The 56787-nt window shown below is 65.4% G+C and carries 54 protein-coding genes and 1 pseudogene (1 of these 55 only partly in view); 28 read left to right on the top strand and 27 right to left on the bottom strand.

Going from position 1 to position 56787, the window contains the following annotated elements:
* On the bottom strand, positions 1–1666 hold the 5' portion of the coding sequence (locus tag ADADO0_RS00955; RefSeq protein WP_511303210.1) for a DUF262 domain-containing protein. The gene continues 23 nt to the left of window position 1, outside the view; 1666 of the gene's 1689 nt are visible here — the first part of the coding sequence; it begins with the start codon at positions 1664–1666; its stop codon lies off the left edge, out of view.
* A gap of 249 nt (positions 1667–1915) precedes the next feature.
* Here ADADO0_RS00955 and ADADO0_RS00950 point away from each other — a divergent pair, with 249 nt between their 5' ends.
* Positions 1916–2188, top strand: coding sequence for a hypothetical protein (locus ADADO0_RS00950; RefSeq protein WP_511303209.1), 273 nt, complete (start codon positions 1916–1918; stop codon positions 2186–2188).
* A gap of 276 nt (positions 2189–2464) precedes the next feature.
* On the opposite strand, the gene ADADO0_RS00945 is transcribed toward ADADO0_RS00950, so the two are convergent.
* Together ADADO0_RS00945 and galE are read right to left on the bottom strand one after the other, a co-directional pair.
* Positions 2465–3742: a lytic murein transglycosylase gene (locus ADADO0_RS00945; protein WP_511303208.1), complete on the bottom strand. Its 1278-nt coding sequence runs from the start codon at positions 3740–3742 to the stop codon at positions 2465–2467.
* Positions 3743–3895: 153 nt separating this feature from the next.
* A complete protein-coding gene (gene galE / locus ADADO0_RS00940; protein WP_511303207.1) occupies positions 3896–4885 on the bottom strand; it encodes a UDP-glucose 4-epimerase GalE in 990 nt (329 codons plus the stop codon).
* 154 nt (positions 4886–5039) lie between these two features.
* Between galE and galU the strand changes: the two genes are divergently transcribed.
* The 5 genes from galU to dapB all read left to right on the top strand — a co-directional run bounded on the left by galU (position 5040) and on the right by dapB (position 8892).
* Entirely contained in the window at positions 5040–5933 is an 894-nt protein-coding gene (gene galU / locus ADADO0_RS00935; RefSeq protein ID WP_511303206.1) for a UTP--glucose-1-phosphate uridylyltransferase GalU, read from the top strand.
* A gap of 174 nt (positions 5934–6107) precedes the next feature.
* On the top strand, positions 6108–6710 hold the full coding sequence (locus ADADO0_RS00930; protein ID WP_511303205.1) for a class I SAM-dependent methyltransferase: 603 nt from the start codon (positions 6108–6110) through the stop codon (positions 6708–6710).
* Between the two features lie 45 nt (positions 6711–6755).
* Complete coding sequence (locus ADADO0_RS00925) at positions 6756–7331, top strand: histidine phosphatase family protein (RefSeq protein WP_511303204.1); 576 nt, start codon at positions 6756–6758, stop codon at positions 7329–7331.
* Between the two features lie 2 nt (positions 7332–7333).
* On the top strand, positions 7334–8044 hold the full coding sequence (pyrF, locus tag ADADO0_RS00920) for an orotidine-5'-phosphate decarboxylase (RefSeq protein ID WP_511303203.1): 711 nt from the start codon (positions 7334–7336) through the stop codon (positions 8042–8044).
* A 32-nt stretch (positions 8045–8076) separates the two neighbouring features.
* Positions 8077–8892 (top strand): 4-hydroxy-tetrahydrodipicolinate reductase, encoded by an 816-nt coding sequence (gene dapB / locus ADADO0_RS00915; protein WP_511303202.1) that lies wholly within the window; start codon positions 8077–8079, stop codon positions 8890–8892.
* 15 nt (positions 8893–8907) lie between these two features.
* Here dapB and ADADO0_RS00910 read toward each other — a convergent pair whose 3' ends face one another.
* Together ADADO0_RS00910 and ADADO0_RS00905 are read right to left on the bottom strand one after the other, a co-directional pair.
* The gene (locus ADADO0_RS00910; RefSeq protein ID WP_511303201.1) at positions 8908–10305 is read right to left on the bottom strand and encodes an MATE family efflux transporter; all 1398 of its coding nucleotides are present in this window, start codon (positions 10303–10305) and stop codon (positions 8908–8910) included.
* A gap of 1 nt (position 10306) precedes the next feature.
* Positions 10307–10816: a winged helix-turn-helix transcriptional regulator gene (locus ADADO0_RS00905; protein ID WP_511303200.1), complete on the bottom strand. Its 510-nt coding sequence runs from the start codon at positions 10814–10816 to the stop codon at positions 10307–10309.
* Positions 10817–10904: 88 nt separating this feature from the next.
* Between ADADO0_RS00905 and ADADO0_RS00900 the strand changes: the two genes are divergently transcribed.
* From ADADO0_RS00900 to ADADO0_RS00880, 5 genes are all read left to right on the top strand, one after another.
* A complete protein-coding gene (locus tag ADADO0_RS00900; RefSeq protein WP_511303199.1) occupies positions 10905–11366 on the top strand; it encodes a MaoC family dehydratase in 462 nt (153 codons plus the stop codon).
* A gap of 128 nt (positions 11367–11494) precedes the next feature.
* Positions 11495–12526 carry an LLM class flavin-dependent oxidoreductase gene (locus ADADO0_RS00895; RefSeq protein ID WP_511303198.1) on the top strand — a complete coding sequence of 344 codons (1032 nt, stop codon included), beginning with the start codon at positions 11495–11497 and terminating at the stop codon, positions 12524–12526.
* Positions 12527–12631: 105 nt separating this feature from the next.
* A complete protein-coding gene (locus ADADO0_RS00890) occupies positions 12632–13291 on the top strand; it encodes a DUF1345 domain-containing protein (RefSeq protein ID WP_511303197.1) in 660 nt (219 codons plus the stop codon).
* A gap of 196 nt (positions 13292–13487) precedes the next feature.
* Positions 13488–13949: a hypothetical protein gene (locus ADADO0_RS00885; RefSeq protein WP_511303196.1), complete on the top strand. Its 462-nt coding sequence runs from the start codon at positions 13488–13490 to the stop codon at positions 13947–13949.
* A gap of 3 nt (positions 13950–13952) precedes the next feature.
* Entirely contained in the window at positions 13953–15188 is a 1236-nt protein-coding gene (locus ADADO0_RS00880) for an HlyD family secretion protein (RefSeq protein WP_511303195.1), read from the top strand.
* Positions 15189–15244: 56 nt separating this feature from the next.
* On the opposite strand, the gene ADADO0_RS00875 is transcribed toward ADADO0_RS00880, so the two are convergent.
* The 3 genes from ADADO0_RS00875 to ADADO0_RS00865 all read right to left on the bottom strand — a co-directional run bounded on the left by ADADO0_RS00875 (position 15245) and on the right by ADADO0_RS00865 (position 18725).
* Positions 15245–15640, bottom strand: a complete 396-nt coding sequence (locus ADADO0_RS00875) for a DUF427 domain-containing protein (protein WP_511303194.1) — start codon at positions 15638–15640, stop codon at positions 15245–15247.
* Positions 15641–15808: 168 nt separating this feature from the next.
* Positions 15809–18484: a pyruvate, phosphate dikinase gene (gene ppdK / locus ADADO0_RS00870; RefSeq protein ID WP_511303193.1), complete on the bottom strand. Its 2676-nt coding sequence runs from the start codon at positions 18482–18484 to the stop codon at positions 15809–15811.
* A gap of 100 nt (positions 18485–18584) precedes the next feature.
* The gene (locus tag ADADO0_RS00865) at positions 18585–18725 is read right to left on the bottom strand and encodes a DUF3096 domain-containing protein (RefSeq protein ID WP_511303192.1); all 141 of its coding nucleotides are present in this window, start codon (positions 18723–18725) and stop codon (positions 18585–18587) included.
* Positions 18726–18888: 163 nt separating this feature from the next.
* On the opposite strand from ADADO0_RS00865, the gene ADADO0_RS00860 reads away from it, so the two are divergent.
* Positions 18889–19710 carry an MBL fold metallo-hydrolase gene (locus ADADO0_RS00860; protein WP_511303191.1) on the top strand — a complete coding sequence of 274 codons (822 nt, stop codon included), beginning with the start codon at positions 18889–18891 and terminating at the stop codon, positions 19708–19710.
* Positions 19711–19890: 180 nt separating this feature from the next.
* Complete coding sequence (cytX, locus tag ADADO0_RS00855; protein ID WP_511303190.1) at positions 19891–21171, top strand: putative hydroxymethylpyrimidine transporter CytX; 1281 nt, start codon at positions 19891–19893, stop codon at positions 21169–21171.
* A gap of 17 nt (positions 21172–21188) precedes the next feature.
* On the opposite strand, the gene ADADO0_RS00850 is transcribed toward cytX, so the two are convergent.
* The 5 genes from ADADO0_RS00850 to ADADO0_RS00830 all read right to left on the bottom strand — a co-directional run bounded on the left by ADADO0_RS00850 (position 21189) and on the right by ADADO0_RS00830 (position 26717).
* A complete protein-coding gene (locus tag ADADO0_RS00850) occupies positions 21189–21413 on the bottom strand; it encodes a DUF2283 domain-containing protein (protein ID WP_511303189.1) in 225 nt (74 codons plus the stop codon).
* Positions 21401–21661: a DUF4258 domain-containing protein gene (locus tag ADADO0_RS00845; protein ID WP_511303188.1), complete on the bottom strand. Its 261-nt coding sequence runs from the start codon at positions 21659–21661 to the stop codon at positions 21401–21403. Before ADADO0_RS00845 ends, ADADO0_RS00850 begins: the two co-directional genes overlap by 13 nt.
* A 16-nt stretch (positions 21662–21677) precedes the next feature.
* On the bottom strand, positions 21678–23483 hold the full coding sequence (lepA, locus tag ADADO0_RS00840) for a translation elongation factor 4 (RefSeq protein ID WP_511303187.1): 1806 nt from the start codon (positions 23481–23483) through the stop codon (positions 21678–21680).
* Positions 23484–23566: 83 nt separating this feature from the next.
* Positions 23567–25888, bottom strand: coding sequence for a putative bifunctional diguanylate cyclase/phosphodiesterase (locus ADADO0_RS00835; RefSeq protein WP_511303186.1), 2322 nt, complete (start codon positions 25886–25888; stop codon positions 23567–23569).
* A 79-nt stretch (positions 25889–25967) separates the two neighbouring features.
* A complete protein-coding gene (locus tag ADADO0_RS00830; protein ID WP_511303185.1) occupies positions 25968–26717 on the bottom strand; it encodes an SDR family oxidoreductase in 750 nt (249 codons plus the stop codon).
* Positions 26718–26997: 280 nt separating this feature from the next.
* Here ADADO0_RS00830 and ADADO0_RS00825 point away from each other — a divergent pair, with 280 nt between their 5' ends.
* Entirely contained in the window at positions 26998–27390 is a 393-nt protein-coding gene (locus ADADO0_RS00825) for a hypothetical protein (protein WP_511303184.1), read from the top strand.
* Positions 27391–27517: 127 nt separating this feature from the next.
* On the opposite strand, the gene groL is transcribed toward ADADO0_RS00825, so the two are convergent.
* Positions 27518–29155 carry a chaperonin GroEL gene (groL, locus tag ADADO0_RS00820; RefSeq protein WP_511303183.1) on the bottom strand — a complete coding sequence of 546 codons (1638 nt, stop codon included), beginning with the start codon at positions 29153–29155 and terminating at the stop codon, positions 27518–27520.
* Between the two features lie 46 nt (positions 29156–29201).
* Entirely contained in the window at positions 29202–29489 is a 288-nt protein-coding gene (groES, locus tag ADADO0_RS00815; RefSeq protein ID WP_511303182.1) for a co-chaperone GroES, read from the bottom strand.
* Between the two features lie 295 nt (positions 29490–29784).
* On the opposite strand from groES, the gene ADADO0_RS00810 reads away from it, so the two are divergent.
* The 4 genes from ADADO0_RS00810 to nadC all read left to right on the top strand — a co-directional run bounded on the left by ADADO0_RS00810 (position 29785) and on the right by nadC (position 34018).
* Positions 29785–30294 (top strand): hypothetical protein, encoded by a 510-nt coding sequence (locus tag ADADO0_RS00810; protein WP_511303181.1) that lies wholly within the window; start codon positions 29785–29787, stop codon positions 30292–30294.
* A gap of 313 nt (positions 30295–30607) precedes the next feature.
* Positions 30608–31603, top strand: a complete 996-nt coding sequence (gene nadA / locus ADADO0_RS00805) for a quinolinate synthase NadA (RefSeq protein WP_511303180.1) — start codon at positions 30608–30610, stop codon at positions 31601–31603.
* Between the two features lie 4 nt (positions 31604–31607).
* Positions 31608–33122 carry an L-aspartate oxidase gene (locus ADADO0_RS00800; protein ID WP_511303179.1) on the top strand — a complete coding sequence of 505 codons (1515 nt, stop codon included), beginning with the start codon at positions 31608–31610 and terminating at the stop codon, positions 33120–33122.
* A gap of 41 nt (positions 33123–33163) precedes the next feature.
* Positions 33164–34018 carry a carboxylating nicotinate-nucleotide diphosphorylase gene (gene nadC, locus ADADO0_RS00795; RefSeq protein ID WP_511303243.1) on the top strand — a complete coding sequence of 285 codons (855 nt, stop codon included), beginning with the start codon at positions 33164–33166 and terminating at the stop codon, positions 34016–34018.
* 177 nt (positions 34019–34195) lie between these two features.
* Here nadC and ADADO0_RS00790 read toward each other — a convergent pair whose 3' ends face one another.
* From ADADO0_RS00790 to ADADO0_RS00780, 3 genes are all read right to left on the bottom strand, one after another.
* Positions 34196–35065, bottom strand: coding sequence for a universal stress protein (locus tag ADADO0_RS00790; protein ID WP_511303178.1), 870 nt, complete (start codon positions 35063–35065; stop codon positions 34196–34198).
* Positions 35062–36432 carry an amino acid permease gene (locus tag ADADO0_RS00785; RefSeq protein ID WP_511303177.1) on the bottom strand — a complete coding sequence of 457 codons (1371 nt, stop codon included), beginning with the start codon at positions 36430–36432 and terminating at the stop codon, positions 35062–35064. Before ADADO0_RS00785 ends, ADADO0_RS00790 begins: the two co-directional genes overlap by 4 nt.
* Positions 36433–36605: 173 nt before the next feature.
* Positions 36606–37661: a succinylglutamate desuccinylase/aspartoacylase family protein gene (locus ADADO0_RS00780; RefSeq protein ID WP_511303176.1), complete on the bottom strand. Its 1056-nt coding sequence runs from the start codon at positions 37659–37661 to the stop codon at positions 36606–36608.
* A gap of 461 nt (positions 37662–38122) precedes the next feature.
* Between ADADO0_RS00780 and cphA the strand changes: the two genes are divergently transcribed.
* The 3 genes from cphA (at position 38123) to ADADO0_RS00765 (ending at position 44416) form a co-directional block, all read left to right on the top strand.
* The gene (gene cphA / locus ADADO0_RS00775; protein WP_511303175.1) at positions 38123–40870 is read left to right on the top strand and encodes a cyanophycin synthetase; all 2748 of its coding nucleotides are present in this window, start codon (positions 38123–38125) and stop codon (positions 40868–40870) included.
* 11 nt (positions 40871–40881) lie between these two features.
* Positions 40882–43080: a cyanophycinase gene (locus tag ADADO0_RS00770; protein WP_511303174.1), complete on the top strand. Its 2199-nt coding sequence runs from the start codon at positions 40882–40884 to the stop codon at positions 43078–43080.
* A gap of 166 nt (positions 43081–43246) precedes the next feature.
* Complete coding sequence (locus ADADO0_RS00765) at positions 43247–44416, top strand: site-specific DNA-methyltransferase (RefSeq protein ID WP_511303173.1); 1170 nt, start codon at positions 43247–43249, stop codon at positions 44414–44416.
* A gap of 13 nt (positions 44417–44429) precedes the next feature.
* Here ADADO0_RS00765 and ADADO0_RS00760 read toward each other — a convergent pair whose 3' ends face one another.
* The 3 genes from ADADO0_RS00760 to mutY are packed head-to-tail and all read right to left on the bottom strand — an operon-like array spanning position 44430 to position 46047.
* Positions 44430–44702, bottom strand: a complete 273-nt coding sequence (locus tag ADADO0_RS00760) for a BrnA antitoxin family protein (protein ID WP_511303172.1) — start codon at positions 44700–44702, stop codon at positions 44430–44432.
* Positions 44665–44934, bottom strand: coding sequence for a BrnT family toxin (locus ADADO0_RS00755; RefSeq protein WP_511303171.1), 270 nt, complete (start codon positions 44932–44934; stop codon positions 44665–44667). The genes ADADO0_RS00760 and ADADO0_RS00755 overlap by 38 nt, the downstream gene beginning before the upstream one ends.
* 33 nt (positions 44935–44967) lie before the next feature.
* On the bottom strand, positions 44968–46047 hold the full coding sequence (gene mutY, locus ADADO0_RS00750) for an A/G-specific adenine glycosylase (RefSeq protein ID WP_511303242.1): 1080 nt from the start codon (positions 46045–46047) through the stop codon (positions 44968–44970).
* Positions 46048–46110: 63 nt separating this feature from the next.
* Between mutY and ADADO0_RS00745 the strand changes: the two genes are divergently transcribed.
* The 4 genes from ADADO0_RS00745 (at position 46111) to ADADO0_RS00730 (ending at position 48397) form a co-directional block, all read left to right on the top strand.
* Positions 46111–46596: a DUF721 domain-containing protein gene (locus ADADO0_RS00745; protein ID WP_511303170.1), complete on the top strand. Its 486-nt coding sequence runs from the start codon at positions 46111–46113 to the stop codon at positions 46594–46596.
* A 79-nt stretch (positions 46597–46675) separates the two neighbouring features.
* Positions 46676–47359 (top strand): DsbA family protein, encoded by a 684-nt coding sequence (locus ADADO0_RS00740; RefSeq protein WP_511303169.1) that lies wholly within the window; start codon positions 46676–46678, stop codon positions 47357–47359.
* Between the two features lie 128 nt (positions 47360–47487).
* Positions 47488–47613: a type B 50S ribosomal protein L36 gene (ykgO, locus tag ADADO0_RS00735; RefSeq protein WP_511303168.1), complete on the top strand. Its 126-nt coding sequence runs from the start codon at positions 47488–47490 to the stop codon at positions 47611–47613.
* A 49-nt stretch (positions 47614–47662) separates the two neighbouring features.
* On the top strand, positions 47663–48397 hold the full coding sequence (locus tag ADADO0_RS00730) for a tetratricopeptide repeat protein (RefSeq protein WP_511303167.1): 735 nt from the start codon (positions 47663–47665) through the stop codon (positions 48395–48397).
* A 36-nt stretch (positions 48398–48433) separates the two neighbouring features.
* Here the strand turns inward: ADADO0_RS00730 and ADADO0_RS00725 are convergent, their stop codons facing one another.
* The gene (locus tag ADADO0_RS00725) at positions 48434–49363 is read right to left on the bottom strand and encodes a histone deacetylase family protein (RefSeq protein WP_511303166.1); all 930 of its coding nucleotides are present in this window, start codon (positions 49361–49363) and stop codon (positions 48434–48436) included.
* Between the two features lie 326 nt (positions 49364–49689).
* Here ADADO0_RS00725 and ADADO0_RS00720 point away from each other — a divergent pair, with 326 nt between their 5' ends.
* Positions 49690–50841: a cupin domain-containing protein gene (locus ADADO0_RS00720; protein ID WP_511303165.1), complete on the top strand. Its 1152-nt coding sequence runs from the start codon at positions 49690–49692 to the stop codon at positions 50839–50841.
* A 70-nt stretch (positions 50842–50911) separates the two neighbouring features.
* On the opposite strand, the gene ADADO0_RS00715 is transcribed toward ADADO0_RS00720, so the two are convergent.
* Both ADADO0_RS00715 and ADADO0_RS00710 read right to left on the bottom strand, forming a co-directional pair.
* A complete protein-coding gene (locus ADADO0_RS00715; protein WP_511303164.1) occupies positions 50912–51862 on the bottom strand; it encodes a hypothetical protein in 951 nt (316 codons plus the stop codon).
* A gap of 146 nt (positions 51863–52008) precedes the next feature.
* Positions 52009–52619 (bottom strand): annotated as a pseudogene (locus ADADO0_RS00710) (NAD(P)-dependent oxidoreductase).
* A gap of 113 nt (positions 52620–52732) precedes the next feature.
* Between ADADO0_RS00710 and ADADO0_RS00705 the strand changes: the two are divergent.
* Positions 52733–53104, top strand: coding sequence for a winged helix-turn-helix transcriptional regulator (locus ADADO0_RS00705; protein WP_511303162.1), 372 nt, complete (start codon positions 52733–52735; stop codon positions 53102–53104).
* 3 nt (positions 53105–53107) lie between these two features.
* On the opposite strand, the gene ADADO0_RS00700 is transcribed toward ADADO0_RS00705, so the two are convergent.
* Entirely contained in the window at positions 53108–54169 is a 1062-nt protein-coding gene (locus ADADO0_RS00700; protein ID WP_511303160.1) for a hypothetical protein, read from the bottom strand.
* A gap of 113 nt (positions 54170–54282) precedes the next feature.
* Here ADADO0_RS00700 and ADADO0_RS00695 point away from each other — a divergent pair, with 113 nt between their 5' ends.
* Complete coding sequence (locus tag ADADO0_RS00695; RefSeq protein ID WP_511303159.1) at positions 54283–54978, top strand: TIGR00266 family protein; 696 nt, start codon at positions 54283–54285, stop codon at positions 54976–54978.
* Positions 54979–55024: 46 nt separating this feature from the next.
* Here ADADO0_RS00695 and pyk read toward each other — a convergent pair whose 3' ends face one another.
* Together pyk and ADADO0_RS00685 are read right to left on the bottom strand one after the other, a co-directional pair.
* The gene (gene pyk, locus ADADO0_RS00690; protein ID WP_511303157.1) at positions 55025–56446 is read right to left on the bottom strand and encodes a pyruvate kinase; all 1422 of its coding nucleotides are present in this window, start codon (positions 56444–56446) and stop codon (positions 55025–55027) included.
* Between the two features lie 56 nt (positions 56447–56502).
* The coding region (locus ADADO0_RS00685; RefSeq protein WP_511303155.1) for a DUF1036 domain-containing protein at positions 56503–56787 on the bottom strand (285 nt) is incomplete at its 5' end.

Genomic DNA, 56787 nt, shown 5'->3' with positions numbered 1-56787 from the left:
GATAGTCCAGTCCCCAGTGATCGCTGAGTTTCTGGATGAGATTGATCTGTCGGGTGGCCAAATGTTGAGCGTTCCATCCGCTGGCATTTAGCACGCCTTGCGTCAGCGGGAATGGCGCTGATCCGTCAGAGCTTGCGAAGTATTCACTAATCTTACGGCCGAAATCCCAGTTCGATGCCTTCGTATTGATCCGCTTCGTCAGCAAAACCAAGTTGGCTAAGCGGTGAACCCAATATCGACGCTCATCGATGTCTGGGAAAAGCGTTGCCCACTCGCTCCCGTCAGAAACAGTCTGGGGCAGGACATGTTCGACGCTGATCACCGAGTAGGTAGCGCCGCCACTTGAGAGAATAGAGTCAAGACGTTCGAGTAGTGGCCGAACGACACGGGTCTTAGTATAGAGTGGGCCATCCAGTTCTCGTAGAAATTCCTTTTTGTCATCTGCACTGAGCTCGATGCCCTGCCGCTTGCTTACGTCCGCACGCGGATCTATTTCATCGAGAATCCCGACATAACGGTTGATACGGTTGGTGACATCCCAGCGGGCCACGAACATGTGGTAAGCGACGCATTCCAGTTCAATCAAGAACTTGGCAGTGCTGGCATTATCTTTGCACTTCAGAATTTTAAGGATCGCCGGCGCCCGCCAATCTCCATTATCAAGTTTACCGAGAGCCACCACGGCTTCCGCTGCCTTGCTCCCGAAGCGGGCGACAAGCCTGTCTCGGCGCGACAGAAGTTGCAATGCGTCTGCCGCTGGCTCGAGGTGATCGTCGATGAAATTGAGGGGGTCGCTGGCGAAAGGCTGCACGAACTTTGGAAAGGCCTTCTCCATAGCCATGCGAGGCTTTTCGCGCTCGTGGATCATGCGCATGATCCCAAACAACGAAGCGAACTCTTCGCGGCCTAGAGCAGTCTCGACAGCATCCCAGCGCTCTGCATAAATATCTTCGTCATTTTCGATACGCTGAAGGAGGTCCGCCTTCAGAATATCGGTCGCAGAAAGGTCCATCCCGCGGGCGTTGAGAACGATGAAAATGCGGCGAGCCGCTTCTTCGGAGGCAACCTCCACGGACACTAGATAGGTCCCAGAGATCAGAAACCTTGTCAGTGCATCGCGACGGTTACCGTCGAGCTTTGCCAGCTCGTCGCGGAAGAACGTCGCATTTTCGATAAAGCGCTGCTGCGACCCTTGAAGCTCACTCCAATCAGGAAGGTTGCTCGTGGCGCCGTCGTTCTGGATATATTTTTGGAAAAAAGCGCGATCTTTTCGCCGGGGAGTGAGGCGGACCTTGTCTTCTGTGCGTTCGTCAGGATTGCCTTTTTGATAGATGTAGGCTCCGCGAGCCGCGCGCTGTTTTGAATCCTGGGACCCGTCACGTATCACCGATAAAAGCAAAGTCAGTGTGGTCAACCTTTGCTGGCCATCTATTACCGACGCTACCGGGCTACTTGGTGCTTTCACCAGAACTATCGAACCCAGGAAATAATCTCCGTCGGAGCCCTGCGCATCCATTGCTTCCAAAAGATCGCTTAGGAGCTCACGACATTCGGTCACAGTCCAAGCGTAAGCCCGTTGGTATGCTGGAATTTCGAATGCGTAGCGGTCACTGAAGATGTCCTTCAAAACATTTTCATGAGCTTGAAGTGGCGATAGTTTCGTCATGCTCCCCCCTAATTAGATCCATTCCAACTCATTGCCGAGCTTAAGGCAACGGAGAGGTACACGTTTTATGCGGTGATACGGTGCATCGCTATCAGCCCTGACGAAGGTCATCGCCTGCCACGACTTGGCGGGCGATGAAGCTCCTTTGGTCAACACGTTGCCCCAACCTCAAATCCGTCACGATCTCAGCCTTAGCTGTTCCGCCAGAAGCAGAAGGGGGCGTTTGCCGGGTTGGTGAGGAGGCGTGCGGTGGCGTTGGTGGAACTCAAGAGCCGGATGTATGAGGCCACGCGCTTCTATATCAATACGGACCATGTGATCGCCGTCTATATGTCGGCGAACGGCTGCAACGTGGTGACGACCCAGATCGGCCCCACCGGGCAGAATGTCCATGTGCCGGTGGACGAGCCCATCAACCGCGTGCTCGCCAAGCTGAACCTGGAAACCAAATTGAACCACGAGACCAAGCTGGCCCCTCTGCTTCAATCTTCAGACACTCCGCACGCGATCACGCATCCTTAACTGCGCCCCAGCGGGACCGTTGCGTTATTCCCTCTACCGCTTGCGGTGGAGGGGTAGGGAGGGGGAATTGCTGAGACATGGCCTGGGTGCAGAGCCATTTCTGAGGCTCCGGCCCCCTCCTCAGCCCTCCCCAGCAAGCGGGAGAGGAGGCTATAGCGCATGACGCAACTCCCCCTCGGGGCGGCGAAAAAGCGTGCTGTGGAGGCGATGCATCGCGCCGTCCCGCGGACGCGCGCGATGTCTATTTCGGAGCGTTTCGCGGCGCGGCGCCTGTGCCTAGTTCCGCAGCTTCTGGAGCACGGCTGAGTTGGGGTAGCCGTCCGGTATCAGGCCGGATTTGGTCTGGAAGTCCTGCACCGCGACGCGGGTCTTCTGGCCGAGGATGCCGTCGATGGTGCCGACGTCATAGCCGCGCTGGACCAACCGGTTCTGGATCTCGACCCGCTCGGAACGCGACAGGGCCGGCTCGTTCGGCCAGTTCTGGGCGAACTCGCCGCCGCCGCGCAGGCGATCGGAGAGATGGCCGATGGCCAGGGCATAGGCATCGGCGGGATTGTATTTGAGGATCGCCGAGAAATTCGGAAGCATGATGAAGGCCGGGCCATTCGCGCCAGCCGGCAGCAGCAGGAAACCGGTATCGGTGGCGCGGGGGAACGGCTTGCCGCCGGGCCGCTTGATGCCGAGGGAGGCCCACTGCCCCATGCTGTAGCGCTTGGTGCGATCGACATAGCGATAGTCGAAGTTCTGCGGCAGTTCGACCTCATAGCCCCAGGTCTTGCCGAACTCCCAGCCGTCGAGCTTGAGGTTGTTGGCAGTGGAGGCGATCACGTCGGGGATGGAATCCACCACGTTGCGCTTGCCGTCGCCGTCGAAGTCCACCGCGAACCGCTGGAAGCTGGTGGGCATGAACTGGGTGGGACCGAACGCGCCGGCCCAGGAACCCTTCAGATGGTCGGCGGGCACATCACCCCGGTCGAGGATCTGCAGGGTGGCGATGAATTCGTCGCGGAAATAATCCTGCCGCCGGCCGATGCAGGCGAGCGTCGCCGTGGAGCGCAGCACCGGGCGCGAGCCCATGCCGCTCGGGCTGCCATAATCGGATTCGATGCCCCAAATCGCCGCAACCGCATAGCGATCAACGCCATAGGCCTTTTCGGCGGCATCGAAGATGGTCTTGTACTTGGCGAGGATTTCCTGGCCTCGGGTGATGCGGCGGTCGCTCACCAGCATGTCCACATAGGCGCCGAGGGGCTTGGAGAATTCCGGCTGGGAATCCAGGAAATCCATGATCTTCATGTCGGGCGTCAGGTCGGCGGTCAACCGCTCGAAGCCACGCCGGGACACGCCCTTGGCCTGTGCCAGCGGCCACATGCCCGCGATGCACGCCGGGAAATTCGCTTCCGCCGTCGCGATGGCGTCCGGCGTCATCAGCGGGTGGCTGCTGCGCTGCGGCTGCGCCTGCGCCGGTGCATCGAAGATCGAACCGGTCACCTGCGCTTGAGCCCCGGCCGGGCCGAAGGCCACCAGGGTGAGGCCGAATGCCAAGGCGGCCATTCCGCCAGATGTCCCAAGAGCCATTCCTGTCGCCCGCCTTATCGCTGTGGCCCACCGGCCAACATTGCTGTCGTGCGCCTAATGGGCCGCGAATATGGTTGCGTCAGGGTTAACGCAGGGAAAGTTTCCGGCAAAAGCCGCATCGCCCACCGTTCAGATGTTGCGCCGCGCGCCCAATTGGCGCTCCCAGTCGAACGCGGTGCGCACGATGAGCGGCAGGTCGTCCAGCTTCGGCGACCAGCCCAATTCCGCGCGGATCAGGTCCGCCTTTGCCACCACCGCCGCCGGATCGCCCGGGCGTCGCGGAGAATAGCGCACCGCGAAGTCGACGCCGGATATGGCTTTCACCGTCTCCAGCATATCCAGCACGGAATAGCCCTGCCCGTAGCCGCAATTGAACACCCGGCTTTCCCCGCCCGCGCGCAGATAGTTCAGCGCGTCGAGGTGGGCGGAGACCAGGTCGCTCACATGGATGTAGTCGCGCAGGCAGGTGCCGTCAGGGGTTGGATAATCGGTGCCATAGACCTCGATGCCCGGCCGCTTGCCGAGCGCGGTCTCGCAGGCGACCTTCAGCAGATGGGTCGCCCCTGCGGTGGATTGTCCCGACCGGCCCGCCGGGTCGGCACCGGCGACGTTGAAATAGCGCAGAGCGACATAGCGCAGCGGGAAGGCGAAGGCGGTGTCCTTCAGCATCCACTCGCTCATCAGCTTGGATCGGCCGTAGGGCGAGATCGGCGCCAGCACGGCATCCTCGGCCACAGGATCGATGCCGACCATGCCGTAAACGGCGGCGGTGGAAGAGAAGATGAAATGCGGCACGCCGGCCTCGACAACGGCCTCCAGCAGGGCGCGGGTCTTCACAGTGTTGGCGAGGTAATAGCCGAGCGGGTCCGCCACCGAATCAGGCACCACGATGCGGGCGGCGAAATGGATCACCGCCTCGATCTCGTGTTCCGCGACGACGCGCTTCACCAGTTCGGCGTCGCAGACATCGCCTGAAACGAAGGTCGCCTCGGGGGCGATCGCCCAGCGGAAGCCGGTGGAGAGGTCATCGAGCACCACCACCTTCTCACCGGCGTCCAGCAGCGCGAGAACCATGTGGCTGCCGATATATCCGCCGCCGCCCGTGACTAGAACCGCCATGCCGTGTCTCCGTCCGATGGAGCGGCAGGCTGGGGCAGCCTGCGACGAAGGTCAATCCGTGCCAATGGGTGAACCTTTTGCGCGCGCGCGGGTTTCTTTGCGGCACAGTTCACGCCTGTGATAGGAACGCGGCAAACAAACCACGGTGCTCTAGATGCCTAAGCCTCTCCGTAAAGCCATCCTCCCCGTCGCCGGTCTCGGCACACGGTTCCTGCCGGCCACCAAGGCGGTGCCGAAGGAGATGCTGACCGTCGTGGACCGCCCGGTGGTCCAGCATGTGGTCGATGAGGCGCGCGCGGCGGGCATCGAGCACATCGTGTTCGTCACCGGCCGCAACAAGGCGGTCATCGAGGATCATTTCGATCGGCAGTTCGAGCTGGAAAAGACACTGTCGGACCGCGGCAAAATCAAGGAGCTGGAACAGCTCGACCGGGATACCCCGAAGGCCGGCACCACCTCCTTCACCCGCCAGCAACTCCCTCTCGGCCTCGGCCATGCGGTGTGGTGTGCCCGCGACCTGATCGGCGACGAGCCCTTCGCGCTGCTGCTGCCGGACATGCTGCACCTCCAGCCGAACGGCAAGGGTTGCCTTGCCAGCATGGTGGAGGCGTACAACCGCACCGGCGGCAATGTCGTATCGGTCTACGAGGTGCCTGATGACCAGACCCATCAGTATGGCATCGTGGGGGTTGGCCCGACCCCGACCGGTGTCGATGAAATCACCGACATGGTGGAGAAGCCCGTCAAGGGAACCTCGCCTTCGAACCTCGCCATTTCCGGACGCTACATCCTTCAGCCCACCATCTTCGACCTTCTGGCGAAGCAGGAGAGCGGCGCGGGAGGCGAAATCCAGCTCACAGATTCCATGCTCAAGCTGAAGGAGCGCGAGCGTTTCTTCGCCGTGAAGTTCGGCGGCACGGTTTATGACTGTGGCTCGAAGATCGGGTTCCTGATGGCAAACGTGGCCTATGCGCTGTCGCGCCCTGATATCGAGCCGGAATTCCGCACCGAACTTCAGGCCATCATCGACGCCAACCGCCTCTGCTAGGGCGCTGAATTCCCGAGGGAAAGAGCGTGCGCTTTCCCTCGGAACAAGGGTCCCTTTCAGGCGTATTCACTACTAGATTACCCTTATTCATAAGCCGGCCTTGCCTTGACCCCGTCTTGTTTCCCGTCTAATCGCGGGCAGCAGACTTTATTCACCTGGCACGGAGCCGGCCGAATGCTCCAGTCTCCGAATCCGCGCGGCCCAAAGTCCAAGCCGCAGGTGAACGACGAGATCCGCTTTCTCCAATCATGGTTCCAGAGCCCCCTAAAGACCGGGGCGGTGTCGCCGTCCGGCCGCGCGTTGGCCAAGATGATGGCGGGATACCTCGATCCGAAGGTCGAGGGGCCGGTGATCGAGCTTGGACCGGGCACAGGGCCGGTCACGCGGGCGCTGCTCAATCGCGGCTTTGCCCCCGAGCGGCTGTTCCTCATCGAATATAACCGGGAGTTCTGCGGCCTGCTGCGTCGGCGCTATCCGGGCGTCACCGTCATCCAGGGCGATGCGTATGAGATGCGCGAGACACTCAAGGACAAACTGCCCGCCCCGGCGATCGGCACCATCTCGTCCCTGCCGCTGTTCACCCGCTCGCCGCAAGATCGCGACCGCATGGTGAACGAGGCATTCGACCTGTGCGTGCAGGATGCGCCGTTCGTCCAGTTCACCTATGCGGTGGTTTCGCCGGTGCCGCTCAAGCCCGGTCAGATCAAGGGCGAGCGTTCGCCGCGCGTCTGGTGGAACCTGCCGCCTGCACGGGTTTGGGTTTATCGCCGTCCCTGATCGGCCAGCCCTGCGGGGCGCGCCTGTTCGCCATCGAGGTGCGGCATGACGCCTTTCATCTATGTCAGCCATCCGCAGGTTAAGGTCGATCCGGCCGTCCCCGTGCCGGACTGGTCGCTGTCGGATGTCGGCGTGGCGCGCACCGTCGCCTTCTCCCAGTTGCCGCTTCTTGCGAGATATGGGCGCGTCGTTTCCAGCGATGAGGTCAAGGCCAAGGAGACCGCCGCCGTGATCGGCGTGGCGCTTGGCATCGGCGTTGAGATCCGCGCCCATATGCACGAGAACGACCGCTCCGCGACCGGCTTCCTGCCGGAGGCGGAGTTTCAAGCGGTCGCCAACGAATTCTTTGCCCATCCCCAACAGAGCGTGCGCGGCTGGGAGCGCGCGGCGGATGCGCAGGCGCGCATCGTCGGCGCGGTGGAATCGGCGCTGGCCGAGGCGCCTGATGTGCCAACCATCTTCGTCGGCCACGGCGGCGTCGGCACTTTGCTTTTGTGCCATCTCGCCGGCTATCCGATCTCCCGCGCCCACGACCAGCCGCCGGTCGGCGGGGGCTGCTGGTATGCGCTGACCGAAACACAGGCGCCCACGCGCTGGCGCGCCATGGAAGACGAGGCTTGATCATGGAAGCCCCTCAAGCGGACCCGCGCGACCGGCTGATCGTCGCTCTCGATTTCCCCTCGGTCGCCGCCGCCGAAGCGATGGTCTGGCAGCTCGGGGATGCGGTGGATTTCTACAAGATCGGCCTGGAGCTGACCATTTCCGGCGGCCTCGACCTCGCCGCCGACCTGATCGGCGCGGGCAAGAAAGTCTTTCTCGACCTGAAGCTGCACGACATCGGCCAGACTGTGGAACGCGCCACGGCCGCCGCCGCCGAACGCGGCATGACGCTTCTGACGGTCCATGCCTATCCGCAGACCCTTGCTGCGGCGGCGCGCGGTGCCAAGGGCAGCGCCATGAAGGTGCTGGGGGTCACGGTTCTCACCTCCTATGACGACAGCGATCTTGCGGCGGCCGGCTATGCCGGCCGGGTCGAGGACATGGTGCTGCGGCGCGCCGCTCAAGCGCGCGAGGCAGGCATTGCCGGCGTCATCTGCGCGCCGACCGATGCGCGGCGGGTGCGCAGCATTCTTGGGCCGGACGGGCTGGTGGTGACGCCTGGCGTCCGGCCGCAGGGCGCCGACGTCGGCGATCAGAAGCGCATCGCAACGCCGGGAGACGCGGTCGCGGCTGGCGCCAACGCCATCGTGGTCGGACGCCCGATCACGGCAGCGCAAGATCCGGCGGCGGCGGCGCGCGCGATTCTCGCTGAAATGGAAGCCAGCGGCCGTTAAGGTCGCCGCAGCATCAGGGACGGGGTAGCAATTTGTCGGACCTTCGCATCGTTATCTCCGGCGCCGGCGGCCGCATGGGCCGCACGCTTCTGCGCGCCGTCCTGGAAGGCGAGGGAATGGTGCTCGCGGGCGCGCTTGAGCACTCCGCCAGCACCCATCTCGGCGATGATGCCGGCGTGCTGGCCGGTCTCCCTGCGTCGGGCGTTACGGTCCAGGCGGATGTGGGCGCGGTATTGAACGGGGTCGACGTCGTGGTCGATTTCTCCTCGCCCTCCTCGTCCGTGCGATTGGCCGATCGGCTCGCCGAGGCGGGGATCGCCCATGTCATCGGCACAACCGGCTTCTCCTCGCAGGACCTCTCCGCCGTCGCGGCGGCGGCGCGGCGCACCGCGATCGTCAAGTCCGGCAACATGAGCCTGGGCGTCAATCTGCTGGCGGCGCTGACCCGCCGTGTGGCGGCGACCCTGGGGGACGATTTCGATATCGAGATCGTGGAAATGCATCATGCCCGCAAGGTGGATGCGCCCTCGGGCACGGCTCTGCTGCTTGGCGAGGCGGCCGCAGAGGGGCGTGAGGTCATGCTCGAGGAGCACGCGGTTCGTGTGCGCGACGGGCACACCGGGAGCCGCAAGGCGGGCGATATCGGCTTTGCCAGCCTACGCGGCGGCTCTGTGGTGGGCGAGCACATCGTTATCTTCGCCGGCCCGTCGGAGCGCATCGAACTGGTGCACAAGGCGGAAGACCGCTCGATCTTCGCCAACGGCGCCCTCACCGCCGCCCGCTGGGCGGTGGGCCGGGAGCCCGGCCTTTATTCCATGGCGGACGTGCTGGGCCTCAGCGGATTCTGAAGCCCGGCCACATCTTCACGCCGCCCGGTTCTTGAACCACACGCCGGATTTCACGGCGCCAGCGATGGTGAGGCCATAGACCACCAGCCCAAGCGCCAGGGCGCCGAACAGGGCGGTGAGGGAGCCGGTGAGCCGCAAGGCAAGCCATCCGCCGCCGCCGGCGATGACGATGCGCAGCGTACCCGCCAGGAGCGGCCACATCAGGCGTCCCGCGCCCTGTGAGGCGAAATAGAGACACAGGCCAAGGCCGAAGAAGCCATAGGTCGGACCGACAATCCTGAGATAGGCACTGCCGGTGGCGATCATCGCCGGATCCGTGCTGAACAGGGACAACCACGCAGCGGGCCAGATCGCGGCGAGGATGCCGATGGTCTCCGTCAATCCGAACGCGATGGCCCCGCCGATCAAGGCGATGCGCAGCGCCCGCTGATTCTGGCCCGCGCCCATATTGGTGCCCACCAGGGCCACCAGGGGACCGCCGAGGCCGAACACCAGTGGCACCAGCAGATATTCCAGCCGTGCGCCGGTGCCGAAGCCGGCCACCGCGTCGATGCTCGCCGCGCCCGCCACCAGCGCTGTCGCCAAGGCGATGGTGACATTGGTCTGGAGCGAGGTGATCGCCGCCACCGCGCCGATGCGCAGAATCTCCTTGAACATGGACCAGTGCAGCCGCACCCAGCGGAACTGCGCCACGTTCCGGCCGGAGAGAATGTACCAAGCCATCACCAGCATGCCGCCGGTGTTGTAGATCACCAGCGCCGCGCCGCCGCCGGCCACGCCCATGGCGGGGATCGGGCCGAAGCCGAAGATCAGCAGCGGTGAGAGCGGGATCAGCAGCACCACGCCGCCGCAGATCACGAACGCCGGGAACATCATGTTGCCGGTGCCCCGGATGATGCTGGCGAGCCCGGCCATCAGCCACAGGCTGACCATGCCCGCGAACACGACGTTGGAATAGGTGAGTGCCGCTTCCAGCTCCGGCCCCTCGCCGCCGAGCGCGCGATAGATTGGGCGGCCCCAGATGAGCATGATCGCGGTGAGCACGAGCGCGATGGCGATGTTGATGACCACGGCGTGAAGCACCAGGGCATCCGCCCCGACCCGGTCGGCACGGCCCAGCGCACGGGCGATGGCGGAGGAGATGCCCCCGCCCATGGCGCCGTTGGACACCATCTGCATCAGCATGACGGGCGGAAACACCAGGGCCATGCCGGCCAGCGCATCGGTGCCCAGATGGGAGATCCACCAGGTCTCGATCAGGCCGGTCGAGGCTTGCGCCACCATGATCAGGATGTTGGGCCATGCCATGCGCAGGAGCATGGGCAGGATCGGCGCCTGGAGCATGTGCAGCGTGCGGGCGCTGTGCTGCGGGACGGGCGCTGAGGCGGCAACCTGGGGAGAGGCGATGTTCATGTCATTCGGCTCCCGCGCCATCGCGCAAGGATTGGAGAGCGGCGAACTTGCGGTGCGTGCCTTCGCCCGCTGCGGGGCCCGGCCCGCTGCGGAACACCGGGTCGGTCATCGGGCGGCCGCTGATGCGGTCCACCAGGACGGGATCGGCCAGATCGCCGGTCTCGATGTTGCGGATCACCACGCTCTCCCCCTCCGGCGCGAAATGGCGATTGCCCCAGGCCAGCAGCGACACCACCACCGGCTTGAAGTCGCGCCCCCGCTCGGTGAGCACATATTCAAAGCGCGGCGGACGGGTGCTGTAGGGCTGGCGCTCCATCAGGCCCTCTTCCACCAGACCGTTGAGACGGCGCGTCAGCATGTTGGGGGCGATGCCGAGGCTTTTCTGGAAATCGTCGAACCGGGTGAAGCCGTTCAGCGCATCCCGCAGGATCAGAATGCTCCACCATTCGCCAACGCGCTCCAGGCTGCGGGCGATGGGGCAGGACATGGTTCCGAAGCTGGTGCGCTTCATGGGCGAGGCCATTCTCAAAACAGATATGGCGTCCTTATAATCTTTTGACTATCATCATGCAAGTAACTTAATTCAGGAGATGGCGGCCATGTCCGGGATCGCGGCGGAACTTCTGTATCTGGACGATCTGCGTGTGGGGCAGCGGTTTACGAGTGCGGGCGTGACGGTGGATGCAACCGCCATCAAGGCATTCGCGGGCGCCTTCGACCCCCAGCCATTTCACATGGATGAGGAAGCCGCCAAGGGCACCTTCTTCGGCGGACTGGCGGCGAGCGGCTGGCACACCATGGCGCTCACCATGCGGATGCTGGTGGAGAGCGTGCCCATGGCCGGCGGGGTCATCGGCGCGGGCGGGGAGATTTCATGGCCGCGCCCGACGCGCCCAGGCGATACGTTGCATGTGGAGAGCGAGGTGATGGAGATCACCCCGTCCCGTTCGCGCCCGGAACGGGGCATGGTGCTGCTGCGAAGCGAGACGAAGAACCAGAGGGGCGAGGTGGCGCAGATCCTCAGCGCAAAGCTCGTTGTGCCGCGACGGTTTGGCGGGTGAGGCTGGCGGTGGTGCGGGACGAACTTGCCCCCACGCAAACGGGTCCTTGCACCGGGGCAATGGCCGGAACGACCGGGCCGCACCACATCTGCTAAAAGCCGCCATCGGCCCCATTGGAGCGTATGTCCGTGTCCCACCTTGAACTCGGCCTCGACACTTTCGGCGACGTCACCGCCGGGCCGGACGGCGTCCTGCTGCCCCATGCCCAGGTGATCCGCGACCTGATCGCCCAAGCGGCGCTGGCGGATAGCGTGGGGGTCGATTTTTTCGGCGTCGGCGAGCATCACCGCGCCGATTTCGCGATCTCCGCTCCTGAGGTGGTGCTTGCGGCCATCGCGGCGAAGACCAGCCGCATCCGGCTGGGCTCGGCGGTGACGGTGCTATCCTCCGACGACCCGATCCGGGTGTTCCAGCGATTTTCCACAGTGGACGCCATCTCCAACGGGCGCGCCGAGGTGATCCTGGGGCGCGGCTCCTTCACCGAGAGCTTCCCGCTGTTCGGTTTTCCCATGAACCAGTACGAGACCCTGTTCTCGGAGAAGCTGGATCTGTTCGCCGGCCTGATCTCCGGCGAGCCGGTGACCTGGGAGGGGTCGATCCGCCCGCCGTTGAAAGACCAGCGGGTGTTTCCGCCGATCGAGCGCGGCACGCTGAAGACCTGGATCGGCGTGGGCGGCACGCCCGAATCCGTGGTGCGCGCGGCGCGCTACGGCCTGCCGCTCATGCTCGCCATCATCGGCGGCGATCCCAAGCGGTTCCGCCCTTATGTGGACCTCTACCACCGCGCGCTGGGTCAATTGGAAAAGCCCACGCTGCCGGTGGGCGTGCACTCGCCCGGCTATATCGCCGACACGGATGCCCAGGCGCGGGAAGAATTGTTTCCCGACTACAAGAAGATGCGCGACCGGATCGGCGCCGAACGCGGCTGGCCGCCGATGGGCCGCGATGAGTTCGACGGGGAGGCGGACGGGGGCTCGCTCTATGTCGGCTCGCCGGAGACGGTCGCCAAGAAGATCGCCGCAACAGTGCGGGCGCTGGGCATCGATCGTTTCGACCTGAAATATTCCGGCGGTCCGCTGCCCCACCACAAGCTCATGCGCTGCATCGAGCTTTACGGCACCAAGGTCATCCCCCTGGTGCGCGAGATGCTCGGCGCGTGATCCCTGAAGACTTCTTATACGCCACCCCGGCGATAAGAAGTCTGGCATGGGCATGCGGGCGGGCCTAGGGTCCCGCCTTCTCGCCAACGGGGGCATGTCCGAACCATGGCTGGCACGGATCTTCGGGGCATATCCCGCAATATCGGCAATGTGATTGCCCCGGCTCGCTTCGTCGCCTTCGCCGTCATCCTGGTGCTCGCGAGTGCCGGCGCGGTGTGTCTTTGGGGCTGGCGCCTCGGCGTGATGATCGGTTTCGACGTCGCCAGCCTGGTCTTCCTCGCCTCCTGCTGGTCGCTGCTGGGCCACGACCCCGTCGCCATGCGGCGGACGGCCAAACAGAACGACGCCAACCGGCCGAGCCTGCTGGCCGTCACATTCGTGGTCGTGCTGGTGATCCTCGCCGTGGTGGCGAACGAACTGATGGAAAAGGGCAATACCGGCCCGCTGCTGATCGTCGTCATCGTCGCGACACTCGCCATCGCCTGGCTGTTCAGCAACACAGTCTATGCCGTCCATTACGCCCACATGTACTACAGCTCGGATGCCGGCAAGGATGCGGGCGGGCTCGCGTTTCCCGGCACCCCAGAGCCCGGCTACTGGGACTTCGTCTATTTCGCCTTCTGCCTGGGGATGACCTTCCAGACCTCGGACGTGGAAATCACCGACCCGGATTTCCGCCGGGTCGTGACGCTGCACTGCCTGGAGGCGTTCATCTACAACCTGGGCATCCTTGCCTTCACCATCAACGTCCTCAGCGGCGGCTGAAGGAACGGGCGCAGACGCCCGTCCCAAAGCGAATGTCGGATCAAAAATAATCTGGCGGTAAGGCTATGCTTAAACGAGGCGGGCGGATATCTGAGACTCTGCGGCTGGCTCGTCACTGACACTCCAGCCGTGCGCGCTATTCTTCCGTTTGGGCAGGCCCCGGCTCCCGGACAGGTAAATCGGACACGAGGTGGGTGTGACTCCAGCGATCAATCCTGCCGCGTCCCACCATATGCCGGCCTTCATTACTGCACCTGGCGAAACCGATACCCTTATGGTGGTGGCAGGCATCGTCCTGTTCGCCGCGGTTCTTGGGATGGGCCTTGTGTTCCTGCGGCTGCACACCTTGCCCGAGCGTATCGCGCACAAATCCAAGAAGCTCCAATTCGAGATCGTCGCGGTTCTGGGCCTGCTGGCCCTCTTCACGCATGTGCACCTCTTCTGGGTTGCCGGACTGCTGCTCGCCCTGATCGACCTTCCCGATTTCGGCGGCTTTTTCGGCCGGATCGCGGGATCGCTGGAGAAGATCGCCGGCATAGCACCAGGCGCCGGAGCCGATGGCGTGCCGGACGATCCCAGCCTCCGCGTTCCGCTCGAACACGCGCCCCCGCCGCCGCCCGCGACGGCGCAACTCGCGCCTGCGCGCACGGAGGGCTGACCCATGCTCGAGCTTCTTCTGTGCTCCCTGCTGACGATCTTCCCGGACTATCTCTACCGCCGCTACGGCCAGGGAAAGCGCATCGGCAAGGAGATCACGCTCTATTCCGTGTTCTTCGAGCTGCGGTGGGGGATCATTACCTGCCTGATGCTGACCGTGGGGCTGATCACGGTGATTTTCTATAATCACCCGTCGACCAGCAATGCGACGCTCTATTTCCGGACCATCCCCATCGTTCCCGAGACCAACGGGCGCGTCGCCGAGATCTATGTCGACGGCACAAGCGGCACCATCAAGCAGGGCGCGCCGATCTTCAGGTTGGACGGCACGAAGCAGGCGGCAGCGGTGGAAGCGGAGCGCCGCAAGATCGCCGAGGTCGATGCGGCGTTGGCGGTGGCGCGGATCGACCTGCTGTCGTCGGAAGGCCGGATCCAGGAGGCAAGAAGCGGCCACCAGCAGGCCCTGGACGAGTTGAACACCAAGCAGGAACTCAGCCGGCGCAATCCGGCGACCGTCGCGCCGCGCGAGATAGAGCGTCTGGAAAACCTCGCCGAGGGGCGCAAGGGCGCGCTCGATTCCGCGCTCGCCGCGAAGGCGGCCCAGGAGGTGCGGATTTCCGTGCTCCTTCCGGCAGAGAGGGCGAGTGCCGAAGCCGCGTTGGCGCAGGCGCAGGTGGAGTTGGACAAGACCGTGGTTCGCGCGGGCGTGAGCGGGCATGTCGAGCAGTTTGCCTTGCAGGTGGGCGATATCGTCAATCCGTTCATGCGCCCCGCCGGCGTTCTCATCCCGCAGGGCGCCGGCCGACGGGCCATTCAGGCGGGCTTCGGTCAGATCGAGGCCCAGGTCATGAAGGTGGGCATGCTCGCCGAGGTCACCTGCATCTCCATGCCGATGACGGTCATTCCGATGGTGGTGACCTCAGTGCAGGATTTCATCGCCGCCGGACAATTCCGCGCCGGGGAGCAGCTGATCGATGCGCAGCAGGTAACCCGGCCGGGCACCATCCTCGTCTTCCTCCAGCCTCTTTATGAGGGCGGGCTGGAAGGGGTGACGCCCGGAAGCAGTTGCATCGCCAACGCCTACAGCAGCAATCACGACCTGATCGCCTCCGGTAAGGTCGGGACCCTGCACGGGCTGGTTCTGCACGGCGTGGATGCGGTTGGGATCGTGCATGCGATGATCCTGCGGATGCAGGCATTGATGCTGCCCATCCAGACCCTCGTCTTCAGCGGCCACTAAGGCCCGACCCGCGAAGGCGCGGCATCGCGTCAACGCCTTCGCGGTGTCGTGAAACGCTACGCTCCGGGCTGGATGTCGATGGAGTCCACCCCGTCGGGGTAGAAGGCGAGGTAATCCTTGATGGCCGCAACCGCCTCATAGGGCGCCTCGTAGCTCCACACCGCATTCACCGAGCGGGCGCCGCCGGAGGGGATGCTGAAATAGGAACATGCGCCCTTATAGGGGCAATAGGTGGCGTGATCCGTCCGCGCCAGCAGCGTCATGTCCACGTCTACGCGGGGAATGTAGTGCACCGGCGGATACGCCGCCTCGCGCAAAGTGAGCGCGCTGCGGGTATCAGCGATCACCTGACCGGCGAGCGTGACAACCACCCTGTCGGGATTGCGGACAATGGCAATGGGATGATCGGGGCCGGGGATCTTCACCGGCCTGGCGGCGACATTCTGGTCCATGGCAGTCCTCTCTGGCTCCCGGGGCATGTGCCTGTATGTGGGCACGCGCGACCGGAAGACCAGCGTCGGACAATCCGGCGATGTAGAAAGATTAGGTGGGCAGCCCACCGATGCCATGCGCCCCCTCCCCGCAAGCGGAGAGGGGATGTATGGGAGGAAATGAAATCCTCAGGCTTGGCTGGAGGCCTTGCGGCCGAGCGCTGCCTGGGCGGCGGCGAGGCGGGCGATGGGGACGCGGAACGGCGAGCACGATACGTAGTCGAGGCCGACCTCTTCGCAGAACGCGACAGACGCCGGGTCGCCGCCATGCTCGCCGCAGATGCCGAGCTTGATGTCGGGACGGGACTTGCGGCCCCGCTCGACGCCGATCTTCACCAGTTCGCCCACACCGTTGACGTCGATGGAGACGAACGGGTCCACCTCGATGATGCCCTTTTGCACATAGGGCCCGAGGAAGGTGCCGGCGTCGTCGCGCGAAACGCCGTAGCAGGTCTGAGTCAGATCGTTGGTGCCGAACGAGAAGAACTCGGCCGTCTCGGCGATTTCCTCGGCGCGCAGGCAGGCACGCGGCAGCTCGATCATTGTGCCCACCTGGAAGGTGAGCTTGGCGCCGGTCTCGGCCTCCACCGCCTTGGCGGTCTTGCGGATCACGGCGTCGACGATATCGAACTCCGCCTTGGTGGCGATCAGGGGCACCATGACTTCCGGCACAACCGCTTCGCCTGTCGACTTGGCGGCAATCACCGCCGCCTCGAAGATGGCGCGGGCCTGCATCTCTGCGATCTCGGGGAAGGCGATGGCGATGCGGCAGCCCCGGAAGCCGAGCATGGGGTTCACCTCATGCAGTTCCTTCTGGCGACGCTCGATGCGCTCCACCTCGACACCGAGGCTTTTCGCCACTTCCGCCACTTCCGCGTCGGTGTGGGGCAGGAACTCGTGCAGCGGCGGGTCGAGCAGGCGGATGGTGACGGGCAGGCCCTTCATGATCTCGAACAGCTCAACGAAATCCGCCCGCTGCATGGGCAGCAGCTTGGCGAGCGCCGAACGGCGCCCGGCCTCGTCGTCCGCCAGGATCATCTCGCGCACCGCGAGAATGCGACCGGCGTCGAAGAACATATGCTCGGTGCGCGACAGGCCGATGCCCTCGGCGCCGAACGAGCGGGCCATGCGGGCATCCGCCGGGGTCTCAGCATTGGCGCGGATCTTGAGCCGACGAACTTTGTCCGCCCAACCCATGAGGGTGGCGAATTCACCGGACATTTCCGGCTGGAGCATCGGCACTTCGCCGGCCAGCACCTGCCCGGTGGAGCCGTCGATGGTGATGATGTCGCCCTTCTTGAAGGTCTGGCCGGACACGGTGAGGGTCTGCGCTGCATAGTCGATGCGCAGCGAGCCGGCGCCGGAGACGCAGGGCTTGCCCATGCCGCGCGCCACCACGGCTGCGTGCGAGGTCATGCCGCCGCGCGAGGTCAGGATGCCCTCGGCCGCGTGCATGCCGTGGATGTCCTCAGGGCTCGTCTCGACGCGCACCAGGATCACCTTGCGGCCCTGGCCCTTCATCTCCTCGGCCTCGTCCGCCGAGAACACGATGGCGCCGGCGGCGGCGCCGGGCGATGCCGGCAGGCCGCTCGCCACCACCTTGCGCTCGGCCTTGGGGTCGATGGCGGGGTGGAGCAACTGGTCGAGGGCGGCGGGGTCGACGCGCAACACCGCTTCCTGCTGGGTGATCAGCCCCTCGTTCGCCAACTCGACGGCGATGCGCAGGGCCGCCTTGGCGGTGCGCTTGCCGGAGCGGGTCTGGAGCATCCAGAGCTTGCCCTTCTCGACCGTGAACTCCAGGTCCTGCATGTCCCGGTAGTGGTTTTCGAGCACCTTGGAGATGCGCTCGAACTCCTTGAAGGCTTCCGGCAGGGCGTTTTCCATGGACGGCTTGTCGGAGCCGGCCTCCTTGCGGGCCTTCTCGGTCAGGTCCTGCGGGGTGCGAATGCCCGCCACCACGTCCTCGCCCTGGGCATTCACCAGGAACTCGCCATAGAGCGCATGCTCGCCGGTGGAGGGATTGCGCGTGAAGGCGACGCCGGTGGCCGAGGTGTCGCCCATGTTGCCGAACACCATGGCTTGCACGTTCAGCGCGGTGCCCCAGCTCTCCGGAATGGAGTGCAGGCGGCGATAGGTGATGGCGCGCTGGTTCATCCAGGATCCGAACACAGCGCCGATGGCACCCCAGAGCTGCTCATGGGGGTCCTGCGGGAACGGCTTGCCGAGCTTCTTCTCGACCATGGCCTTGTACTGGACCACCAGCTCCGCCCAATCGTCGGCAGAGAGGTCGGTGTCGAGGGTGTGGCCGTTCTTGAGCTTATAGGATTCGAGAAGCTCCTCGAAATGGTGATGGTCCACGCCCAGCACCACGTCGGAATACATGGTGATGAAGCGGCGGTAGCTGTCATAGGCGAAGCGCCGGTCGGCCAGTTGCGCCACGGCTTCCACGGTCGCGTCGTTGAGGCCGAGGTTCAGCACCGTGTCCATCATGCCCGGCATGGAGGCGCGGGCGCCGGAGCGCACCGAGACCAGCAGCGGGTTCGCGGGATCGCCGAAGGTCTTGCCGGTGATTGCGCCGACCTTGGCCAGCGCCTGCGCGACATCGCCCTTCAGCTCGGCGGGATAGGTCTCACCGTGCGCATAATAATAGGTGCACACCTCAGTCGGAATGGTGAAGCCAGGAGGAACCGGGAGGCCGAGATTGGCCATCTCGGCGAGGTTTGCGCCCTTGCCGCCCAGCAGGTTCCGCATTTCGGCTTTCCCTTCGGCCGTGCCGTCGCCGAAGGAGTAGACCCATTTCGTCATCGTCAAAGATCCCTTGGGATGTTCACGCGTCGCGGAAAAACAGCGCCGTTGCTTTAGCCCGCGCGGGCCGCGCCTTCAACTGTAGCGTTCGGCGCACCCCTCAATGGGGAATGAGGCCGAGAATGCCGATGAGGATGAGATAGACCGCCACGAGGATGTTGAGGAGGCGCGGAAACACCAGGATCAGAACACCGGCGACCAAGGCGATGATGGGGGAAAGCATGACAATGTCGATATTCATGGCGCGCTCCTCAGCTGCTGCGGCAATGCTCACGCTGAGAAGGACGGGCGGCGCCCCTCGGTTCCCGGCTATGTCACGCCGGTGTGAAATGCCGCATCATTGAACCAGACGGCGTGCCCGGCGATGCTGACGCTGGGTGAGCGTGGGATGGGGAGCCTTGGCAATGTTGTGGAAGGGTCTTTTTGCGGCCGCGCTCGGCAGCCTCGCCCTGATGGGTCTCGCTTTGCCGGCGCAGGCGCAGCCGGAGAAATGCCCGCGCATGGTGGCCCAGGCGCCCATGCCCTCTCTCACACCAAAGGTTTGGAAGGCGGCCTACCGGCCGGTCGCCGCCGAGGGCAATCAGGTGAGTCTCACCTTCGTCGGCCACGCCACCTTTCTGATCGAAAGCCCCAAGGGCATCACCATCGTCACCGACTATAATGATTATGTGCGGCCCAGCATCGTGCCCATGGTGGCGACCATGAACCGGGCACATGACACCCATTACACCGAGCACCCGGACCCCGGCATCGCCTATGTCCTGCGCGGCTGGAACCCCGAGGGCGGGCCGGCGCATCACGAACTCACCCTGGACGATGTGTGGATTCGCAACGTTTCCACCAACATCCGCTACGGCTCGAGCACGCTCTACGAGGGCAATTCCATGTTCGTGTTCGAGGTGGCGGGCCTATGCATCGCCCACCTCGGCCATTTGCACCATCTCCTCACCCGCGACCATCTGGAGGCGCTGGGGCGCATCGACGTGGTGCTGGCGCCGGTGGACGGCTCCTACACGCTCGACATCGAAGGCATGGTGGAGACGCTGAAGGCGATCAACGCGCCACTCATCATCCCGATGCATTATTTCAGCTCATATGGCCTCGACCGTTTCCTGTCGCGCCTCGGCAAGGACTATGAAATCACCCGCTCGGCCTCGCCCACGGTGATGCTCTCGCGGGAGATGCTGCCGGGCAAGCCGACCGTGCTGGTGCTGCCAGGCCGATGAAGGCTTCAAAGTGCCGTTAGGGAAGATCTGGCAAAACGCCGCGCGCCGGCCATACGCCTTTGGAAAAGCTCCTGATTGCACCGTGCCCGCTCGACATTCCGCCGCGCTGATATAGAGCAGAAATGCGGCGCCGCGCGGCTTCTGGCCCGGAGGCATCAACCCTTGCCCCGGTGATTTCCGATGGAAACAGCCCACACCTCTTACGATCCCCTGGTTCCCGTCGCCCCCGAGCGGCGCGTGTTCGTGATGCGCGATGCGTTCGCGCTGTGGTTCAGCCTGGGCATCGGGCTTTTGGTGCTCCAGGCGGGTGCGCTCCTCACTCCCGCGCTGAGCCTGGGCGCGGCGTTCGCCGCCATCCTGGTCGGCACGACCTTCGGCGTGGTGCTTCTGGCGGCGGTGGGGGTGATCGGCGCGGATTCCGGCCTTGCTTCCATGGCCATGCTGCGGCCGACACTGGGCCTGCGCGGCGCGATCCTGCCGACCATCATCAATGTGGTGCAACTGGTCGGCTGGGGGTCGTTCGAGATCATCGTCATGGGCGATGCGGCGGATGCGCTCGCCAAATCCGCCTTCGGCTTTTCCTTCCCCGGCCTGTGGACCCTGGCGTTCGGCGCGCTTGCCACCCTCATCGCGGTGATGGGACCGGTCTCCTTCGTGCGCCGTTTCCTGCGCGCCTACGGGCTCTGGCTGCTGTTGGCGGCAGCGGCGTGGCTCACCTGGCGCCTGCTGGCGCAGAACGACCTCGCCGCCTTATTTGCCAAGCCCGGCACCGGCGCGATGAGCTTCGGTAGCGCGGTGGATCTGGTGATCGCCATGCCGCTGTCCTGGCTGCCGCTGATTTCCGACTACACCCGCTTCGGGCGCTCCCCGCGGGCCATGTTCAGGGGCAGCGCGCTCGGCTATTTCGTCGCCAACATCTGGTTCTACGGCCTGGGCGCCGCCTATGGCCTCGCCTCGGGCGGCGAGGTCTCGCTGGTGGCGGCGCTCGCCACCGCTGGCGGCGGGCTGGCGCTGCTGATGATCCTGCTGGACGAGACCGACAACGCCTTTGCCGACATCCATTCGGCGGCGGTCTCCGCGCGCACGCTGGTCGCGGGCAAGGTGCCGATGATGGCGCTGGGCTTCGGCGCCCTGTGCACGCTGGTGGCCCTCGCCGTGCCACTGGCGCAGTATGAAAGCTTCCTGCTTCTGATCAGTTCGGTGTTCGCGCCGTTGTTCGGCGTGGTGCTGGCGGACCATTTCATCGTCCGCCGCCGGGTGATCGCGACCGCCGAGATTGACCGCAAGGGCGGGGCCTATTGGTTCTCCGGCGGCTGGCACCTTGCGGGCGTCGGTGCCTGGGTGCTGGGCATCGTGGTGTTCCACGCCGTGACCACCTTCGCCCCCAGCCTCGGCGCCACCCTGCCCGCTCTCTTGGTAGCGGGCGCTGCCCATGTGGCATTCCATGCGCAGAGGCGGTGAAGCCAGCCTTTATTCGTTTATTCGGCTGCATCCACGTCCGGAGCTGAGGGTCGCGGCGCTTGGCGCCAAGCGCCGGGCGCTAGGCGTGCGCTTGCGCTCAACACCTCTATCCCGACAATGCGGCCGTTCCCGTCATAGTCGAGCACCACATCGTCCGCAGCCTCGACGGACCGTACGATTTGGCTCTTTCCAACTTGGATATACACCGCGTCCGCTTGCGGATCATAGGTCATGTCGGCCATGGCGGCCTCGCGTCTCTGTCGAAGAATGCGGTTATAACGCGGATTTCGCGTTCAGTCTCCACGCAGACAACCCGCAGCACGCGTCCCTCATGCTCCGGAACTGGTGAAAAGCAACGGCGCTTTTCGGCGTCAGTTGGGTCAGCCTCAGTCCATGCAGGGGAGCGGATGGTTTGGTAAAGCCATGGCAGCGGGATGCCACGCCTGGCCGCCTGCTGGGAGGCATGAGCAGTCAGCTTGATCTGCTTCATGCCCTCCTGCTCATCCTCAATCATCCATCTTCAGCGCAGCGATGAAGGCTTCTTGGGGGATTTCCACCTTGCCGAACTGGCGCATCTTCTTCTTACCCTCTTTCTGCTTGTCCAGCAGCTTGCGCTTGCGCGAGATGTCGCCGCCGTAGCACTTGGCGGTCACGTCCTTGCGCAGGGCCTTGATGGTCTCGCGGGCGATGATCTTGGCGCCGATGGCGGCCTGGATCGGGATGTTGAACAGATGCTGCGGGATCAGGTCCTTCAGCTTCTCGCACATGGCCCGACCGCGATGCTCCGCCCGGCCGCGATGGACCAGCATGGAGAGCGCATCCACCGGCTCGCCGTTCACCAGCAGCGACATTTTTACGAGGTCGCCCTCGCGATAGTCGGTGATGTTGTAGTCGAACGAGGCGTAGCCCTTGGAGATCGACTTCAGCCGGTCGTAGAAGTCGAACACCACCTCATTGAGCGGCAGGTCGTAAGTGACCATGGCGCGCGAGCCGACATAGGTCAGCTCGATCTGGTTGCCGCGCCGGTCCTGGCAGAGCTTCAGTACGCTGCCGAGATAATCGTCCGGGGTCAGGATGGTGGCGCGGATCCAGGGCTCGCGGATTTCCTTGATCTTCACCACGTCCGGCATGTCGGCCGGATTGTGCATGTCGATGACGGAGCCGTCGTTCAGCTCCATCTGGTAGATGACCGAGGGCGCGGTGGCGATCAGGTCGAGATTGAACTCGCGCTCCAGCCGCTCCTGGATGATTTCCAGGTGCAGCAAGCCGAGGAACCCGCAGCGGAAGCCGAAGCCGAGCGCCGCCGAGGTCTCCATCTCGAAGGAGAAGCTGGCATCGTTGAGGCGCAGCTTGCCCATGGCGGCGCGCAGGTCCTCGAAATCGGCCGCATCCACCGGGAACAGGCCGCAGAACACCACGGGCTGGGCTGGCTTGAAGCCCGGCAAGGGTTCGGAGGCGGGCTTCTTTTCATCGGTGATGGTGTCGCCGACGCGGGTTTCCGCCACTTCCTTGATGGAGCCGGTGAGGAAGCCGATCTCGCCGGGACCCAGGCTCTCCATGGCCACCATCTTGGGGGTGAATACACCGACGCGGTCCATGTCGTAGACGGCCCCCGTGCGCATCATCTTGATGCGCTGGCCCTTGCGGACCACGCCGTCCACCACCCGCACCAGCACCACCACGCCGAGGTAGGTGTCGTACCAGCTATCCACCAGCAGCGCCTTCAGCGGCGCGTCACGGTCGCCCATGGGCGGCGGCAGGCGGGTGACGATGGCCTCCAGCACCTGGTCGACGTTCAGCCCGGTCTTGGCCGAGATGCCGATGGCCTGGGAGGCGTCGATGCCGATCACATCCTCGATCTGCGCCTTCACCTTCTCGGGCTCGGCGGCGGGCAGGTCCACCTTGTTGAGGACCGGAACGATCTCGTGGTTGTTTTCGATGGCCTGGTAGACGTTGGCGAGCGTCTGCGCCTCAACCCCCTGGGACGCATCCACCACAAGCAGCGACCCCTCGACGGCGGCGAGCGAGCGGTTCACCTCATAGGCGAAGTCCACATGCCCCGGCGTGTCGATGAGGTTGAGGATATAGGTCTCCCCGTCCTTGGCCTTATAGGACAGGCGGACGGTCTGCGCCTTGATGGTGATGCCGCGCTCGCGCTCGATGTCCATGCTGTCGAGCACTTGTTCCGTCATCTCGCGTTCAGTCAGCCCGCCCGTGATCTGGATCAGCCGGTCGGCGAGGGTGGACTTGCCATGGTCGATATGAGCGACAATGGAAAAGTTGCGGATGTTCTTTTGTGCGCTGGCGGTCATCCGGGCCGCATAGCACTGGCCCGGAGGGGGGACAAGGCGCGCCGGCGCGAGGATTTGAAGTTCCACGCCACGCGCGGCACTCCTCAGCCTAGAAGCTCGCTCACGCGGGTGGCGGAAAGCTCGTTGCTCTCACGCTTCAGAAACTCGATGATGGCGGCTTCGGACATGGGGTAGCCGTAAAGGTAGCCCTGGGCATATTCGCAACCGCGCTCGCGCAGGAAGCGCGCCTGGCTCAGGGTTTCCACCCCCTCCGCGATCACCCGCAGCCCGAGATTCTTCCCCAGCTCGATCACCGCGCAGACGATGGCGGCATCGAACGGGTCGCTCTCCAATTGCTGGACAAACGAGCGGTCGATCTTCACCGCATCGATCGGCAATTGCTTCAAATGCGTGAGGGCAGCGTAGCCGGTGCCGAAATCGTCCAACGCGATGCGCATGCCGGCGGCGTAAAGCTCGTCGAGGATCGGCGCCACGAACTCGGAATCCCGGCCGAGGAACACGGTCTCCGTCACCTCGACGTCGAAATGCCGAGGCTCCACCTCCTCGTCCCAGATCAGACCCAGCAGGTGAGAGGCGAGGCGCGGGTGGGTGAATTGAGCCGGAGCGAGGTTGAAGGCGATGCGACCGAAATTGATGTCCTGGTCGAGCCAGGAGCGGGCGTCGCGCGCGATCTGGCGCAGGATGGTCTCGCCCATCTGCACCGCAAGCTCGGGGTCTTCGAACGCCGAGATGAATTTATCCGGCGGCACGATCAGCCCGGCGCCCTGCTGCCAGCGCATCAGCGCCTCCAACCCCACCAGCCGCCCCGTCACCAGCGAAATCTTGGGCTGGTAGAACGGCAGGATTGCCTTGCGATTGATGGCGTTCACCAGTTCGCGGCTCAGCAGCACACGCTCGCTCATGGCGCGGCGCATGGCGGGCGCATAGAGGACCGCGCGGTTGCGGCCCTGCTTCTTCGCAGCATAGAGCGCGAGGTCCGCGTCCTTCATCAACTCGCCGGGGGCATAGTCGGGCGACGGGCAGACCGCGATGCCGATGCTGGCGCGGCTGGAGAGATGCCGGTCGCCATAGGCCAGCGGCTGGCGGAAATCACGCAGGATGGCGTCGGCGAGGTCGAGCGCGGCCTGAGCGGTGTGCTGGGCCTGCATGAGCACGACGAATTCATCGCCGCCAAGCCGCGCCACCGCCCCAAGATCGGCGGCCAGATGCTCCAGCCGCCGCGCGGTTTCCATCAGCAGCGCGTCGCCGGCATCGTGGCCGAGCGTGTCGTTCACGTCCTTAAGACCATCGAGGTCGACCAGCAGCAGCACCACGGTGCCGGGCAGGTCGGAGGCGTGTCGGATCATGTCGTCGAGCTTGGCCTGGAAGGCGGCGCGGTTGATCAGGCCAGTCAAGGCATCGTGGGTCGCGGCGTAGCGCACCTTCTGCTCTGCGGCGAGGCGGTCGGTGATATCGACCACAGCCGAGACCACGCAGGCGCGCCCGTCCAGTTCGGTAAAGGCAGCGGCGAGCAGCACGGTGCGGATTTCGCCATGGCCGAGCCGGATCTTGGTCTCGAAATTGGTGACGCGGCCCTCCCGCGCCAGCTTGTCGAGGAATTGGGCGCGCGAGGCGGCGTCCTCGTACATATCAACGGTGGAGGAGATGCCGAAAGTTTCGGGGTCCCCGCCGAAATAGCGCGCGCCAGCCTCGTTGTAACGCACGATCCGCCCGGTCTCGACCTCGGAGATCAGCAGCGGGGTGGGCACCGCCATGAAGGTGTGTTCCAGCAGATGCTGGCTCTGGATCAGCACTTTGCGGGCAATCCGCTCGGCCTGGGTCGCGGCCCATTCCAGCCGTCCCTGGCGGTTCGACTGGATCACCGCGAGGATCAAGGCGACGTTGAGGGTCAGTTGCGCCAAGGCGAGGCCGAGCACCGTCTCGCCGTGGGGCGGCACGCCGACATAGCCCAGCAGCAGCAGGATGCTGCACCCCGCGCCGCTCGCAACCACCCAGACGAACGCGATGGGCACAGCGAGGTAGTAGATGGCTGGCAGCAGCAGCACCACCACCAGCGCGATGTCGCTGCGTGCCGACACCAGCACGCCGACGGCGATCGCCGTGACCCATTGCCAAAGCAGCAGCACCGCTTGGATGCTGCGATAGGTCTGCACCCGGCCGACCAGATAAAGGCAGACCAGCGCGATCAGGATCGTGATGCCGCGCGCGGGCAAGGCGACCAAGAAATGGGGCTGCCCGTAGAACCGCCAGTCGCTCACCAGGAACGCGGTATTGAGCAGGGCGGAGAGGACAAGAAGAATGCGGGCATGGCGTGCCAGCTCGGCCACCCGCTGCTCGCGGTAGGCCCATTCCTGGTCTTGGCCAAGGAACTCGCCGGTCCAGAGATTTAGCCGTGTTTCGTCCATTGGCGATCCGCCCCCGCCATGTTCGCCCTTGATAGGCGTGAAGCCGGGTCCAGCACAATGCGCGGTGATAGCTGGAGCACTAGAAATGCGCGATATAGCCGCCATCCACGGCCAGAACTTGGCCAGTGACGTAGCCGGCAGCGGGGGACGCCAGGAAAACCGCCGCTCCCGCGACCTCCTCGGGCTGTCCCCAGCGGCCGATGGACGTGCGCTTCTTGAGCCATTCTTCGGTCTCGAGGTCGGTGACCATGGTGCGGTTGGGGAAGGTTGCGAAATATCCCGGTGCGATCGCGTTCACCGTGATGCCCTGCGGCCCGAACTCGGCGGCGAGCGCCCGCGTCAGCGCCTCCAGCCCGCCCTTGGCGGTGATGTAACCGGCATCGCCCGGCCGTCCAAGGGGACCAGCGATGGAGGTGACATTGATGATCCGCCCCCAGCCGCGCGCCGCCATTTCAGGCACCAGAAGGCGGGCAAGCGTGGCCGGGCCCAAGACAATGGCATCGATAAGCCGGCGCAGCGCGGTGGTGTCGAGTTCCAGGAAGGCGCGGCGGTCCCGCAGGCCGGCGTTGTTCACCAGGATATCGAAGCCGGGGGCGGCTTCCAGCGCCCGCACGATCGCAGCTTCATCCGAGACGTCGAAGGCCAGTCCTGTCACTGCGCCATCTTCCGCGAGGACGGCGCAGGCGGCATCGAGCCGCTCTTGGTCGCGGCCGTTGATCGTGACTTGCGCACCCGCCTGCGCCAGCCCGCGCGCGATCTCAAAGCCGATGCCGGAGGTGGCGCCCGTAACCAGCGCGGTGCGGCCGGCGAGAGAGAAAGGATGGGGCATGGGATCAAGTCTCCGGCGATTCGCGCGGAGCAGTGTGCGGTTCGTGCGCCTGTGCGCCACCCGAAAATCGCCGCCTCAACCTCTTCTTCTGCAACCTTTTAGGCGGCGCCACCGTTGTCCAAGCAAGTTTTTTATGCGCGATCCCGCTTCGTTAATTTTTAGTCGGTTCTCGTGCGATAAGGTCGGCGACAGAACCTGCGAACAGTGTTTGGGGAACGCGATGAGAGCGGCAATTTCATTGGGACTGATCGGGGCCAGCTTGCTTGCCCTGCCATTAAGCATGGGTACGGGCTCACCGGCGTTCGCTTCCCAGGATAACCAGCCGCCGGTGCAGCTGGCGCAATATTATCCGCCCCCGCAGCAGCAGCGGCCCTATTACCCGCCGCCCCCGCAGCAGCAGCAATATGGTCCCCCGCCCTCGCGCGGCGGCTTTCCCGGCTGGCTGGCCGGCAATTATGTCGGGTTCAACCGCCAGGGCCTCCAATTGGGGCTCAGCATCGCGCCCGACGGCCGCTCTCTCGCCTTCGTGAACGGACAGAAGGTCCCCGCCTACGTTCGCGGCGGAAATCTGTACGTCAACGGCGCGCAATTCTATCTCCAGCCGACCCCCGACGGCTTCAATGCCACCCAGGCCGGCAACCCGCGTAACCGGATTCATTACCAGCGCCGCTGATGCGCCATGCGACATGCGTTTCGCGGAACTCTCGCAAGCGGATTTGACCAGCGATCTCCCCCTCGGGCGGGCAAACAAAAAGGGCGCGGCTTTCGCCGCGCCCTTCTGTTTTCTGATTCTGAAAGGATCAGAAGTCCATGCCACCCATGCCGCCGCCCGGCATCGAGGGGCCGCCGGCTTCACGCTTGGGCAGCTCGGCGACCAGGGCTTCGGTGGTGACCAGCAGGCCGGCCACGGACGCGGCGTCCTGGAGAGCGGTGCGCACGACCTTCGCCGGATCGACGATGCCGGTGGCGATCATGTCCACATACTCTTCGGTCTGCGCGTTGAAGCCGAAGTTCGGATCATCCGACTCCTGCACCTTGCCGACCACGATGGAGCCTTCGACGCCCGCATTTTCCGCGATCTGGCGGATGGGGGCCTCAAGGGCGCGCAGCACGATCTTGATACCGGCGGTGATGTCCGGGTTGGTGGAGGTCACCAGAGCCGCGGCCTTCTTGGCGCGCAGCAGAGCAATGCCGCCGCCCGGGACGATGCCTTCTTCGACCGCAGCGCGGGTCGCGTTCAGGGCGTCGTCGACGCGGTCCTTCTTTTCCTTCACTTCCACTTCCGTGGAACCGCCGACGCGGATCACCGCGACGCCGCCGGCGAGCTTCGCCAGACGCTCCTGGAGCTTCTCGCGGTCGTAGTCCGAGGAGGTTTCCTCGATCTGCGCCTTGATCTGCGCCACGCGGGCTTCGATGCCGGCTTTCTCGCCGACGCCGTCCACGATGGTGGTCTTTTCCTTCTCGAGGATCACCTTCTTGGCGCGGCCGAGCATGTCGAGGGTGACATTCTCAAGCTTTATGCCGAGGTCTTCCGAGATCACCTGGCCACCGGTGAGGATCGCGATGTCCTCCAGCATGGCCTTGCGGCGATCGCCGAAGCCGGGAGCCTTCACGGCCGCGACCTTGAGGCCGCCGCGCAGGCGGTTCACGACCAGGGTGGCAAGGGCTTCGCCCTCGACGTCCTCGGCCACGATCACGAGCGGCTTGCCGGACTGCACGACGGCTTCGAGAACCGGCAGGATCGGCTGAAGGCCGGAGAGCTTCTTCTCGAAGATCAGCAGATAGGGATCTTCCAGCTCGGCGATCATCTTCTCCGCATTCGTGATGAAGTACGGGGAGAGATAGCCGCGGTCGAACTGCATGCCTTCGACGACGTCGAGCTCGGTGTCGGCGGTCTTGGCCTCTTCGACCGTGATGACGCCTTCATTGCCCACGCGCTGCATCGCGCCGGCGATCATTTCGCCGATCGAGGCATCGCCGTTCGCGGAGATGGTGCCGACCTGCGCCACTTCGGCGGAGGAGGACACCTTCTTGGCGCGGGCGCGGATGTCGGCGATGGCAGCGGCGACCGCGAGGTCGATGCCGCGCTTCAGGTCCATCGGGTTCATGCCGGCGGCAACCGCCTTGGCGCCTTCCTTGACGATGGCCTGGGCCAGCACGGTCGCGGTGGTGGTACCGTCACCGGCCTTGTCGTTGGTCTTGGAAGCGACTTCGCGAACCAGCTGAGCGCCGAGGTTCTCGAACCGGTCCTCAAGCTCGATTTCCTTCGCGACGGTGACGCCGTCCTTGGTGATGCGCGGCGCGCCGAACGACTTCTCGATCACGACGTTACGGCCCTTGGGGCCGAGCGTGACCTTCACCGCGTTGGCGAGGATATCCACGCCGCGCAGCATCTTCTCGCGGGCATCACCCGCAAATTTTACTTCTTTGGCAGCCATGTGGCGTGCTCCTGAATAAGAGAAATGGTGACGAGGGAAAGGACGCTCAGGCGATCACGCCGAGGATGTCGCTTTCCTTCATGATAAGAAGATCCTGGCCGTCCACCTTCACTTCGGTGCCGGACCACTTGCCGAACAGGACGCGATCGCCGGCCTTGACGTCCAGCGGGACGACCTTGCCGCTCTCGTCGCGGGCGCCGGGGCCGGCGGAGACGATCTCGCCTTCCTGGGGCTTTTCCTTGGCGGTGTCGGGGATGATGATGCCACCGGCAGTCTTCTGCTCGGCTTCAATGCGCTTTACGACCACCCGGTCGTGCAGAGGGCGGAAGGACATGGGCCTGATCCTCTTCAATTTTTTTCGGCGAGCGCGGCGCTCGCGGCTTTTGGCACTCGGCTTACCCGAGTGCTAGCCTGCCCCGGAGATAGGGACATGCCCCTCGCGCGTCAAGGCCGCGTCCCTTACCTTTATGTAAGAGATGCCGCCGTAGAATGTGCGTGTCGGGGTGCGGGAGGCGGGCCGGAGGCTAGTCCGGGACGAGAATCGACGCCGCGATCATCAGGCTCTATGGTCCCTGTCGCAACGAAGTGAACGCGACGCCGCAGTGCTGGCTTCGGCTCGGAGTGTGTGAATGCCCCTGTCCTCAATCCCTTCCGCAGACGCCCTCAAAAGGAGCGTTCGCGCGCGCCTCGTCGCCTTCGGCTTCGCGCTCAGCGCGCTCGCGCTCGCCGGCTGCGCCTCCGAGCCCCCGCCGCCCCCGGTGCCGGCCATTCCGCAATACACCAGCCCGATCCCGGCATCCGCCCTGGTCGGCCGCTACGGCCTTGCCGCCTATCATCGGCCCGAGGACGCGGTGCGCACGGAAAACCAAGCCAAGGCGCAATGCAGCAATCCCTACATCATCACCGCAGGCCCGAGCGGCGGCGTGTTGATGTATCTGGCGGATGAAACCAAGCAGACCGAGGTGATCTCAAAGCAGGTTCCCGGCCAGCCGACGTTCATCGGCCCCGCCGAGGACCCCGCCGGCGCCGAGCGCGACCGTCAGGTGGTCTCGTTCAACGGCAACGTGCTGGTGCTGCGCTGGATGGATCCCGACGTGCAGAAGCGTTACGGCACCATGGTCTATGTGCGCTGCCCCTGATTGGGCCTGACCCGGCATCGCAAGGCGAGGCCGGGGCATTCCATCCGCGATGAACGGGTCGAGCGATGCCGCCTCGACCCGAAACTCCCGCTTGGATAAGCGGCGCGGCGAATTTGAGAAAAATTCCAGCCCCGAAATGCGAGCACCCGCAATCGATTAGCGGCGTCTTTGGCGTCTACGCCGGCATTTTCCGCTGAGACCGGATTGACGGCGAGTTATGCTCACAGTTAGCATAAGCAATGAAGCCGGCTTTCGACCGGCGATTTTTTCATTCCACTTATGCTCAATTTGAGCATAGCGGGAGGTATGCGCCATGCTTCACGTTCCAGCCACGGACCTCGCCACCCTGCCCCTGCCGCACCTCTACGAGCGGGTGCGGCGCCATGTGCCGCCCATGGAATGGCAGCTTCTGGCCGACGACATCGCGGCGATCCTGGAGCTGAAGCAACGCCGCAACGCGGTGCTCCTGGCGCACAATTACCAGTCGCCGGAAATCTTCCACACCGTGGCGGATATCGTCGGCGACAGCCTGGCGCTCGCCCGCGAGGCGGCGGCCACCGATGCCGACGTGATCCTCATGGCCGGCGTGCACTTCATGGCGGAGACCGCCAAGGTGCTGAACCCCGACAAGATCGTGCTGATCCCCGATGAGAAGGCCGGCTGCTCGCTGGCCGAATCCATCCGGCCCGAGGATGTGCGCGCGCTGAAGGCGAAGTATCCCGGCGTGCCCGTCGTCACCTATGTGAACACCTCGGCGGCGGTGAAGGCGGAATCCGACATCTGCTGCACCTCCGGCAATGCCAAGAAGGTGGTGGAGGCCCTGGGGGTGCCGCGTGTCATCATGATCCCGGACGAATATCTCGCCCGCAACATCGCCGCCCAGACCCATGTGGAGATCATCTCCTGGCATGGCCGCTGCGAGGTCCATGAGCGCTTCACGCCCATGGATATCGCCGATATCCGCGACATCTACCCCGATGTCACCGTGATCGCCCATCCCGAATGCCCGCCCGAAGTGGTGGAGGCGGCCGACTTCTCCGGCTCCACCGCCGAGATGGTGAGCTTCGTCGCGGACAAGCGTCCGGCGCGGGTGGCGCTCGTCACCGAATGCTCCATGGGCGACAATGTGGCGGTGCACTATCCCGAAATCGACTTCGTGAAACCGTGCAACCTCTGCCCGCACATGAAGCGCATCACGCTCTCCAACATCCGCCGCGCCCTGGAAAACATGTCGCCTGAGGTGATCGTCGACCCGGCCCTTTTGCCGGGCGCGCGCGCCAGCGTCGAACGCATGCTGGCGATCCGGTGAGGCCATGACCAACGCCGCCGACCGCGTGATCGTGGTGGGGGCGGGCCTGGCCGGCATTGCCACCGCGCTGGAACTCGCGCCCCTGCCGGTGCTGCTGATCGCCCCGAGCCCCACCGGGACGGACGCCGCGACGCGAATGGCCCAGGGTGGCATCGCCGCCGCCATCGGCCCGAACGATGCCGCCGGCCTGCATGCCGCCGACACCCGCATTGCCGGTGCCGGCCTGTGCGAGGCCGACATCGTCGCCAAGGTCACGGACGCCGGTCCCCATATCATCGGGCGGCTGCTCGCCTGGGGCGTGTTCTTCGACCGCGAACCGGACGGGGGCATTGCGCTCGGGCTGGAGGGCGCCCACGGCCGCGCGCGCATCGTGCATGCCGGAGGCGATGCCACCGGACGCTCGGTGCTCGGCACCTTGGTCGCCTGCGCGCGCGATGCCGCGCATATCGAGCGCAGCGCGGACCTGCGCGCCACCCGCCTGCTGGTGGAGAACGGGCGGGTCGCCGGCGTGTGGTGCACGGACAAGGAGGGCACACCGGTTCTTCATCGCGGCCGCGCCGTGGTTCTCGCCACCGGCGGCCTCGGCGGGCTCTATGCCGCCACCACCAACCCGCTTTCGGCGCGCGGCTCCGGCATCGCCATGGCGGCACGGGCCGGCGCGGTGCTGCGCGACCTCGAATTCGTGCAGTTCCACCCCACCGCCATCGCCACCGCGAGCGACCCCATGCCGCTCGCCACCGAGGCGCTGCGCGGCGCCGGCGCGATACTGGTGAACGATCTCGGCGAACGGTTCATGGCGGGGCGGGATCTCGACCCGCGCGATGTGGTGGCGCGGGCGATCCACAGCCAGATCATCGCGGGACGACGAGTGTTCCTCGATGCCCGCGAGGCGGTGGGCGCGCGGTTTCCCAGCGACTTTCCCTCGGTGCACGCCCTGTGCCGGCGCAACGGCATCGACCCCGAGCGGGACATGATCCCGGTGCGGCCGGCCGCGCATTATCATATGGGCGGCGTGAAGGTGGACGAAATGGGCGCGACCTCCCTGCCCGGCCTCTATGCCTGCGGCGAGGTGGCCTCCACTGGCCTGCACGGCGCCAACCGCTTGGCCAGCAACTCTCTGCTTGAGGCGCTGGCCTTCGCCCATTGGATCGCCGCCGACATCAAGGAACACGACGCCGCCGGGATCGCGCAGACGGCGCTGCCGCCGGTTCTGCCGCCACCCTCCGCCGATCTCGACATGATCCGAACGGTCATGGACCGGGATGTCGGCGTGGTGCGCACGCGCGCGGGGCTCGCAGAGGCGCTGGACCGCTTCGCGCCGCGCATGGCCAGCGATGCCGCCCTGGTCGCCGGGCTCGTCACGGCCGCCGCACTGGCGCGGGAGGAAAGCCGGGGCGGACATTTCCGCGCCGATTTCCCGGAGCGCGCCGACCCCGCGCGCCACAGCGCATTCACCCTGACCGAGGCGCGCCGCCGCTTCCCCGGCCTCTCCGCCGCGCCCATCGAGGACACGCCATGAACCCCGCCCCGATGAGCTTGGCCCCCTTGAGCCTGGCCCCGATGAGCCTCGACCCGTTGCCCGCCATCATGACCGAGCCCGTGGTGCGCGCCGCATTGCTGGAGGATCTCGGCCGTGCCGGCGACATCACCACCGAGGCGGTGATCGGCAGGGACGCCCGGATGCGGGTCGCCATGACCTCGCGCCAGCGCGGCGTGGTGGCGGGGGTGGGCATTGCCATGCAGGCCTTCCGCCTCATGGACCCAGATCTGGCACTCACGGTCCTTTTGGAAGACGGCGCGCCGGTGGCCCCTGGCGACCGGGTGCTCCAGATCGAGGGGCGCGCCCGGCCGATCCTTTCGGCAGAACGGGTGGCGCTGAACTTCGCTTGTCGGCTCTCCGGCATCGCTTCGGCGACATCCGTGCTGGCGACCGCCGCCAGGGCTCACGGCCATGCCCGCATCGCCTGCACCCGCAAGACCACGCCGGGCCTGCGGGCGCTGGAAAAATATGCCGTGCGGGCCGGCGGCGGATCGAACCACAGGTTCGGCCTCGATGACGCGGTGCTGATCAAGGACAATCACGTTGCGGCTGCGGGCGGCATCACTAAGGCTGTGACCGCCGCGCGCGCCCATGTCGGGCACCTCGTGAAGATCGAGCTGGAAGTGGACACGCTGGCCCAGCTCGCGGAAGCGCTGGAGATCGGCATCGACGCGGTGCTGCTGGACAATATGGGACCGGACATGCTGCGCGAGGCCGTCGCCATGGTGGCGGGGCGTGCGATCACCGAGGCGTCCGGGCGGATCACGGCCGAAACCGTGCCGGCGATCGCGGCCACCGGCGTCGACATCATCTCATGCGGCTGGCTGACCCACAGCGCGCCGATCCTCGACCTGGGTCTGGATTTCGAGGATTGAGTTTGGCGGAGCAGGTGCAATGCGCGCCCTCCCGCTTTCGGTAGAGGGGCGACGAGGAGGCCGGCGCCTTTGAGGCTACACTCGCCCCGGCCACACCTCAAGTTGCCCCCTCCCTAACCCTCCCCCGCAAGCGGGAGAGGGAATCAGGCGGGGACGGGAAGGCGCAAAAAGCCGCGTTCAGTCCACTGCGACGATCGGAACCGTCACGTAGCGCAGAAGGCGGGTGAAGGTGGAGCCGAACAGGAAGGCGGTGATCCCCTGTTCGTGGTGGGCGCCGGCTACCAAGATATCGCCCCAGGCCCAACCGATGGACTCGATGGCCCGCTTCCAATCCGGCCCGTCGCCGATGCTGCAAGAGGCATCGATGTCCGTGGGAAGATCGGCCAGGGCCGCCTTCTGGGCATCCTTCGCCTGTTTGCGCCAAGTGTTGGCGACCATGTTCTCGGCCTGGAAACCCACGTCCGAGGGATACATCTGCTTGTCGCGCACCACGAAGGTGACGAGGCGAAGGGGAACCTTGTGCTCGCGCGCCAGATCGATGGCGACGGCAAGCGTCGCCGCGCCCTGCCGGTCATCGGAAAAGGCGCAGGTCACGCGCTCCAGGCGCCGGGGCGCGTTGGAGGCGTAGCCGAGCGGCGCCATCAGGGTCGGGCACTTGGTGCCCGCCAGCACGCCCGATGCGGTCGAGCCGAGGCCCGCCCGCATCTTCTTGCCGTCGCGGGCGGAGCCCACGATGGTGAGGTAGGCGTTCATTTCGTTGGCGACGCGGGAGAGGCCTTTCGCAGCGTTCTGGGCCGCGACGACCATATAGTCCGCCTTCACCCCATCGCCCATGACCGCGCGGGCGCGGGCCAGGGCCTTCTGGGCGTACTGGTCGAGGAACACCTTGTACTCGGCATCCACGGCCGCCGGGGACGGGTAGCCCCACGTCTCCGGCGTCACGACGCAGACGGTGACGGGGATATCCCCTGCCATCGCCATCATGCGCCCGACGGCCAACGCATCGGCGCCGCCCCGGTCCGGCGCATAACCGATGAGGTAGCTCATTTCGCTTCACCCCTCGCCAGCACCGAGTTCTTGAACGAGTAGCCGAAGTAAATCAGCAGAGCGATCGTGATCCACACCGCGAACAGCGCGTAGGTGTCCCAGGGCAGCTGCGTGATGAGGTAGAGGCAGAAGCACACGCTCGCGATCGGAACGAACGGGAACAGCGGCACGGTGTAGCCGCGCGGCAGATCGGGGCGGGTCCGGCGCAGGATCATGACGCCTGTCGACACCACGGCGAACGCGATCAGCGTGCCCATCGAGGTGAGGTTGGCCAGCACGTCCAGCGGGATCAATGCCGCAAGGAAGGCGATGAAGACGGCGACGATGTAAGTGTTCGCCACCGGCGTCATGGTCTGCGGGTCGACCTTCTGGAACAGCTTCGGCAGCAGCCCGTCGCGGCTCATGGCGAACAGGATGCGGGTCTGGCCGTACATAACCACCAGCGTCACCGAGAAGATCGAGATGATCGCGCCGATGCAGAGCAGCACCGACGGCCAGGTGGAGCCGGTGATGTTCTGAAGGATCACGGCGAGGCCGGCGTCCTGGCCGGCGAACTCGGTCCATCGCTGGGCACCGACGGCGGAGAACGCCACCAGCACATAGGCCGCCGTCACCAGCAGCAGGGAGAGGATGATGCCTGCGGGCAGGGTCTTGCGCGGGTTCTTCACCTCTTCACCGGCGGTGGAGATCGCGTCGATGCCGATATAGGAGAAGAAGATCGTACCAGCCGCGGCGCCGACGCCGAGCCAGCCCTTCGGGGTGAAGGGCTTCAGGTTCTCGATGTTGAACGCGGAGAAGGCGATGACCACGAACAGCGCCAGAACGCCGAGCTTCACCACCACCAGGATGGCGTTGATGGTGGTGGATTCGCGCGCGCCCTTGATGAGGAGCGAGGCGCACATGGCCACCAGCACGATCGCCGGCAGGTTGAAGTAACCGCCCGCGCCCGGCGGCTGGCTGATCGCGTCCGGCATCTGCCAGCCGCTGATGTTGCCAAGCAACTGGTTGAGGTACTGGCCCCAGCCCACGGCGATGGCGGACGCCGACACGGCGTACTCCAGCAGCAGGCAGGCGCCCACGACATAGGCGACCAGTTCGCCCATGGTGGCATAGGCATAGGAATAGGAGGAGCCGGACACCGGGATGGTGGAGGCGATCTCAGCGTAGCAAAGCGCGGTCAGCGCGGCAGTGATGCCCGCGATGACGAAGGAGACGATGACCGCCGGACCAGCTTCAGGAACCGCCGCGGTCAGGGCAACGAAGATACCGGTACCGATGGTCGCTCCGACGCCAAGCATCGTGAGCTGGAACAGGCCGATCGAACGCGCGAGATGCCCTTTTCCCCCACCCCCATGATCGTCGACCAAGGCACTTACGGGTTTACAGCGCAGCAACGCGCGCCCCAAAGAGTTTGAACTCATGGAAAGCCCCAATCCTTCCGGTTGTCATTTTTGCCCCTACCGGTAGCAATCCTCGCCCCGGCACAGAGCCCCCAGCAATCAACGTGCCACAAAAAAGTCATATGACCAGTGGGCACGATTCAGTCGTTCAGCAATTTTCCCGTGCGATCGGGCAAGCGGACGGCGCCGGCCACCTTGCCGATGACTTTTCCCGGCCACGCATAAGTCTGACTATGCCGCGCGAAAAGCAGGCCGTCGGTCGTTGCGTGAACCGGCACAACGGCGCCCAGCGGATCGATGATCTCGGCGATCAGGTCGCCGGCCTTCAGACGATCACCGAGCCGGCTACGATAATTCACCAGACCCTCGGCCGGTGCGCGCACCTGCTGCATGGCATCCAGCGGCGTCGCGTCGCAGGTCAGGCGCGGCACGTCGCCAGGGTCGCCCTTAACCAGGCCGCGTCGTTCGAGGAAGCGATAGAGCGCAGCGGCATCGTCCCGTGCCTGCGCATCGTCAACGTCGTCGTTTGAGCGAAGCTCGACCGTGGTCGAGAGGCAAGCCGGCGGGATCGGCAGGTCCGGGAATTGTTTCGCCAGCGTCCACCAGGGGCCGCCGCAGGCCTCATCGAACGGATTGCCGCCCGACACCTCGGCGGTGAGCACCGCGCGCGCATCGATTTCGGCGGCGAGGTCGGCGGCGTCCGGCCAGAGCGGCGTACCGATGTAGAGGTGCATCAGGGCTTCGTTGTCGGCATGCAGGTCGAGCATCAAATCCGCGTCGAAGGCGAGGCCCAGCAAGGTGTGGCGCAGGACCGCCAGTTCGCCCATGGGCAGCATGCGGGCCAGCGCATCGCCCATGGCGGCGCGAATCGCAGCCACGTTTGCAACCGGGTCCGGACCGAGTGCGGGGCCGATTACGCCTGAGATTTCAGCACCGAGGTCAGGATAGTCACGGTTGAAATTACCGCCGCTCACCTCGTCGAACCGGCCCTGGAGAAAGCCGAAACGATGCTGGGTCAGGCCGATGGGATTGGCCTGCGGCACCACCACAACTTCGCCGATGATGTCGCCGCGCGCCGCTGCATCCGCGAGATGTGCGGCAAGGTGGCGCAGAACCAGCATGCCCGGAAATTCATCGGCATGCAGCCCGGCCTGAAGATAGGCCTTGGGCCGCGCTCCAATTTCTCCGAAGCGCAAAACCGTAACTTCTCTTGCGCCGGTGGCATCATTGCCAGGGCTAAGGAGATGCGCGGTTCGCGTGGAGGTATTTGCCTCTAAAAGCGCCATTAACCAACCCCTGCGCGATTTTGCGATGCAGCAGAGGAAGGCCGGCACTGGGCCCTTTACGCTTCCCGCCCCCGCTTGGAAGGAGACCATATTGCTTGCTGCGAACGATTGGGTCTAGACTCTACTTGGCTCGGGATTTTTCGCGGGGAGACGATCGTCCTGCCGATTGGGGTGCTTGGATACTGCGGCGGGTTCCGCCGTGCGCGTGCCAAACCGCCCTTGACAGGATACGGCTTGATTTTGCAGTGCAGCATTTTTGATGCTGCACTCTTAGGTCGCCGTTTCGAGCTTCCCCCGCGAAAGGCTCCGGCCAAACAAAACCTTCAAGATGGGCGGGAGCCGGCGAAGCCGGATCGCTTGGGGAAAACCAAATGGATATCATCTCGACCGCCGCCTATGTCGGCCCGAACAGCTATGCCAAGGTCCCGCTGATCCGTCTGACCGTCGACCTCCGGAACCGGGCGACCGCCTCCGTCGCCAGCTACGGCGATGCGGTCATCGACACGCTTCTCAAGTATCTGCCGACCCTCGCCAACGACACGCTGCCCGACGGTTCTTCCTGGATCGAGTATGCGCGCACCTCGGACGCCTGCGGCCTCGGCGAACTGATCGCCCATGTCGCGCTGAACCTTCAGCGCCTGGCCGGCGAGCCGACCCCTTTCGCCGCCTCGGAGCCGGTCCCTGATTCCGACGAGGTCGAGGTTCTCTACGGTTATGAGTCAGACGAGATCGGCCTTGAGGCCGGCGACCTCGCCTGCGACATCATCATCGAACTGATCGCGCCGCGACGCGACGACGACGAGCCCTATAATCTCGAAGACGAGTTGGCCCGCTTCATCCGCTTCGCCCAGAAGCGCTCGCTCGGCCCCTCGGCCCTGGCGCTGGTGAAGGCGGCGGAAGCCCGCGACATCCCCTGGGTGCGCCTCAACGAACAGAGCCTGATCCAGATCGGACAGGGCAAGTACCAGAAGCGCGTCGAAGCCGCGCTCACCTCCATGACCTCGCACATCGCCGTGGAGATCGCCTCCGACAAGGGCGTGTGCAACAAGATCCTCGGCGATCTCGGCCTGCCGGTTCCCCAGCAGCGCCAGGTCTATGACGCGGACGAGGCGGTCTCCGCCGCCCGCCGCATCGGCTATCCCGTCGTCATCAAGCCGCTCGACGGCAACCACGGGCGCGGCGTCACCGTCAACATCATGACCGACGAAGAGGCCGAAGCCGCCTTCGCCGTCGCCGACGAGGAAGGCAGCGCCGTCATCGTCGAGAGCATGATCACCGGCGACGACCATCGCCTGCTGGTCATCAACGGCAAGCTCGAAGCCGCCGCCAAGCGCGTGCCCGGCCATGTGGTCGGCGACGGCACCAGCAACATCACCCAGCTCATCGAGGTCGTGAACCTTGATCCGCGCCGCGGCGTCGGCCACGAAAACATGCTCACCAAGCTCGAGATGGACGAGCAGGCGGTCCGCCTCCTCACCGAGAAGGGCTACACCGCCGAGAGCATCCCGCCGGCCGGCGAAGTGGTCTATCTGCGCAAGACCGCCAACATCTCCACCGGCGGCACCGCCGTCGACGTCACCGACATCATCCACCCCGATAACAAGCTGATGGCCGAGCGGGCCATCCTGGCGGTGGGCCTCGATCTCGGCGCGGTGGACTTCCTCACTTCCGATATCGCCCAGTCCTATCGCGACACCGGCGGCGCCATCTGCGAGATCAACGCCGGCCCCGGCCTGCGCATGCACATCTCCCCGTCCGAGGGCAAGTCGCGTGACGTGGGCGGCGCGGTCATGAACATGCTGTTCCCGCCGGGAACGCAGAGCCGCATCCCGGTGGCCGCACTCACCGGCACCAACGGCAAGACCACCTGCTCACGCATGCTCGCGCACATCCTGAAGATGGCCGGCCATGTGGTGGGGCAGACCTCCACCGACGCGGTCTATATCGACGGCAATGTCACCGTGAAGGGCGACATGACCGGCCCGGTCTCCGCCAACATGGTGCTGCGCGACCCCACCGTCGATATCGCGGTTCTGGAAACCGCGCGCGGCGGCATCGTCCGCTCGGGCCTCGGCTACATGTTCTGCGACGTGGGCGCGGTGCTCAATGTCACCTCGGACCATCTCGGTCTCGGCGGCGTGGACACGGTGGACGAACTGGCCCGCGTGAAGCGCGTGGTGGTCGAGGTTGCCCGCGACACCGCGGTGCTTAACGCCGACAACGAATACACGCTGAAGATGGCGTCCTACACCTCCGCCAAGAACCTGTTCTACGTAACCCGCAACCCCCATCACGAGCTGGTGCGCGAGCACATTCGCCTGGGCAAGCAGGCCATCGTGCTGGAAGAGGGCCTGAACGGCGACCAGATCGTCATCTATGACAACGGCACCCAGATCCCCCTGATCTGGAGCCACCTGATCCCGGCGACCATTGAGGGCAAGGCGCTCCACAACGTGGAGAACGCCATGTTCGCGGCTGCCATGGCCTATGCGCTCGGCAAGACGCTGGACCAGATCCGCAACGGCCTGCGTACCTTCGACAACACCTTCTTCCAGTCCCCCGGCCGCATGAACGTGTTCGACGAGCACGGCTTCCGGGTGATCCTGGACTACGGCCACAACGAAGCCGCCGTCGGCGCCATGGTGGACCTGGTGGAGCGTCTCGCCCCGCGCGGCGAACGCATCGTCTGCGTTACCTGCCCCGGCGACCGCCGCAACGAGGACATTGTCGCCATCGCCGAGAAGGTGGCGGGCAAGTTCGACACCTACATCTGCCACCGCGACAACAACCTGCGCGGTCGCGGCCCCACCGAGATCCCGGACCTGATGCGCGACGCGCTGATTTCTTTCGGCGTCTCCGAGGACCGCATCCGGATCATTCCCGAGGAAATGGAGGCGCTGGACACCGCACTCTCCATGGCCCGGCACAATGACCTGGTGCTGATCTTCTGCGAGGCGATCGTCGCCTGCTGGAAGAAGATCATCTACTTCAAGCCCGAGGGTAAGGAAGAGCAGACGGCCGCAGCAGCAGCCCGCCCGCTCCAGATTGCCTTTGACGTCCCGGAAGGGTTCAAGATCATTACCGATGAGCGCGGCGTCCTGATTGCGCCAGTCGAATGAGCGGGCGGTAAATGTCATTTTATGACTGGTTCTCGCTCCGGCTGAGCGACGAGCCGACGCGGCGTCTCGCCGTGATCGGCGGCCGGCTGGAAGACGGGAACGCGGCGATATTCGGCGAGATGCACCGCCTCGCCCAGGGGAAGATCGTTGTCTTCCCCACCGCTTCCGGCGAGCCGGAGGAGGTCGGCATCGAAACCGTCCAGGTCTTCCAGGCCTACGGCTTCGAGGCAGAACTATCGCCGGTCTACGGTCCGAACGCGGCTGCGGCCGCGCTCGATCCCGCCAATGCCGCTCAGATCGAGCGGATGGGCAGCGTCTATTTCACCGGCGGAAACCAGACCACCATCGTCGACACGCTCGCCCCCGGCGGCGTGGAGACGCCGGTGCTGGCGGCCATCCGCGCGGCCAACCAGGCCGGTGGGCTGGTTGCCGGCTCCAGCGCCGGCGCGGCGATCATGTCCAAGGTCATGATCATCGGCGGCAACTCCATGGACGCCATGGTGCATGGCGTGACCCCGGACCCCGAAAAGCCCGGCATGCTGATCTCGGAGGGGCTAGACTTCTTCCCGTTCGGCGTGGTGGACCAGCACTTCATCAAGCGCGGGCGGCTCGGGCGGCTGATCGTTGCCATGGCCAAGAGCGGCGTGCAGAAGGGCTTCGGCATCGACGAGAACACCGCCCTGTTCGTGGAGGGGCGGCGCGGCCGCATCATCGGCGAATACGGCGCTTTCATCATCGACATGAGCGACTGCCTGTTCGACGCGCGCGGCCGCACGTTCGAGGACATCCGCTTTTCCTATCTCGACAATGGCGACGAGATCGACCTGGCGCGCATGAAGGCCTATCCGGGCCCGGAAAAGCGCCGCGTCCGCCTCGCGGAAATCGCCTATCGGGCGCCGGCGCGCTCGCAGCGCAACGTGTTCGGCGCCTATACGCTTTACGATCTGCTGGGCCGCCTCGTCCTGGGCGACCCCATCGTCTATGCGGTGGACCGGGCGAGCGCGGTGGATCTGAAAAGCTCCATGGCGGTCACGGTTGAACTGGAACGAGTGCGGGGGCGCTCGCGCAGCCTCGTCACGCTGACCGAAAACGGCTTCCGCATGACGGCGCTGAATTTCCGCGCCACCGTCATGAGTGAAAAGCTCAGCGCGGCGCGCATCGCCAACCGCGCCACCATGCTGCAACGCGACTACGGCATGAAACCAACGCCGGAATCGAGCATCGTGCTGCTGGGCTCGTCCCCGCTCTCCGGCAATGGTGAAATGCTCGCGGAAATGCTGCGGCATTGCCAGGGGGACGTCGGCATCATCGCCTCCGCATCCTCAGAGCCGCGCGAAACCGCTCAGTCCCATATCGACGCCATGCGCCGGCTTGGCCGGACGGGCGTGGATCTCGGCGTGACCATCGACAACGTCGAGAACTGCGGGCACGACAAGGCGCTGGTCGAGCGCATCGCCAACATGAAGTCGATCTTCCTGCCCGGCGGCAATCAGGTGCGGCTTGTGGAAACGCTGCTGTATCGCGGCGAGGAAACGCCGGTTCTGCTCGCCATTGCGCGGGCGCACGCCAACGGTGCGACCATCATCGGCGCCTCGGGTTCGGCCTCCGCTTTGTCGCGGTTCATGATCGCGGGCGGCTCCTCGCAGGAGGCGTTTCGTTTCGGCGTCTCCACCGATTCCGGACATCACGGCCTGGTGCTTCAGGAAGGCATCGGCTTCTTCGGCGGCGGCATCGTCGACCAGAACCTGTTCTCCTCACGCCGGCTCGGCCGCTTGATCGTCGCCTGCGCCGAAGAAGGCGTGCGCTACGGCTTCGGCATCTGCGAGGAAAGCCTGATGAACGTGCGCGGCGACGGTGCGCTCATCGACGTGTTCGGCCGTTACGGCGTGGTGCTGGTGGAGGTGGATCCGAACCATCTCGAACTCCAGTCCGACAGCTTCGTGGCGCGCGGCGTGAAGCTGTCGTTCGCCCGCCCCGGCGACCAGATCGACGTCGTCGCCGGCGCTGTGGTCCGCCACACCACCTCGGATCAAGCAACAGCCACCCTGGTGCGGCTGGTCAACGAACTGGTGACGGAATGCGGGGCGGTGCCGCTCGGCAGTTCGCTCAGCGAAGCCCAGCTCAAGAAGGCCATCGTCATGGGCATCACCGCCATCGGCGAAGGCACCGTGAGCCTCGACATCGAGAGCCCGCGCGACGATCGGACGTAACGTCCGGCCCCTCACCCCAGAGGGGTCGCGTGGCCCAGCTGCGATAAATTCCGGCTTTCGCAACAAGAGTCCAAAAATCTTGCGTCGCGTCACCGACGCTAACGTCACCTTTACCGCTGCGCCCCACACTTCAACTTGTGTAAGCGTTGCGTACGGGTTGCGTCTCATGAATGTGCTGCGTAAAGGGGCGCCCGCCCGGGCGCCCCGCTTCACCGGCAGCCTCGCCGCCGGTCGTGATTCCCTGGTGCTTGATCGCATCCATGTGGGTGAATGCGTGGCGGAGCTGAATACTCTGCCGCCGGCCTGCGTGGACATCGTCTTCGCCGATCCACCCTACAATCTTCAGCTCCAGGGCGAGCTGAAGCGCCCGGACGAAAGCCGCGTCGATGCGGTGGACGATGCCTGGGACCAGTTCGAGAGCTTCGCCGCCTACGACGCCTTCACCCGCGACTGGCTCACCGCCGTGCGGCGGGTGATGAAGCCAAACGCGACGTTGTGGGTGATCGGCTCCTATCACAACATCTTCCGCGTCGGCGCGGCGATGCAGGATCTGGGCTTCTGGATCCTCAACGACGTGATCTGGCGCAAGTCCAATCCCATGCCCAATTTCCGGGGCCGGCGATTCACCAATGCGCACGAAACCCTGATATGGGCGGCGCGCGAGCCGAACGCCAAGGGCTATGTGTTCAATTACGAGGCGCTGAAGGGCGGCAACGAGGACGTGCAGGTGCGTTCCGACTGGCTGATCCCGCTATGCACCGGCCACGAGCGTCTGAAGGACGGCGACGGCCGCAAGACCCATCCCACCCAGAAGCCGGAGGCGCTGCTGGCGCGCGTCCTGCTCTCGGCCTCGCGGCCGGGCGATGTGGTGCTCGACCCGTTCCTGGGAAGCGGCACCTCCGCCGCCGTGGCCAAGCGGCTGCGCCGCCGCTTCATCGGCATCGAGCGTGATCCCGGCTATGCCGCCGCCGCCACCCGACGCATCGCCGCCATCGAGCCCCTGCCGGAAGAGGCGCTAACTGCACCGCCAAGCGCCCGCGAAGCCCCCCGCGTCGCCTTCTCCGCCCTGGTGGAGCGCGGCCTGGTGACACCGGGCGCGGAACTCACCGACGCCAAGGGCCGGGTGCGCGCCGTGGTACGGGCGGACGGCACCATCGCCATCGTCAACAACAATGCCCCCGTGGTCGGCTCGATCCATCGCATGGGCGCCCTCGCCCAAGGCGCCGAAGCCTGCAACGGCTGGACCTTCTGGCACGTCGAGCAGGAAGGCCGCCTGCACCCCATCGACATGCTGCGCGCCCGGTTGCGCGCGGAACTGGGCGTAGGCCAGGAATAAGCGCGGGCGGCGGTCAGGCGGAGCGGTCGAGCCACGAACGCAGGGCCTCATTCACCCGGCCCTGCCAGCCCTTTCCCGACGCGCGAAGTCGCGACAGCAGATCCGCGTCGAGGCGAAGCGTGACCTGCTGCTTGGGAGCTTCGGCTCTGGGCCGCCCCCGCCTGACCAGCGTGTTCCCCTCGTACACATCCGCGCGCTGGAAAAAGGCATCATCCAGTTCCGGCGCATCGTCCGGGTCCGTCCAGGCTTCAGAAGCGGGTGGCGTAGCGCGCTTGCTCGCGGTCATTTGCCTTCCTCATACTGATAATGCGGCGATCCGCTCCGCGCGATGTCCAGACGATCACCACCATGCGGCCATCGAGCGGTCCAACAGTGATGAAACGGATCTCCCCATAGGGCTGCCGCTCCTCCTCGGCGGTGTAGTGGCGACCTGCGAAAACCTCGGCACAACGCTGGAAATCGAGACCCCGCTCCGCAAGGGACCGATCTCGCTTCGCTGGATCGAAGGTGATCGCCACGATTTTTGTACCTACAATAAATAGGCCATCAATTTACACCTGCAAGACTTTTCCGTGCGCCAGCACCTTGCGCATGACGCTGGGCAGCGCCTCGCGGTCGAAGTAGGCGGGCAGCACCCAGCGATGGCCGGCGGGCGCGGCCGTGCCGGCGGGCAGGTCGGCGCGCCAGACATCGAGTTCCAGCGCTAAATGGGTGAAGACATGCTCCACCCGGCCCGGTAGGTGGCGCCATGTGGCCTGCACCGGTGCGTGATCGCCCGGCAAAGCGGGACCGGCGGCCCACGGTGTGGAGGGCACTTCGGTCATCCCGCCCAGCAAGCCCTTCTCCGGCCGGGTCCGCAGCAGCACCGCGCCGTCCGCCCGCACGGCCAGGAAAGCGATGCCACACCGTTCCGGCCGCTCGGCCTTCGGCGCCTTGACGGGGAAGCGGGCGGGCTCCCCTTCAGCGCGGGCGATGCACGGGTCGATCCAGGGGCAGAGCGGACAGGCGGGCGAGCGCGGCGTGCAGATAGTGGCGCCCAGGTCCATCATCGCCTGCGCGAAATCGCCGGGGCGTCGGGCAGGGGTGAGAGCCGCGGCGCGGGCGCGAATCTCGATCTTACCCTTAGGCAAGGGGGTGGCGATGGCATATAGCCGGCTTATGACACGCTCGATGTTGCCGTCTACGGGGCTTGCCTTGATATCAAAGGCGATTGCGGCAATAGCGGCGGCGGTATAGGGGCCGATGCCGGGAAGCTCCAGAAGCGCGGCTTCATCCTCGGGAAATTGCCCTCCGTAACGCTCGACCACCGCCTTGGCGCACGCGTGCAAATTACGGGCGCGGGCATAATAGCCGAGGCCCGCCCAGGCCGAGAGCACCTCTTCCTGGGGAGCGGCCGCCAGCATAGAAACCGTAGGCCAGCGCGACAGGAAGTCGGCAAAATAACGTCCAACCGCCTTTACCGTGGTCTGCTGAAGCATGATCTCCGAGAGGAACACATGGTAGGGGTCGGCCAGCCGCCCGGGTTCCGCGCGCCATGGCAGCCGTCGCCGGTGGCGGTCGTACCAAGCCAGCAGATCGGCGGGGTCCGGCGTGCCGCGCGCCTTGCCTCGCGCGCCGGCTGAGAGGATCATCTGGTCCATGGACGCACCGTGCAATTCCCCCGCGCCGGCCGCAAGCCCGCTCGGAAGGCAGACATGAAGACGCCGTTTCGCCGGCCGACCGCGCAGCCCCTCGCCGATCTGGTGGGGCCCTCGATTGCGGAACTGTGCGGAAAGGCCGGCTTCTCCGTGGTGGAGGTGGTCACTCACTGGGACGAAATCGTCGGCCCGGATCTGGCGCCGCGCAGCATGCCGGTGCGCATGCAATGGCCGCGCGGCAGCGAGCCGGAGGCGGCGACCCTGGTGGTGCGGGTGGAGGGCGCTTACGCCATCGAGCTGCAATATGCAGCGCCCGTGGTGATCGAGCGCATCAATGCTTATTTCGGCTGGCGCTGCGTCGGCCGCCTTGCGCTGCGCCAGGGCCCGGTGCCTTCGCGCGCGGTCCATGTGCCGTTCAAGGCGCCGGCGAGCGCGGCGGTGGAGGCGGTGCGGCGCGATCTCGGCGCGTTCGAGGACGAGGCGCTTGCGGCCTCGCTGGCACGGCTCGGTGCCCTGGTGCGGCGGGAGCGCCGGAAATCTTGATCACGCGCGGGCTGGTCGCCGCACCCGTGCCATGTTAGCCCGCTCCAGTCCGCGCCGAATGAATGCACCGGAGACACTCATGTCGCTTTCCCGCCGCCGCTTCCTTGAAGGCGCAGGCCAGTTCGCCCTGTTCGTGGCTGTCGCAGGGCCGCTCTCGCGGCTTGCGGGCCTTGATGGCTTCATCTCCGATGCCCAGGCGCAGTCCACCGAGCAGGCCAAGCTGATGGCCCCGGCCGCGAGCCCCCTGCCTGAGCAGGCGATGGGTTCGGCGACCGCGCGGGTGACCATCGTGGAATATGCCTCGCTCACCTGCTCCCATTGTGCGGCGTTCCACACCAAGACTTTCCCGATCCTGAAGTCGAAATATATCGACACCGGCAAGGTGCGCTTCATCCTGCGCGAATTCCCGTTCGACCCGGTCGCCACCGCCGCCTTCATGCTGGCGCGCTGCCTGCCGCAGGACAAATATTTCCCCATGGTGTCCAGCCTGTTCGACACCCAGCGCGCCTGGGCGTTCGGCTCGAACCCGGCGCAGGGGCTGCTCACGGTGGCCAAGCAGGCAGGCATGACCGAGGCGGACTTCGAGAAGTGCCTGTCCGACAAGGAACTGGCGGACAAGGTCCAGGCCAGCGCCCAGTACGGCAACAAGGAATTGGGCGTGGATTCCACCCCCACCTTCTTCATCAACGGCAAGAAGCTCTCGGGCGCCCTGTCGCCCGAAGACCTGGACAAAGAACTCGCCCCCCTGCTCCAGGGCAAATGAGCCGGCGGGTGACGGCGCGCGGCGTTGACAACGCCGCCGCCGCCCCGTATCACGCCGCCTCGATCCAATAAATTGTGTCGACGAGCCGCGCGGTCCGCGCGCCGCGGTCGGCCGAAGGCAAGAGTGTCATGAAGATCCGCAACTCCCTGAAGACCCTGCTCGGGCGCCACCGCGACAACCGTCTGGTTCGCCGCAAGGGCCGCGTCTACATTATCAACAAGACCCAGAAGCGTTATAAGGCGCGTCAGGGCTGAGCCTTGACGGCCGGCGCGGTGCCGTTCGCGGCATGCCGGTCGAGGTCTCGTGATCCCGCGCCATGCCGTTCGGCGGTGTGGGCCGGTTGACGCGCCGCAGGGCCGGGTCGACACTGGCGTCATGATGGCGCTTTCTCCCAAATTCCGCATTTCAAGCCTGTGTGCTGCGTTGGCAGCCACGGGCTTGCTGTGTTTTGCGACCACTGCCTCGGCACAAGTGACGGGCCCGGCGAAGCCGCAGGCCAAGAGCGAGCCGCAGGCCAAGATCGAACCGGCGCCGCGTGCCAAGCCGCCGCGCGATCGCCGCATGCAGCTGGACGCCTTGTTCGAGGCGCTGCGCCTCGCGCCGGACGATGGCAGCGCCAAGGCCCTCGGCTTGCGGCTCGACAGCATGTTCGCGCAGACCGGCAGCCCGAGCGCCGACCTTTTAATGGCGCGCGCCGATCTGGCGGCGCAGGCGAAGCAATACGACCTCGCTCTGGAATTGCTGGACACAGCCCTGCTCGTAGTGCCGGACAATCTCGCCGTGCTGAGCCGCCGCGCCACCATCAAATATGCGCAGGACGATTATGCCGGCACTTTGGTGGACCTCGGCGAGGTCCTGACCCGCGAGCCGCGCCATTATACGGCGATGCTGGGCCTTGCGCTGGTCATGCGCGAAGTGGGCGACGACAAGCGCGCCCTGGAGGCCGCCCGCCGGGCGCTGGCCATCAACCCTCACCTCGACGCGGCGAAGGAGATCGTTGACGATCTCAAGGTGGAAGTGGACGGCCGCGAGATCTGACCGCCGTTTCGCCGTCGTAAGCAGCGATCGCAGAAACTATCCCCGCATCAGCGCAGTGACATGCTCCGCCGCCGAGGTGGCGAGGCCGTGCAGGTCGTAGCCGCCTTCCAGAACCGAGACCACGCGCCCGCCGGCGGTCTTGTCCGCCACCTCCATGAGGCGTCGGGTGATCCAGCCGAAATCCGTGTCCACAAGGCGCAGCGAGGCCAGCGGGTCGTTCTTGTGGGCATCGAAGCCGGCGGAGATGATGATCAGCTCCGGAGCGAACGCCTCCAGGCGTGGCAGGATGCGACCCTCCATGGCCTCCTTGAACTTCTCCCCGGCGTCGCCCGAGCGCAGCGGCGCGTTGACGATGGTGTTGACCGCGCCGGTCTCCCCCACCGCGCCGGTGCCGGGATAAAGCGGCATCTCGTGGGTCGAAGCGTACATTACGCTTTGGTCGGCCCAGAAAATCTCCTGCGTGCCGTTACCGTGGTGCACGTCGAAGTCAACGATCGCCACCCGGTCGAGCCCATGGACCGCCTGAGCGTGGCGCGCGGCGATGGCGGCGTGGTTGAGCAGGCAAAAGCCCATGGGCCGGCGGGTCTCGCAATGATGCCCCGGCGGACGCATGCAGACGAAGGCATTGTCCACCTTGCGCGTCACCACCTCGTCCACCGCATAGCAGGCACCACCCACCGCGCGCAGCACCGCCTCCCAGCTTCCCGGCGACAGAACCGTGTCGGAATCGATCCGCACCAGTCCCTCGGCGGGCGAAGCCTCTTCCATGGCGTCCATGAAATCGGCCGGGTGCACGCGGATGATGTCTTCCCGCTCGCCGCGCGGCGCACTCTCGCGCAGCAGGCTTGAGAATTTCTCCTGCTCGAACGCGCGGTCCAGCGCCTTGAGACGGTCCACCCGCTCGGGATGCCCCGGAGGCGTCAGGTGCTGGAGGCCGGCGGGATGGGTGATGAGCAGGGTCGACATCTGGCGTCAGGGCCTCTCTGAAGGAGGGTTGGTTCCGGCATACCTTATTCCAAGTACAGCCAATTGGAATTGCGGCACTTGGGATGCCCCACACACGCCTGCCCCTGCCGACGGGCGACTGCTCGCCTCCTGCGCAGATGGCGCGACGATCTTCATTCCGCACACAAATAACTGTAGAATCGAAGTGCATATGCTTAAGTTTTACGCATATCACCCTGATTTTTTGTCGAAAAATGCCGCGATACTTTCAATTGACTGCATAGCTGTTTGTAAATATCTTATTTCGAGACTATATCCTGCATTGGCTTCTATGCGCGGAGGCTGTCATGAACGTGAATGCTATGGTCGATTTCAAGTGGCCAGGCCTTTCTCGCCCGAATGGCACGCCCATCCGCATGAATCATCAGGATTTCGTGGCGATCGATCGTGATCGCGATGCGACCTACGATCCGATCTTCCGGCCGCAAGCCCTCTACAACCTTGCAAGCGAGGGGCTGCACGCAAACAACGATGCGTTCCTGCTCCAGGAAGTCGCTACAAATCTTCCGATCTATCGCCCCGACACGGGGCCGACCGACTTCCACCTCCACCTCCCTCCAGGTGGATTCCAGCTCGTGCTGGTGACGTCGGGGATGTTCACCTTCGACTATGACGGCAAGGTGTATCATGTCGCGCCCGGCGCAGTGATGTTGCAAAGCGCGATCGTGCATCGCCAGCTTTTCTACACATGGTCGGGTCTATCCACGGAAGAAAACCTGAAGACGCCGCAGACGGTGATGCCCGACCCGATCTCCATGGGTTACTCCGGCAAATTCCTCGAAGCTTTCATCACTGATCCTTCGACCTTCCCAAATCCGACGATTGTTGCACAGGATCACATCAACGAAGCCGAAACGCCGTGTTATGCCTGGAGCCACCCGCTGCATAACCGACCGGCGGATGCCGGCTTCTGGCTCCAGGATCCGCTGGCGCTCGATGCGGTGTACAAGCTGCTGGCGAGCGAACTGTCCGGTGGGCCGGTCAAGTCCTCCATGCCGGTCTATGTGCGCGACCTGGGGATCGAGGCGCCGAGCGGCCATCTCGTCACCGGCCACATCATCGCGACCGACCCGGCCACCCATTCGCTTCTGCCCAAAACCTCGTCGGCCGTCGCCGATACCGACGATCTCTCCAAGGGCGACGTCGTCGTGTACCGCGTCATTCGCGGCAACGCTGAATTCAAGGACAACTCCGGCAAGATCATCGAGCTTGTGACCGGGGATACGGTGACGGCGGGCGGGAAGGCCATCCATCTGGTGGGCGTGGGCGAGAACACCCAAGTTCTCCGGCTCGGCCTCCTGAAGAACATCGAAAACCTGAACAAGTGGACGCGAGAGCAGCGTCAGGAAATCGACGGCTTAGCCGGCCAGATCATCACGCGGCGCGATCTTCGCCCTGATCGCACCACCGGCGCCCCGGTTGGATATCTCTACCGATAGACACTTGGGTTTCTAGAAATTTCGGTTTCCCGGTGGGCTGGGGACGACCCAGCCCTGTCCGGCTCCAATGTCAGGCGCCCGTAACACCCTGCGCGGCCCGTTCACCCAGGTCGCGGAATTTGTCCGACAGGCCATCGAGCCGCGCCCGCCATTCAGCATCCGGCACTTCGCCCTTCGTCGTGGCGAAGAACACCTGCATCAGGCAGGCGATGCAGAACGGCTCGACGAACGCCTTGGTGAAGCCATAGGCGAGGATGGCCGAGGCGATCAGCCCGGCATAGCTCGCAGTCCCCGGCTGAACCAAAACCCAAGCCAGCGCGGGCGCGACCAGCATCACGAACAGCACCACCCACGCGAACGCCATAAGCACGGTGAGACCGATGGCATTGCCCAGGATGGTCCAGCCGTTCTGGGCATAGAGCACCAGCGCGTCCTGCGCCGTCGACCAGGGGTTCTTGGATTGGTTGCGGACATTGTAGGCGAGGATGATTTCATCCACGAACTGGGTTGAGGTGCGCAGCACCGCGCCCAAAAACCCCAGCAGCCCGTCCAGGCCCGGCACGCGGGAAAAGCCGACGATGCCGGCGGCGATCCCCGTGACGCTGGCGGCCGCCGCCTTCACCAATTGGTCGAGCGCGAACAGCGCGTTGACCTCCAGAAACCGCTCGCGCACCACGGCCAGGGCAAAGCTCACCTGCCCGAACGCAAGCGGCAGCGGCCCGCCATCCAGCGCCACGGTGAGCGCGGCCACATGGCCGGCCTTGACGAAATAGACCAGCCAGCTGCGCAGCCACATGCCGACGCCGCAAGCGGCGAGAAAGCCGATGAAGCCGCCGAAGCAGGCGGACTGCACGCTCACATTGCTCGGCCACAAATGCCCCACCGACCAGCCGATGGCGGCATAGACGCCGATGATCACCGAGAAGATCAGCACCATCAGAGCTGATACGGCCATTCGGACCAGCAAGAACGGCCAGGTGCGCAGAACGAGGCCGATGGCGCGGAAAACGGAAAACGACATAAACGGCCCCTGGCGCGGAAAACCGGCGCGTAGAGGAACTCTTTCAGGGCGCGCGGGGGGTGTCGAGGGGGATGAAGAGGGTTGGCGCGCGACAGGGCGGCACGGGGTGTTTTGGCCGTGCATTGCCCTGTGCGCGCCGGCCTCGCTCAGTAACCCACGGTGAACCGCTGCCGGGAATGTTGGGGACGCTCGATCTCGTCGGCCAAGGCCACGGCGAAATCCTCAAAGCTGACAAAGCTGCGTCCCGAGGCCGAGACCAACAGGTTGTCGTCGCCCAGCCGGAACACGCCGGTGCGTTCGCCCGGCACGAATTCGGCGGCGGGGGAGAGGAAGCTCCAGTCGAGCGAAGGCTCCGCCTTCAGGCGCGCGAGGAATGCGCCGCCCGCCTTGGCTTCGTCGAGATAAATGGCGGGAAGTCCGGCGTGTCATAGAGCGCGACGCCGGGCGCCACCTCAAGGCTCCCCGCGCCGCCCACCACCAGATAGCGCTGCACGCCGGCCGCCTTCACCGCGCCGATCAGCGCATCCGCGTCGGTCACGAGGAAGTGGATGGAGGAGACCACTGCGTCATGTCCTGACAGCAATGGCGCCAGCCCCGCGACGGTTGAGGCGTCGCCCGCAACAGCGGTGACGCCGGGCGCCCCGGCAATGCGCGAGGGGTCGCGGGCGATGGCTGTCACCTCATGCCCACGGGCGGAGAGTTCACGAAGGATGCGGGAGCCGGCGTTCCCCGACGCTCCAATGAGTGCGATTTTCATTTGGGATTTCCGTGTGGTATCTAATGGAAACTAGATGCCTTATTTAGTAGCAAGATGTAAGAAGGCACCTAGTGGTCATCAGGTATCCCCGAGGAAACCGCGCGAGGACAGGCATGCTCAACCCCGACCCGTATCAGGCGGAATGCCCCACCCGGATCATCCTCGACCGCATCGCCGACAAATGGACGGTTCTGCTGCTCACCGTGGTGGCCGAGCAGCCCACCCGCTTCAATGCCTTGCGGCGCCGGGTGGATGGGGTGTCCCAGAAGGTCTTGTCGCAGACGCTCAAGAGCCTGGAGCGCGACGGGCTTGTCACGCGCCATGCCTATCCCACCGTGCCGGTGACGGTGGAATATGCCATCACCCCGCTTGGCGCCTCGCTGGAACGCACGCTCGCCCCGCTCGCCCGTTGGGCCAGCGAGAATATCGACCAGATCAACGCGGCACAGACCCAGTTCGATGATCGCGGCGTGGCTATCCGTTAGCGGCTATTTCTTCGGCCGGAATCCGACATAGCCGCCGTCCGCGTCGTAGAGATAATCGAAACCGTTCAGCACCCGCACGCTGGTGTTCACGAACACGCGGTTCGCCCGCTGCACCAGATGAACCGTGTCCGGCGCGAGCGCGCTCGGCGCACCACCGGCGCTGAAGCCATAGGCTGGGCCGCCCGGCGTGGTGCCGAAGGCGATGTTGAGTTGCACGCCAGGAAGCAGCATCGGCTTGCCGTTCGGTCCTTGGATGACCTGTCCCGCCTGCTGCTCGGGCGTCAGCGTGAGGTACATGGAGGACACGCCGGTATCGACCAGCGCGGTTCCGCAGGCTGGCGGCTGGCGCCCGCCCAGAGACAGGCAGGCCGGGGTCGCCTTCCAATCCGGGAATTCATCGCTCTTTTCGAGCTTGATGAAGCTGAATCCGGTCGCGGTCTCCGGCGCGAGGCCGATGGTGACGCCGCGCCGCGAAACCATGTAGCCGCGCCGCATGGCGCCCGGCTTATCCGCCGTTCCCATCTCCGGCAGGTTGAGGAAGGGATTGTGGTCCGGCGTGCTTTGCGACTGCCGGTCGCCCTGGCGCGCGAAGCCGACGCCGAGCATGGCGATGCCGGTGGGGTTCTGGCGCGGCCGGCAGTTGCGGGCGGTCTTCAGACAGTCCACCCGCCGCACCGCCAGCACCGGCATCGGCCGAGTGGTGATTTCGCTGCCGTTGGCGCCGCCGATGGTGACAGGCGCCATCACCCAGTCGCCGATCATGATGCGGCCGGAACTGGTGTAGGTGAGCTGTCCCGGTGCCAACACGGGCAGCGCATCCACATTGGGAATGGCGCGCGCCGCGACCACGACGCCGGTGGAGCCGGTGTCCATCACCGCGCGAATCGATGGCCCGCCGAACGACAGACGCAGCGCCGGCGGCCGGCGGATGGCATCGCCCGCCAGCGGGGCGTTGAGAAAGGGCAGCAGCACGGTCTTGCCCGGCGCCAGGTCCGGCCCGGCGGGCGCGGCGCAGGCAGGCGTGAGCGTGGCGGCGAGAGCGATAAATCCGAGGGAAGCGAGCAAGCCAGTCTTCATGCGGCACCATAGAGGTCTGGGGCATTCCGGCGCGAACGGGGGTTGCCCCCGTGCCCTCCTGCCATCAAGCTCCCTCTCCCTGCCCCAACATCGTGGCAAACATGCGCACTGAAATCACCGGCTCCACCCTTCCCGTTCTGCAAGTCACGCTCGAATCCGGGGAGACCATGATCGCCGAGCCGGACCGGCTTTCCTGGATGACGCCGAACGTGGCGCTCAACACCACCACCGCCACCGGCGGGTCCAGCGGCTTCTTCGGCGCCATCGGCCGGGCCATCGGCGGCGGCGGCCTGTTCATGACCGAGTTCACCGCCCAAGGCGGCGAAGCCCTGGTTTCGTTCGCGGCGACCATGCCGGGAAACATCATTGAGGTGGGGGTGGCGCCTGGCCGGGGCTACATGCTGCATCGCCACGGCTTCCTGGCCGGTGCCCATGGCCTGGAGATTTCCACCGGCTTCCAGCAGTCGCTGGGCGCCGGCGTGTTCGGCGGCACAGGCTTCGTGCTTCAGCGCCTGTCGGGCCATGGCGCGGCCTTCGTGGAACTGGGCGGGGAGATCGTGTCCTACACCCTGGAGGCCGGGCAGAGCCTCCTGGTGCACCCCGGTCATGTCGGCATGTTCGAGGAGAGCGTCAATTTCGAGATCACCATGATGCGCGGGGTCAAGAACGTCCTGTTCGGCGGCGACGGCCTGTTCCTGGCGCAGCTCACAGGGCCTGGCAAGATCTGGCTTCAGTCCCTCACCGTCGCGAAGTTCGCCCACGCGCTGCAACCCTTCCTGCAGAGCGACAAACGATAATTGCCCCGCCCCTCTCGCCGCATCCAGAGCCGGAGGGGCCGGCCCTTCAGGTTGCCGGGACCAAGGCGATGCGCAGCATGTTGGTGGCGCCGGGCGTGCCGAACGGGACGCCGGCGACCACGATGATGCGCTGCCCGGCCTTGGCGAATCTGTCCATGAAGGAGTGGCGGCAAGCGCGGTCCACCATGTCGTCAACGCTATGGGCGTCTTCGGTGACGATGCAATGCACGCCCCACACCAGGCACAGCCGTCGCGCGGTCGCGACATTCGGCGTCAGCGCGATGGTCAGCGGGCGCGGGCGCTCCCGCGCCACCCGCAGCGCCGTCGCCCCCGATGCGGTCCAGCAGACGATGGCGCCGAGGTCGAGGGTTTCCGCGATCTGTCGGGCGGCGGCGGCGATGGCGTCCGAGGTCGTGCTTTCCGGCTCGGCCCGCTGGGCGTTCAGCACCTGGCGATAGATCGGGTCGCGCTCCACCTCCTCGGCGATCCGGTTCATGGTGGCCACTGCCTCCACCGGATATTGCCCGGCCGCGCTTTCGGCCGAGAGCATGATGGCGTCCGCGCCTTCATAGACTGCGGTCGCGACGTCGGAGACTTCAGCGCGGGTGGGCACCGGAGAAGAAATCATGCTCTCCAGCATCTGGGTCGCCACCACCACCGGCATGCCTGAGCGGCGTGCGGCGCGGGTCATCTGCTTCTGCACGCCGGGCACGCGCTCCAGCGGCATCTCGACCCCGAGATCGCCGCGCGCCACCATCAGCGAATCCGACTGTTCCATGATTTCAGCGAGGCGAGCCACCGCCTGCGGCTTCTCCACCTTGACCATCACCCCGGCCCGCCCGCGCGCGATCTTGCGCGCCTCGGCCACATCCTCCGGCCGCTGGACGAACGAGAGCGCGATCCAGTCCGCGCCCGCCTCAAGGCCGGCATCGAGATCGGCGCGGTCCTTGGTGGTGAGGGCGGAGGCGGGGATGGTGGTATCGGGAAGGCTCACGCCCTTGCGGTCGGAGATGCGCCCGCCCACCACCACGCGCGTTACCGCGAGCTTGGGGGAAGCTTCTTCCACCAGCAGGCGGATCTTGCCGTCGTCCAGCAGAAGGGTGTGGCCCGGCTCCAGGGAGGCGAGGATTTCCGGGTGGGGCAGGTGCACGCGGGTGGCGTCGCCTGGCTTCGGATCGGCGTCGAGAATAAAAGTCGCGCCCGGCGCCAGCATGGCCGAGCCGCCCTCGAACGCGGCGAGACGGAGCTTGGGCCCCTGAAGGTCCACCAATATGCCGATGGGCCGCTGGTATTTCGCCTCGATGCCGCGGATCGCGCCAACGAACGCCCGCAGCTTGTCGTGGGGCGTGTGGCTCATGTTGATGCGGAACACGTCCGCCCCGGCGACGAACAGGCGCTCGATCATCTCCGGATCGGACGATGCGGGCCCGAGGGTCGCGACGATCTTGGTCCGGCGCTGGCGTCTCATGAGGCGTCCTCCGTTGGTACGTGCATCGTCACTCCACTATACCCTAACAAGATACCTTAGGGTTTGGGGCGCGGCACGGGATTGGGCGACGGCATCGGCACGCCACCGGGAATTGGGGCCACGACCGAAGGGCGCGTGGGATCGTTCAGGTTTTTCTCGGTGAGCTGGACCGTCCAGCCCCGCTGCTCCTTGGTGTCCACCTCCAGAAAGCCGGTGCGATCGAACCCGCGCGCCAGGCAATCGTCCGTCCCGCGAATGGTGAACTCCTTGTCACGGGTGCACATGAAGGCGCGGCCCGACCATTCGCCGCCCTGATCATAGTCGACGGCGTAGAGATAATA

This window comes from Aquabacter sp., from assembly GCF_965279295.1.
Lineage (GTDB): Bacteria > Pseudomonadota > Alphaproteobacteria > Rhizobiales > Xanthobacteraceae > Aquabacter.
This window is presented reverse-complemented; position numbering and strand designations above follow the sequence as displayed.

Bases quoted from the DNA above. Each gene is read 5' to 3' on its own strand.
- ADADO0_RS00945 (WP_511303208.1), bottom strand. From the start codon at position 3,742: ATGGCCGCCTTGGCATTCGGCCTCACCCTGGTGGCCTTCGGCCCGGCC.
- galE (WP_511303207.1), bottom strand. From the start codon at position 4,885: ATGGCGGTTCTAGTCACGGGCGGCGGCGGATATATCGGCAGCCACATG.
- galU (WP_511303206.1), top strand. From the start codon at position 5,040: ATGCCTAAGCCTCTCCGTAAAGCCATCCTCCCCGTCGCCGGTCTCGGC.
- ADADO0_RS00930 (WP_511303205.1), top strand. From the start codon at position 6,108: ATGCTCCAGTCTCCGAATCCGCGCGGCCCAAAGTCCAAGCCGCAGGTG.
- ADADO0_RS00925 (WP_511303204.1), top strand. From the start codon at position 6,756: ATGACGCCTTTCATCTATGTCAGCCATCCGCAGGTTAAGGTCGATCCG.
- pyrF (WP_511303203.1), top strand. From the start codon at position 7,334: ATGGAAGCCCCTCAAGCGGACCCGCGCGACCGGCTGATCGTCGCTCTC.
- ADADO0_RS00910 (WP_511303201.1), bottom strand. From the start codon at position 10,305: ATGAACATCGCCTCTCCCCAGGTTGCCGCCTCAGCGCCCGTCCCGCAG.
- ADADO0_RS00905 (WP_511303200.1), bottom strand. From the start codon at position 10,816: ATGAAGCGCACCAGCTTCGGAACCATGTCCTGCCCCATCGCCCGCAGC.
- ADADO0_RS00900 (WP_511303199.1), top strand. From the start codon at position 10,905: ATGTCCGGGATCGCGGCGGAACTTCTGTATCTGGACGATCTGCGTGTG.
- ADADO0_RS00890 (WP_511303197.1), top strand. From the start codon at position 12,632: ATGGCTGGCACGGATCTTCGGGGCATATCCCGCAATATCGGCAATGTG.
- ADADO0_RS00880 (WP_511303195.1), top strand. From the start codon at position 13,953: ATGCTCGAGCTTCTTCTGTGCTCCCTGCTGACGATCTTCCCGGACTAT.
- ADADO0_RS00875 (WP_511303194.1), bottom strand. From the start codon at position 15,640: ATGGACCAGAATGTCGCCGCCAGGCCGGTGAAGATCCCCGGCCCCGAT.
- ppdK (WP_511303193.1), bottom strand. From the start codon at position 18,484: ATGACGAAATGGGTCTACTCCTTCGGCGACGGCACGGCCGAAGGGAAA.
- ADADO0_RS00865 (WP_511303192.1), bottom strand. From the start codon at position 18,725: ATGAATATCGACATTGTCATGCTTTCCCCCATCATCGCCTTGGTCGCC.
- ADADO0_RS00860 (WP_511303191.1), top strand. From the start codon at position 18,889: ATGTTGTGGAAGGGTCTTTTTGCGGCCGCGCTCGGCAGCCTCGCCCTG.
- cytX (WP_511303190.1), top strand. From the start codon at position 19,891: ATGGAAACAGCCCACACCTCTTACGATCCCCTGGTTCCCGTCGCCCCC.
- ADADO0_RS00850 (WP_511303189.1), bottom strand. From the start codon at position 21,413: ATGGCCGACATGACCTATGATCCGCAAGCGGACGCGGTGTATATCCAA.
- ADADO0_RS00845 (WP_511303188.1), bottom strand. From the start codon at position 21,661: ATGAAGCAGATCAAGCTGACTGCTCATGCCTCCCAGCAGGCGGCCAGG.
- lepA (WP_511303187.1), bottom strand. From the start codon at position 23,483: ATGACCGCCAGCGCACAAAAGAACATCCGCAACTTTTCCATTGTCGCT.
- ADADO0_RS00835 (WP_511303186.1), bottom strand. From the start codon at position 25,888: ATGGACGAAACACGGCTAAATCTCTGGACCGGCGAGTTCCTTGGCCAA.
- ADADO0_RS00830 (WP_511303185.1), bottom strand. From the start codon at position 26,717: ATGCCCCATCCTTTCTCTCTCGCCGGCCGCACCGCGCTGGTTACGGGC.
- ADADO0_RS00825 (WP_511303184.1), top strand. From the start codon at position 26,998: ATGGGTACGGGCTCACCGGCGTTCGCTTCCCAGGATAACCAGCCGCCG.
- groL (WP_511303183.1), bottom strand. From the start codon at position 29,155: ATGGCTGCCAAAGAAGTAAAATTTGCGGGTGATGCCCGCGAGAAGATG.
- groES (WP_511303182.1), bottom strand. From the start codon at position 29,489: ATGTCCTTCCGCCCTCTGCACGACCGGGTGGTCGTAAAGCGCATTGAA.
- ADADO0_RS00810 (WP_511303181.1), top strand. From the start codon at position 29,785: ATGCCCCTGTCCTCAATCCCTTCCGCAGACGCCCTCAAAAGGAGCGTT.
- nadA (WP_511303180.1), top strand. From the start codon at position 30,608: ATGCTTCACGTTCCAGCCACGGACCTCGCCACCCTGCCCCTGCCGCAC.
- ADADO0_RS00800 (WP_511303179.1), top strand. From the start codon at position 31,608: ATGACCAACGCCGCCGACCGCGTGATCGTGGTGGGGGCGGGCCTGGCC.
- nadC (WP_511303243.1), top strand. From the start codon at position 33,164: ATGAGCCTCGACCCGTTGCCCGCCATCATGACCGAGCCCGTGGTGCGC.
- ADADO0_RS00790 (WP_511303178.1), bottom strand. From the start codon at position 35,065: ATGAGCTACCTCATCGGTTATGCGCCGGACCGGGGCGGCGCCGATGCG.
- cphA (WP_511303175.1), top strand. From the start codon at position 38,123: ATGGATATCATCTCGACCGCCGCCTATGTCGGCCCGAACAGCTATGCC.
- ADADO0_RS00770 (WP_511303174.1), top strand. From the start codon at position 40,882: ATGTCATTTTATGACTGGTTCTCGCTCCGGCTGAGCGACGAGCCGACG.
- ADADO0_RS00765 (WP_511303173.1), top strand. From the start codon at position 43,247: ATGAATGTGCTGCGTAAAGGGGCGCCCGCCCGGGCGCCCCGCTTCACC.
- ADADO0_RS00760 (WP_511303172.1), bottom strand. From the start codon at position 44,702: ATGACCGCGAGCAAGCGCGCTACGCCACCCGCTTCTGAAGCCTGGACG.
- mutY (WP_511303242.1), bottom strand. From the start codon at position 46,047: ATGATCCTCTCAGCCGGCGCGCGAGGCAAGGCGCGCGGCACGCCGGAC.
- ADADO0_RS00745 (WP_511303170.1), top strand. From the start codon at position 46,111: ATGAAGACGCCGTTTCGCCGGCCGACCGCGCAGCCCCTCGCCGATCTG.
- ADADO0_RS00740 (WP_511303169.1), top strand. From the start codon at position 46,676: ATGTCGCTTTCCCGCCGCCGCTTCCTTGAAGGCGCAGGCCAGTTCGCC.
- ykgO (WP_511303168.1), top strand. From the start codon at position 47,488: ATGAAGATCCGCAACTCCCTGAAGACCCTGCTCGGGCGCCACCGCGAC.
- ADADO0_RS00725 (WP_511303166.1), bottom strand. From the start codon at position 49,363: ATGTCGACCCTGCTCATCACCCATCCCGCCGGCCTCCAGCACCTGACG.
- ADADO0_RS00720 (WP_511303165.1), top strand. From the start codon at position 49,690: ATGAACGTGAATGCTATGGTCGATTTCAAGTGGCCAGGCCTTTCTCGC.
- ADADO0_RS00715 (WP_511303164.1), bottom strand. From the start codon at position 51,862: ATGTCGTTTTCCGTTTTCCGCGCCATCGGCCTCGTTCTGCGCACCTGG.
- ADADO0_RS00705 (WP_511303162.1), top strand. From the start codon at position 52,733: ATGCTCAACCCCGACCCGTATCAGGCGGAATGCCCCACCCGGATCATC.
- ADADO0_RS00695 (WP_511303159.1), top strand. From the start codon at position 54,283: ATGCGCACTGAAATCACCGGCTCCACCCTTCCCGTTCTGCAAGTCACG.
- pyk (WP_511303157.1), bottom strand. From the start codon at position 56,446: ATGAGACGCCAGCGCCGGACCAAGATCGTCGCGACCCTCGGGCCCGCA.